50 protein-coding genes and 2 pseudogenes (2 of these 52 cut by a window edge) are annotated in these 57,671 nt (G+C 40.3%); 17 read left to right on the top strand and 35 right to left on the bottom strand.

The annotated features are described in order from the left end of the window. Positions 1-1,907, top strand: partial view of a cadherin repeat domain-containing protein gene (locus C9J48_RS10025; RefSeq protein ID WP_006229956.1) — the 3' portion only. Its footprint begins 1,246 nt before the window's first position; the window shows 1,907 of its 3,153 coding nt (coding positions 1,247-3,153); its start codon lies beyond the left edge, outside the window; its stop codon occupies positions 1,905-1,907. A gap of 189 nt (positions 1,908-2,096) precedes the next feature. On the opposite strand, the gene nifJ is transcribed toward C9J48_RS10025, so the two are convergent. The 4 genes from nifJ to C9J48_RS28350 form a co-directional block, all read right to left on the bottom strand. Continuing rightward, positions 2,097-5,669 carry a pyruvate:ferredoxin (flavodoxin) oxidoreductase gene (nifJ, locus tag C9J48_RS10020; protein WP_006229957.1) on the bottom strand — a complete coding sequence of 1,191 codons (3,573 nt, stop codon included), beginning with the start codon at positions 5,667-5,669 and terminating at the stop codon, positions 2,097-2,099. Between the two features lie 10 nt (positions 5,670-5,679). Continuing rightward, the gene (locus C9J48_RS10015; protein WP_006229958.1) at positions 5,680-7,332 is read right to left on the bottom strand and encodes an NAD(P)-binding protein; all 1,653 of its coding nucleotides are present in this window, start codon (positions 7,330-7,332) and stop codon (positions 5,680-5,682) included. A gap of 243 nt (positions 7,333-7,575) precedes the next feature. Beyond that, positions 7,576-8,001, bottom strand: a complete 426-nt coding sequence (locus C9J48_RS10010; protein WP_006229959.1) for a type II toxin-antitoxin system RelE/ParE family toxin — start codon at positions 7,999-8,001, stop codon at positions 7,576-7,578. A 352-nt stretch (positions 8,002-8,353) separates the two neighbouring features. Further along, the gene (locus C9J48_RS28350) at positions 8,354-8,611 is read right to left on the bottom strand and encodes a GNAT family N-acetyltransferase (protein ID WP_308811172.1); all 258 of its coding nucleotides are present in this window, start codon (positions 8,609-8,611) and stop codon (positions 8,354-8,356) included. 522 nt (positions 8,612-9,133) lie between these two features. On the opposite strand from C9J48_RS28350, the gene C9J48_RS10000 reads away from it, so the two are divergent. From C9J48_RS10000 to C9J48_RS09975, 6 genes are all read left to right on the top strand, one after another. Then, a complete protein-coding gene (locus tag C9J48_RS10000; protein WP_006229963.1) occupies positions 9,134-9,508 on the top strand; it encodes a hypothetical protein in 375 nt (124 codons plus the stop codon). A gap of 453 nt (positions 9,509-9,961) precedes the next feature. Beyond that, positions 9,962-10,408, top strand: a complete 447-nt coding sequence (locus tag C9J48_RS09995; protein ID WP_006229964.1) for a c-type cytochrome — start codon at positions 9,962-9,964, stop codon at positions 10,406-10,408. Positions 10,409-10,411: 3 nt separating this feature from the next. Next, positions 10,412-11,800: a cbb3-type cytochrome c oxidase subunit I gene (locus C9J48_RS09990; RefSeq protein WP_006229965.1), complete on the top strand. Its 1,389-nt coding sequence runs from the start codon at positions 10,412-10,414 to the stop codon at positions 11,798-11,800. A 119-nt stretch (positions 11,801-11,919) separates the two neighbouring features. Beyond that, positions 11,920-13,761, top strand: a complete 1,842-nt coding sequence (locus C9J48_RS09985) for a nitric oxide reductase activation protein NorD (RefSeq protein ID WP_006229966.1) — start codon at positions 11,920-11,922, stop codon at positions 13,759-13,761. A 25-nt stretch (positions 13,762-13,786) separates the two neighbouring features. Continuing rightward, positions 13,787-14,005, top strand: coding sequence for a DnrP protein (locus C9J48_RS09980; protein ID WP_081450083.1), 219 nt, complete (start codon positions 13,787-13,789; stop codon positions 14,003-14,005). A 27-nt stretch (positions 14,006-14,032) separates the two neighbouring features. Then, entirely contained in the window at positions 14,033-14,401 is a 369-nt protein-coding gene (locus C9J48_RS09975; protein WP_006229968.1) for a hypothetical protein, read from the top strand. Positions 14,402-14,412: 11 nt separating this feature from the next. Here C9J48_RS09975 and C9J48_RS09970 read toward each other — a convergent pair whose 3' ends face one another. The 23 genes and pseudogenes from C9J48_RS09970 to C9J48_RS09860 form a co-directional block, all read right to left on the bottom strand. Continuing rightward, positions 14,413-15,222 carry a CbbQ/NirQ/NorQ/GpvN family protein gene (locus C9J48_RS09970; protein WP_006229969.1) on the bottom strand — a complete coding sequence of 270 codons (810 nt, stop codon included), beginning with the start codon at positions 15,220-15,222 and terminating at the stop codon, positions 14,413-14,415. A gap of 102 nt (positions 15,223-15,324) precedes the next feature. After that, positions 15,325-15,579: a cytochrome C oxidase subunit IV family protein gene (locus C9J48_RS09965; protein ID WP_006229971.1), complete on the bottom strand. Its 255-nt coding sequence runs from the start codon at positions 15,577-15,579 to the stop codon at positions 15,325-15,327. 6 nt (positions 15,580-15,585) lie between these two features. Further along, a complete protein-coding gene (locus C9J48_RS09960; RefSeq protein WP_006229972.1) occupies positions 15,586-16,203 on the bottom strand; it encodes a cytochrome c oxidase subunit 3 family protein in 618 nt (205 codons plus the stop codon). A gap of 124 nt (positions 16,204-16,327) precedes the next feature. Beyond that, on the bottom strand, positions 16,328-17,236 hold the full coding sequence (locus C9J48_RS09955; RefSeq protein ID WP_081450084.1) for a DMT family transporter: 909 nt from the start codon (positions 17,234-17,236) through the stop codon (positions 16,328-16,330). A 344-nt stretch (positions 17,237-17,580) separates the two neighbouring features. Next, positions 17,581-18,048, bottom strand: a complete 468-nt coding sequence (locus C9J48_RS09950) for a GNAT family N-acetyltransferase (protein WP_006229974.1) — start codon at positions 18,046-18,048, stop codon at positions 17,581-17,583. Positions 18,049-18,226: 178 nt separating this feature from the next. After that, positions 18,227-18,619 carry a hypothetical protein gene (locus tag C9J48_RS09945; RefSeq protein WP_006229975.1) on the bottom strand — a complete coding sequence of 131 codons (393 nt, stop codon included), beginning with the start codon at positions 18,617-18,619 and terminating at the stop codon, positions 18,227-18,229. 212 nt (positions 18,620-18,831) lie between these two features. Continuing rightward, positions 18,832-19,257, bottom strand: a pseudogene (locus C9J48_RS09940) (GFA family protein). 130 nt (positions 19,258-19,387) lie between these two features. Then, positions 19,388-19,738 (bottom strand): putative quinol monooxygenase, encoded by a 351-nt coding sequence (locus C9J48_RS09935; protein ID WP_006229977.1) that lies wholly within the window; start codon positions 19,736-19,738, stop codon positions 19,388-19,390. 229 nt (positions 19,739-19,967) lie between these two features. Then, positions 19,968-20,849: an NAD-dependent epimerase/dehydratase family protein gene (locus C9J48_RS09930; RefSeq protein WP_006229978.1), complete on the bottom strand. Its 882-nt coding sequence runs from the start codon at positions 20,847-20,849 to the stop codon at positions 19,968-19,970. Between the two features lie 80 nt (positions 20,850-20,929). Continuing rightward, a complete protein-coding gene (locus C9J48_RS09925) occupies positions 20,930-21,457 on the bottom strand; it encodes a GNAT family N-acetyltransferase (RefSeq protein WP_006229979.1) in 528 nt (175 codons plus the stop codon). A 36-nt stretch (positions 21,458-21,493) separates the two neighbouring features. After that, positions 21,494-21,967 carry a GNAT family N-acetyltransferase gene (locus C9J48_RS09920; protein WP_036802709.1) on the bottom strand — a complete coding sequence of 158 codons (474 nt, stop codon included), beginning with the start codon at positions 21,965-21,967 and terminating at the stop codon, positions 21,494-21,496. 270 nt (positions 21,968-22,237) lie between these two features. Beyond that, on the bottom strand, positions 22,238-23,917 hold the full coding sequence (locus tag C9J48_RS09915) for a phosphatidylinositol-specific phospholipase C domain-containing protein (protein ID WP_006229981.1): 1,680 nt from the start codon (positions 23,915-23,917) through the stop codon (positions 22,238-22,240). A 403-nt stretch (positions 23,918-24,320) separates the two neighbouring features. Further along, positions 24,321-25,181 (bottom strand): endonuclease/exonuclease/phosphatase family protein, encoded by an 861-nt coding sequence (locus tag C9J48_RS09910; protein ID WP_006229983.1) that lies wholly within the window; start codon positions 25,179-25,181, stop codon positions 24,321-24,323. A gap of 139 nt (positions 25,182-25,320) precedes the next feature. After that, entirely contained in the window at positions 25,321-27,435 is a 2,115-nt protein-coding gene (locus C9J48_RS09905) for a metallophosphoesterase (RefSeq protein WP_036802711.1), read from the bottom strand. A 30-nt stretch (positions 27,436-27,465) separates the two neighbouring features. Further along, entirely contained in the window at positions 27,466-28,587 is a 1,122-nt protein-coding gene (locus C9J48_RS09900; RefSeq protein ID WP_006229985.1) for a PTS fructose transporter subunit IIC, read from the bottom strand. Next, positions 28,580-28,894: a PTS fructose transporter subunit IIB gene (locus tag C9J48_RS09895; protein WP_006229986.1), complete on the bottom strand. Its 315-nt coding sequence runs from the start codon at positions 28,892-28,894 to the stop codon at positions 28,580-28,582. The genes C9J48_RS09900 and C9J48_RS09895 overlap by 8 nt, the downstream gene beginning before the upstream one ends. A gap of 22 nt (positions 28,895-28,916) precedes the next feature. Further along, on the bottom strand, positions 28,917-29,426 hold the full coding sequence (locus C9J48_RS09890; RefSeq protein ID WP_006229988.1) for a hypothetical protein: 510 nt from the start codon (positions 29,424-29,426) through the stop codon (positions 28,917-28,919). Between the two features lie 274 nt (positions 29,427-29,700). After that, positions 29,701-29,880, bottom strand: a complete 180-nt coding sequence (locus C9J48_RS09885) for a SemiSWEET transporter (RefSeq protein ID WP_081450085.1) — start codon at positions 29,878-29,880, stop codon at positions 29,701-29,703. Positions 29,881-29,912: 32 nt separating this feature from the next. Beyond that, on the bottom strand, positions 29,913-32,435 hold the full coding sequence (gene ptsP, locus C9J48_RS09880) for a phosphoenolpyruvate--protein phosphotransferase (RefSeq protein WP_006229989.1): 2,523 nt from the start codon (positions 32,433-32,435) through the stop codon (positions 29,913-29,915). Positions 32,436-32,526: 91 nt separating this feature from the next. Then, positions 32,527-35,157 (bottom strand): glycoside hydrolase family 38 N-terminal domain-containing protein, encoded by a 2,631-nt coding sequence (locus tag C9J48_RS09875; RefSeq protein ID WP_006229990.1) that lies wholly within the window; start codon positions 35,155-35,157, stop codon positions 32,527-32,529. 11 nt (positions 35,158-35,168) lie between these two features. Beyond that, positions 35,169-36,263, bottom strand: coding sequence for a PTS fructose transporter subunit IIC (locus C9J48_RS09870; RefSeq protein WP_006229991.1), 1,095 nt, complete (start codon positions 36,261-36,263; stop codon positions 35,169-35,171). A gap of 23 nt (positions 36,264-36,286) precedes the next feature. Further along, positions 36,287-36,601, bottom strand: coding sequence for a PTS fructose transporter subunit IIB (locus C9J48_RS09865; RefSeq protein ID WP_006229992.1), 315 nt, complete (start codon positions 36,599-36,601; stop codon positions 36,287-36,289). 2 nt (positions 36,602-36,603) lie between these two features. Continuing rightward, positions 36,604-37,125 (bottom strand): hypothetical protein, encoded by a 522-nt coding sequence (locus C9J48_RS09860; RefSeq protein ID WP_006229993.1) that lies wholly within the window; start codon positions 37,123-37,125, stop codon positions 36,604-36,606. Positions 37,126-37,681: 556 nt separating this feature from the next. Here C9J48_RS09860 and C9J48_RS09855 point away from each other — a divergent pair. Beyond that, complete coding sequence (locus C9J48_RS09855) at positions 37,682-38,464, top strand: phytanoyl-CoA dioxygenase family protein (RefSeq protein ID WP_006229994.1); 783 nt, start codon at positions 37,682-37,684, stop codon at positions 38,462-38,464. A gap of 91 nt (positions 38,465-38,555) precedes the next feature. On the opposite strand, the gene C9J48_RS09850 is transcribed toward C9J48_RS09855, so the two are convergent. From C9J48_RS09850 to C9J48_RS09835, 4 genes and pseudogenes are all read right to left on the bottom strand, one after another. After that, positions 38,556-39,401, bottom strand: coding sequence for an MBL fold metallo-hydrolase (locus C9J48_RS09850; protein ID WP_006229995.1), 846 nt, complete (start codon positions 39,399-39,401; stop codon positions 38,556-38,558). Between the two features lie 70 nt (positions 39,402-39,471). Further along, positions 39,472-40,470 (bottom strand): phosphotransferase, encoded by a 999-nt coding sequence (locus tag C9J48_RS09845; protein WP_006229996.1) that lies wholly within the window; start codon positions 40,468-40,470, stop codon positions 39,472-39,474. 81 nt (positions 40,471-40,551) lie between these two features. Then, positions 40,552-40,761, bottom strand: a pseudogene (locus C9J48_RS09840) (alternative ribosome-rescue factor A); the annotation flags it as partial. A 129-nt stretch (positions 40,762-40,890) separates the two neighbouring features. Then, on the bottom strand, positions 40,891-42,000 hold the full coding sequence (locus C9J48_RS09835) for a serine hydrolase domain-containing protein (protein WP_006229998.1): 1,110 nt from the start codon (positions 41,998-42,000) through the stop codon (positions 40,891-40,893). Positions 42,001-42,845: 845 nt separating this feature from the next. Between C9J48_RS09835 and C9J48_RS09830 the strand changes: the two genes are divergently transcribed. Continuing rightward, positions 42,846-43,523, top strand: a complete 678-nt coding sequence (locus C9J48_RS09830; protein WP_006229999.1) for a MaoC family dehydratase — start codon at positions 42,846-42,848, stop codon at positions 43,521-43,523. Between the two features lie 101 nt (positions 43,524-43,624). Here C9J48_RS09830 and C9J48_RS09825 read toward each other — a convergent pair whose 3' ends face one another. Together C9J48_RS09825 and C9J48_RS09820 are read right to left on the bottom strand one after the other, a co-directional pair. After that, positions 43,625-44,314 carry a DNA alkylation repair protein gene (locus C9J48_RS09825; protein WP_006230000.1) on the bottom strand — a complete coding sequence of 230 codons (690 nt, stop codon included), beginning with the start codon at positions 44,312-44,314 and terminating at the stop codon, positions 43,625-43,627. A gap of 187 nt (positions 44,315-44,501) precedes the next feature. Continuing rightward, positions 44,502-45,320 carry a c-type cytochrome gene (locus tag C9J48_RS09820; RefSeq protein WP_036802716.1) on the bottom strand — a complete coding sequence of 273 codons (819 nt, stop codon included), beginning with the start codon at positions 45,318-45,320 and terminating at the stop codon, positions 44,502-44,504. Positions 45,321-45,641: 321 nt separating this feature from the next. Here C9J48_RS09820 and C9J48_RS09815 point away from each other — a divergent pair, with 321 nt between their 5' ends. The 5 genes from C9J48_RS09815 (at position 45,642) to C9J48_RS09795 (ending at position 51,231) form a co-directional block, all read left to right on the top strand. Continuing rightward, positions 45,642-47,009 carry a glutamine synthetase family protein gene (locus C9J48_RS09815; protein WP_006230002.1) on the top strand — a complete coding sequence of 456 codons (1,368 nt, stop codon included), beginning with the start codon at positions 45,642-45,644 and terminating at the stop codon, positions 47,007-47,009. Between the two features lie 57 nt (positions 47,010-47,066). Next, positions 47,067-48,476 (top strand): aldehyde dehydrogenase family protein, encoded by a 1,410-nt coding sequence (locus tag C9J48_RS09810; RefSeq protein ID WP_107281107.1) that lies wholly within the window; start codon positions 47,067-47,069, stop codon positions 48,474-48,476. 54 nt (positions 48,477-48,530) lie between these two features. Beyond that, entirely contained in the window at positions 48,531-49,688 is a 1,158-nt protein-coding gene (locus C9J48_RS09805) for an iron-containing alcohol dehydrogenase (protein WP_006230005.1), read from the top strand. A gap of 64 nt (positions 49,689-49,752) precedes the next feature. Further along, on the top strand, positions 49,753-50,490 hold the full coding sequence (locus C9J48_RS09800; protein WP_006230006.1) for a GMP synthase: 738 nt from the start codon (positions 49,753-49,755) through the stop codon (positions 50,488-50,490). 204 nt (positions 50,491-50,694) lie between these two features. Next, positions 50,695-51,231, top strand: a complete 537-nt coding sequence (locus C9J48_RS09795) for a hypothetical protein (protein ID WP_006230007.1) — start codon at positions 50,695-50,697, stop codon at positions 51,229-51,231. A 74-nt stretch (positions 51,232-51,305) separates the two neighbouring features. Here the strand turns inward: C9J48_RS09795 and C9J48_RS09790 are convergent, their stop codons facing one another. Both C9J48_RS09790 and fdhD read right to left on the bottom strand, forming a co-directional pair. After that, positions 51,306-53,621 (bottom strand): FdhF/YdeP family oxidoreductase, encoded by a 2,316-nt coding sequence (locus C9J48_RS09790; RefSeq protein ID WP_006230008.1) that lies wholly within the window; start codon positions 53,619-53,621, stop codon positions 51,306-51,308. Between the two features lie 10 nt (positions 53,622-53,631). Further along, a complete protein-coding gene (fdhD, locus tag C9J48_RS09785) occupies positions 53,632-54,591 on the bottom strand; it encodes a formate dehydrogenase accessory sulfurtransferase FdhD (RefSeq protein ID WP_006230009.1) in 960 nt (319 codons plus the stop codon). Positions 54,592-55,596: 1,005 nt separating this feature from the next. On the opposite strand from fdhD, the gene C9J48_RS09775 reads away from it, so the two are divergent. The 3 genes from C9J48_RS09775 to C9J48_RS09765 all read left to right on the top strand — a co-directional run. Beyond that, positions 55,597-56,898 carry a winged helix-turn-helix domain-containing protein gene (locus C9J48_RS09775; RefSeq protein WP_006230011.1) on the top strand — a complete coding sequence of 434 codons (1,302 nt, stop codon included), beginning with the start codon at positions 55,597-55,599 and terminating at the stop codon, positions 56,896-56,898. A gap of 156 nt (positions 56,899-57,054) precedes the next feature. Beyond that, a complete protein-coding gene (locus tag C9J48_RS09770; protein WP_006230012.1) occupies positions 57,055-57,429 on the top strand; it encodes a hypothetical protein in 375 nt (124 codons plus the stop codon). A gap of 122 nt (positions 57,430-57,551) precedes the next feature. Then, positions 57,552-57,671, top strand: partial view of a hypothetical protein gene (locus C9J48_RS09765; protein WP_006230013.1) — the start only. It continues 159 nt past the right edge of the window; the window shows 120 of its 279 coding nt (coding positions 1-120); its start codon is at positions 57,552-57,554; its stop codon lies beyond the right edge, outside the window.

Below are 57,671 nucleotides of genomic sequence, written 5' to 3'. Positions count from 1 at the left end.
TTTCAATTCCAGACCAAAAAGGAACATTGCAACTCAACCCCGTAGATACAAATATCTTAACGGCAAATGGTAATAAGCTAACAGCCTTAAAAGCCGGTGTAACAACAGTCAAAGTAACTGACACATCTGATCTATACAAGACTGCAACAACAACATTAACTGTTAATGTTGAACGTGCAAACCGTAATGCTTTTACTGTTAACCCTGTTAATCAGAAGTATTCAGCAAGCACTATTAATTTCTCTGACCTCTATGATTACGCACAAGATAGTAATCCTGTTTCGACAGCACCAATTGTTAGCGTAAAAGCGAATTCAGATACTGCGATTTCGCTAAACCAAGCGGCTAAAGTAATTAACATTAACCGAGCAGGTTCTGCGACCCTTGAACTGTACTGGCCTCAAGATGACCAATATCTGGAATCAGAGAAGAAAACTGTCGAGATTAATATCACGCCAGCAGATAACCGCTTAACGCTAGCAACTAGCTCTGTATCAGCAACGTATCAAATTGATACAAAAACTATCGATGCACCTAACGTCGAAGGTAAAAAAGGCACAGTTAGTTACCGTATAAAAAGCGGCAGCCCAGCAGACGTTGTCAGTATTGACGGTACATCAGGCCTAATGACAGTTAAGAATGCTGGCAATACGACAATTGAAGTGATTGACAGTGGTAACGACAGTTTTTCCGAATCCAAAGCCACTTTTACCGCAACTGTTCATCAAGCTAAAGCAGATTTAGTCGTTGAGTATCCATCAGAGATCGCGCTTGGTGGAGATAAGTTCTACCAGCCTAACATTTCACGTAACCTGTGGAAGCTTAACTTCACTGTCGATAATGCAGTTATCGCTGAAGTAACTAACAATGCAAATGGTTATATCGAGTTAAAATCTGCTGGCAATGTGTACATTTCCTATAAAGGTACATCAAGAAACTACCAACAAGTGAACGGACGAAGCTACCTTACTGTACTAAAAGAAGTGCATCCAGGTATTGAAGTTGAAGATCTTAATGTCTACTACACCCCGTTAGAACTAAAAAAGTCGATTAAAGTTATTTCTAAGCAGTACGGCGCGAGAACGTTTATACAAGCGGCCTCACCTGCCCCTCGATTTAACTATAACTTCAATACTCGCTTAGGCACAATTTCTGATATTCAAGATTATCCATTTGCTGTCAATTTTGCAGTCACAGAGAGTGAAAGCGAAAAATACCAAGCAGCAAAAAGCGGTTCCGAGCAAGCAGATTATGGTGTAATTAAAATTCACCCACCACTGCCGAATGACTCAGATAAAGACTACACAGTTACATTTTCTAACTCTAACCAATCACAAGTTATTGAAAGTGACCTAAATAGCACTCGTTACAACAAACTATTACGAAGTTCGTTCCACTTTAAGGGCTATACAAGTCGTTACTTACCATCACAAACAGACATAACAACTTACGGCAATGGTTACTATACCATTCTTAAAGTTAAGCCTGTTGGCAGCGATGATATAAAGGAAATAAAAGCAGTAGCAGTATTGATCAGTCGTTATGATGGTTGTGAATCAACTTATAGCGATAGCAACTCATTAACACCAAATATGACCATCAATTTCGATACTGATGGACAGAATGATTGCAAAATAGAAGGGGAACGTGCCAACCGCTTCACCAAATTCACAGTATTGGATAACCACTATCTAACTGCTGGTGAGTGGGAGTTGCTCAACCCACTCGTTATATTCCGCTCAGGTAAGTTCGACTTTATTGATACACCAACAGGTGGTTCGTATGTTGAACACCATAAACTAGATGAAGATAAAAAAGGATACCTAGAATCCATTGACGCTGATGCTCAAAGTAAAATGCGCAAAGTCTACGAATGGAATACAGTAAACCTAAAATTTAGCATCTAATAAGCTGATTTATATCGCTTAGTGTTAAACCGAGTGTGCTTTACCGCTCAGTTTTTTATTTTCCAAAAACTGGCAGAAACAAAACATAAAACAGCAAAATCAAGAAAGGCGGTAACTGGTACTTTAAAGGCTAAGTGTGCAAACACTTAGCCTTCCTTTTAATTATCTAACAAACAGCGTCTAAATATATTATTTCAAAGCACTAAGTTCCGGCATAAACCAACTAGGGTTCGTCTCTGCCATCTCTTCAAATACGGCCCATTTACTTAATGCAACTTGTTGTGCTTGAGCAAACATAGCGTCAGCATTTTCTGGATTAGTTTTAAATAAATTACTGAAGCGATTTTCTGCATTCATAAAATCCGCTTTGGTAATCGATGGACGAAGTGAATCAAGCATGAATGGATTAACATCTCGCTCTTTCAATGCCGGATTATAACGATACAAAGGCCAATGCCCAGACTGAACCGCTTTTATCGCTTGCTGACGAGCTTGAGTCATGTCAAAGCCATGTGCGATACATGGGCTGTAAGACAGAATCAATGACGGTCCATCATAAGCTTCGGCCTCACGTAGCGCTTGTAGTGCTTGTTGTGGATTAGAATTTAAGCAGATTTGAGCCACATAAACATTACCGTATGAAATAGCTTGTAAGCCTAATTCCTTACGGAATGTTGGTTTACCACCAGCAGCAAATTTTGCAGTTGCAGCTAACGGCGTTGCTTTTGACGCTTGCCCACCAGTATTAGAGTACACTTCTGTATCCATCACCAAAATATTAATATTGCGTGAGGTACCAAGTGCATGATCCAAACCACCATAACCAATGTCATAGGCCCAGCCATCACCACCCATTAACCAAATTGAACGTTTAACCATAGCATCTATAACTGAATCAAGTTCGGCTGCTTTTGGGTGCCCATGAATGTGTTGACGAATTTCTGTAACACGTTCCCGCTGCTCGCGACAACCAACTTCCGTACTTTGGTCAGCATTCAATGCAGCCTGAACCAGCTCTGCACCAATGTGATGCTGAAGCTCATTGAGTAAACGTCGTGCTGCCTTTTCTTGATGATCGACTGAAATACGGTAACCCAATCCAAATTCTGCATTATCTTCAAATAGTGAGTTTGACCATGCGGGGCCACAGCCATTTGCACCTTGTGTCCATGGTGTACTTGGCATGTTACCGCCATAGATTGAAGAACAGCCTGTGGCATTTGCAATCATTAAGCGTTCACCGAACAATTGACTGATAGTTTTCACAACCGCAGTCTCGCCACATCCGGCACAAGACGCCGGAAACTGGAAATGAGGTGGTAAAAATTGCACACCTTTTACCGTTGAGTAATCAACTTGATTGATTGGTAACAATGGTAGATCGTCAAAGAACTCAACGTTTACCGCTTGTTTTTCCCATTCATCAACAGCAGGCACCATCTGTAAAGCTTTACGGTTTGAGTCTGTTGCGCAGTGAGCAGGACAGGCATCAACACAAAGTGTACAACCCATACAATCTTCGGCATACACTTGAATAGAATAAGCCATATCAGGAAAACCACGTGCTGCAACATCTGCATACTTGAAGTTCTCAGGTGCCGTATCAAGGGCATCTTTGCGATATAGTTTGGCTCTAATTGTTGCATGTGGGCAAATAAACGAACAGTTACCACACTGAATACATAATTCAGAATCCCAACTTGGTACGCTAACCGCTTGGCGGTGCTTATCAAATTGTGTAGTCCCTGATGGGAATGTACCATCAGCTGGAATTTCTGATACAGGGATCAAATCACCACGCATCGCCATGACTTCTTTGGTAACTTTTTGAAGAAAGACGGGGTGCTGGTCGGTAATGGTTTCTTTTATTCCAATTTGTGATGTAACTGTGGTTGGTACCATCACTTTTTGAGTCGCTGAAACCGCATGATCAACCGCATTCCAGTTCATTTCGATAACACGTTGCCCTTTACGAGCATAAGTAACTTCAATGGAATGCTTGATTTGAGCAATAGCTTCTTGTTGAGGAAAAACATTAGCCAACATAAAGAAACCAGTTTGCATGATCGTATTAATACGACGTCCCATGTTGGTTTCAGCAGCGACTTTCATCGCATCGAGTACATAAAGTGATAATTTTTTAGTAATGATTTGTTGTTGAACGGCATAAGGTAGCTGAGACCAAACATCATCTGCATTATATGGGGAATTCAACAATACAGTTGCACCAACCTCTGCGTGTTCAAGACAATCAAATTTCGTTAAGAAATTAAATTGATTAATGCCAACAAATGACGCGCGCTCAATCATCCATGGTGCTTCAATAAGGTGTTCACCAAAACGAAGGTGAGAGACGGTGCGAGAGCCTGCCTTCTTAGAATCGTAATCGTAATAACCTTGTACAAACTTACCATCAATACCACCAATAATTTTGATGGTACTTTTACTTGCGCCAACAGTTCCATCTGAACCCCAACCATAAATAATGGCTCGAACTGAATTAACAGGCTCTAACGTATAATTGTTGTCGATGGTCAAGCTAGTGAAACTAACATCATCATAAATACCAACCGTAAACTGACGAATAATGTTTTCACTAATAGCATTATTAAATGCCGCTTTCACCATAGCTGGCGTGAATTGCTTTGAAGATAAACCATAGCGCCCCCCAGTTAATTTAGGCATAGCTGCTAGGTTACCCATTGAGCACTGTTCAGCTAATACACTCATTACATCAGTGTAAAGCGGCTCGGCAACTGCGCCGGGTGTCTTGCAGCGATCCATAACAATAAGATGCTGACACGTTACAGGCAGGGTTTTCATGAAGTAATCGGCCGCAAATGGACGGTATAGATGTACTTCAATCAGACCTAATTTTGCCCCTTTGGCATTTAAATCATCAACAACTAAGCGTGTTGTCTGAGCACCAGACCCCATGATAATTATCACGGAAGTTGCTTCAGGATCACCATAATAACTAAAAGGCTTATATTGGCGCCCTGTTAAGTCAGCAAATTTATTCATGGCATTTTCTACAATCTGTGGCACAGCTTTGTAGAATGGATTCACTGCTTCTCGCCCTTGAAAATAAATATCAGGGTTTTGTGCAGTACCACGAATAAATGCCCGTTCTGGTGCTAAAGCGCGTTTACGGTGGGCAATAACAAATTCATCATTGATCATTTCGCGAATGACATCGTCGGAGATCACTTCAATTTTATTAACTTCATGAGAGGTTCTAAAACCATCAAAGAAGTGCATAAAAGGAATTCGAGACTCCAAAGTCGCAACTTGAGCAATCAACGCATTATCGTGAGCTTGCTGTACAGAGCTTGATGCAAGCATTGCAAAACCCGTCTGATTACAAGCCATAACATCTTGGTGATCACCAAAGATAGATAATGCTCCCGTCGCTAATGAACGTGCAGCAATATGAAATACAGTCGAAGTTAATTCACCCGCAATCTTGTACATATTTGGAATCATTAACAACAAGCCTTGTGATGCGGTAAAGGTTGTTGTTAGCGCGCCTGTTTGTAATGAACCGTGGGTTGCACCAGCAGCACCACCTTCAGATTGCATTTCAATAATATTAGGAATATCACCCCAAAGATTTAATTTCTTTTCTGCTGCAAATTGATCCGCTAATTCGGCCATTGGCGAAGAAGGCGTGATCGGATAAATTGCCGCTACTTCATTAGTACGGTAAGCAATATGGGTAACAGCTGTACAGCCATCCATTGTTTTATATTGATGTGACATAGCGTACCCCTTATTGATTATTTGGTTTTTGATTTGTATTAGTTACAGGGAGCATATCAATTGCATGACATGGACATTGATTCATGCAGGCCTGACACCCCGTACATTTGTCGTAATCAAATTTGTAGCGGTTACCTTTACCAAGTTTGAGTATCGCGCCCTCTTCTGGACAGGCACCATAGCAACCGTCGCATTCAAAACAATTACCGCAGCTGTAACAGCGTGTTGCTTCATAAACAGCTTGTTCTTGGCTTAACCCTTGAACCACTTCAGTAAAGTCTTTTACACGTTCGGCGACATCAATTTCGTGTATTAGACTTCGATCTGAGTCGATTTGATACCAAAGCTGAAGCATGTCGTAAGTGACAACTTGATGTTTCTCTTCACTGATATAAGTACCACCACGAAGCCAAGCATCAATATTGCGCGCTGCTTTCTTACCATGACCAGTAGAGATAGTCACAGAGCGAGATGAAGGCACCATATCGCCACCGGCAAACAAACCTTCATAGCCTGTCATCATGTGTTCATTGACGAGAATGGTGCCATCTGAATTAATAGTGACACCTGAAACATGGCTAAGTAACTGACTTTCAATATCTTGACCAATAGCTAATACCATTGCATCTGCATGTAAGGTTTCGTATTCACCTGTCGGCTGAGCAATACCATTCTCATCTAGCGTCATGATTTCAACTTTATAGTCATTACCATTCACTGAGATAAGATTGCGTAGCCAATGAATTTTTACACCTTCAGCTTCTGCTTCAGCCGCTTCAAATTCATGCGCTGTCATATTGTTACGATCAGAAAAGAAAATGATCATTGCTTCTTCTGCACCAAGTCGTTTCGCAACTCGCGCAGTATCCATTGCAGTGTTACCACCACCAAGAACGGCAACACGACGCCCTAATTTGGGTTGTTGATTATTACCAACAAGGTTTAAAAACTCAGTAGCTTCCATGATTGGGCCACAATCTTGCTTTGGAATATCAAGATGACGACCAATTTGTGCGCCAATTGCCAGAAAAACAGCATCAAACCCATCGTTTTGTTTCTCTTTTATGACATCTTCAACTTTATGGTTTAGCGTTATTTTGACACCCATATCTGCAATCATTTTGATTTCAGCTTGTAAGATGTCACGAGGTAAGCGATACGCTGGAATACCATAATTCATCATGCCGCCAGCAATTGGATTTGCATCACGAATTTCGACTTGGTGGCCCGCCAAACGTAAATGATAAGCAGCAGCAAGGCCTGAAGGACCAGCACCAATAATCAGTACTTTTTGTCCTGATTCTTCAGTGATCTGAGGGTATGACCAATTTTGATTTAATGCCAAATCGCCAAGCATACGTTCAACTTGTTGTATTGACACTGAAGAGTCACTGTTAACTCGATTACAACCTGTTTCACATGGGTGATAGCAAACACGACCATGAATGGCTGGCATAGGTTGATTGATAACCAGTTTTTTCCATGCTTTTTTAAACTCTCGCTCACGAACTAAAGCAAGAAAACCTTGAATATCATTGCCGGTAGGACAGCTTTGATTGCAAGGCGGTAAATAGTCTTTATACACAGGTAGTATCGCAGGCTTTGGCCCAGTACCTGTTAGGTTGAAAAGATCTGACTTTCTTACAATTTGCTTTTCAGACATATCTGTTCCTTTATGTGTTAAGACATGGACTTTAATCTTCAGATCAATAACAACATTAAATAGATTTTAATTTGAGAATAATATCCAAGACAAATAGATTAAAACGTTCGAATGCAGAATTTAAAACAAGAACACCAAGAATTATAATTTGAAATATAACCACTACGTAATTAAGTGAAATATCAAAACATCCAGAGAAAACATAACAATCAACATTGGACATTTAAACGTATAACTTATATTTTAAATACTCACTCTTTTAACATCGCCATACGTTAAGAGATATTTGTTTAAGTTTAAAGGCCTCAGATTTTCACCTCCTCCTAATTGATTAAAATTATGTATAGCGATCTTAGCTTCCTTATTAGGCGTTTTTCTTGTTTTCTTTATAAAGGCATGTAATATAACTAAATTGTTATTTTTAATTTTTACAAAAAGTATTCTTACAGATTCTTTTTTACAATCAACTCGAAGCTTATAAATCACACCAGAATACCCCCATACTTTGGGGTTAAGTATTTTCAATCGATTACAATAATACACGTCATCAAGCTCACTATACGTATATAACTTCTTACATATCGCATAAGATAACTTTTTTGAAAGCATTCCCAAAAAACAATCAAATCTTGAGGTACAACCTGCTTTTTCTATGATTAATATTTTCATAATTAAAATTTAAATATTGTCATCCATATTAAACACTCGATAGTTGAAAAATATATTCATACCAACTCGATTAGTTAAATAATAATAACTTATCAATAAAAAAAAGAAATTCACTTACATTGTATAAGGCATTAAAAAAAACTTAACACCATGTGTTAAGTTTATATAATGATAATCAATCGTACGAAAAGGTCCCCCCCTGTCAGGTTATACAATCAGGATACTGAAACAAATCGAGCCTAAACCATCAGCATAGCTTTTATGCCGTTTCCATCAGCATTATATACTGCGATCCAGCAGCTCCACCACGGTACAACTCGTCAGTATCAGTAAACCCATATTTTAAGTAACATCAATAAGCCGAAAGGTTTTTACAGTTAACGGTAAGATATATTTTGCTGTTTTGAGAATAAGCTTGCTGAAGATATGGCTTAAGAGCTGCAACAGAGAATTTACCGTAACCTTTACCTTGATGTCGACTATCAATAAAAAATGCCCTCAACCCCAGAGCCCCTTTAGAACAAAAGCCATAATTCGCTGTATCTATTACAAAAAAACCTACAACCGCATCATCAACCAACACGACATGCTTATGCCCTGACTCTGGAATGCTTTCAAATATTTCTTAAACAGATCCAACAAACATCAACTGTTCATCTGACACCTTGAGTGCTAAGGCTTGTTCAACATATTTCTCTGAGAGCTTTTCAATTTCTATCACGATGTCTTCCCTTCCTTGATTAATTGAATTTACTAGACGTTATCCAGATATTTCGTTTGATTTTAACCTTACGCCATGAAATTCGGATATAATATCTGAGTCAGATAATGTGGCAATTAAGGTCGGAGAAGCAAAAGGCTTAGTCAATCGCCAATGCTTCAATATTATAAACATATCTTCATTGCCGACTGCATAACAAAAGACAACACATTAATTATTAAGTGATTTCATAGCTTTCACTTAATAATATAGGAATGATGAAAAATTAGCCGTACTGGACATGGGGAGCATTCTCATGCCGAAGAAAATCGTTAAATTTATAGTTTTTGTGCTGGCCAAGCAAAACCGATTTGTATCGGCATTATTCAATGACCCAGTGATTAAATCCCAGCTAGAGCAGGAGAATCAGTAATGACCCATGAAACAAAAACAATGGAAGTACCTGTCGCTATCGCCGATAGAGTGCAGGCTTTGATTAATGCCTATGAAGCCAAAGAGAAGTTCAATGCTGAGCGAAAGGTTGTAGTGAACAACTTACATTCCATGGACAAACTTAGCTGTGAGATGGCTGTTTATAGTTTTCCTCAGGGTGAGTTGCTAGACACCCTCAGATTTGTATATGAGCTATCTGGTACTAACAGTAAGTTCATCACAAATATACTGACACAATCCAGAGAGAACCCAAAGAAGGTATTATCCGATGCCCAGAGAACATCAGCAAAGAGCCTGTTATTTAATCTGATCAATGAGCCTTCAGTCATTTCTGCCATGAAGGAGATTCAGTAACTCCAGTGCATATGACCAAATTCACTAGGCCACTACAACAGTAATTAAGAGACGCTGGCCTGTTAGGCCAGCTCTATTCATTATCTCATTCAACAAGCGTAGCCGCAGGAAACGTCCTGCTTCCATTCAGAATTTCCGGCCTCTACTTATACATCCTAACGATATAATACCAGCCCAGCACGATCAGCCAGTAACAACTGTCCCCACAGCCTGTGTCGGCTTTGCTCCCCAGCGACAACGCGACTTCTACTGTGCATAAAGGCAGAAAAGATTGATACTTGTCATAATTACTCCCCCGATTTTCTTTCATAAAATCATAGAAATTCAACCGTTATGATATCAATGATTCCCTAAATAGCCGGTCTATGAAATCAGGCAAACACATTCGCCTAACCTATACTAAGCAAGTCTTTAATAAAAAAATTAAAGTAAAGCTGAATAAAGGGTAGCAATATGTCAGACACTTTTACGAAAGGCATGGCTCGAAATATCTATTATGGCGGCAGTGTTTTTTTCTTACTGCTGTTTGCTGCACTCACCATGCATACCACGAAAGAGATGCCCAAATCTGACCATCGTGAAAATCTCACTGAATCAGTCGCAAGAGGTAAAACGGTATGGGAAGACAATAATTGTATTGGTTGCCATACGCTCGTAGGAGAAGGCGCCTATTATGCCCCTGAGTTGGGAAATGTTTACTTTCGTCGTGGGGGCGGCAATCTCACTGCATTTAAAGGCTTTATGCAAGGTTGGATGAAAATTCAACCACTTGGTGTGCCGGGGCGTCGCCAAATGCCTCAATTTAATTTGACGGTGCAACAAGTTGATGATTTAGCGGAGTTCTTAAAGTTCACAGCTGAAATGGATGTTAACAGTTGGCCACCGAATATTGAGGGGTAAGCAATGAGTACTTTAAAATTCCAATCACAATCTGTAGCAACACCCTACTTTATTTTTGCTTTGTTCTTATTTACTGGGCAAATTATTTTTGGTCTCGTAATGGGACTTCAATACGTTGTCGGAGACTTCCTCGCGGGGGCGATTCCTTTCAATGTGGCCCGTATGGTCCACACTAATTTGCTTATTGTTTGGTTATTATTTGGCTTTATGGGCGCCGCCTACTTCCTTGTGCCGGAAGAGTCTGAAACTGAGTTATACAGCCCCAAGTTAGCAATTCTGCTGTTTTGGGTATTTGCCGCAGCCGGAACATTAACCATATTAGGTTACCTATTGGTACCCTACTCTACCCTTGCCCAAATAACTGGTAATGAATATTTCCCCACAATGGGAAGGGAATTTTTAGAGCAACCGACCATAACTAAAATCGGCATTGTTATTGTCTGTCTTGGGTTTCTGTTTAACATTGGTATGACGATATTACGAGGCCGAAAGACCGTCATCAATATGGTGCTGATCACAGGCCTCATTGGTCTTGCAGTATTCTTCCTATTCTCATTCTATAACCCAGAAAATATTGCTATGGATAAGCTTTTTTGGTGGTTTGTTGTCCACCTTTGGGTTGAAGGTGTGTGGGAATTGATTATGGGTGCCATTTTGGCCTTTATTCTGATCAAAATTACCGGCGTTGATAGAGAGATCATTGAAAAGTGGCTCTACGTCATTATTGCGATGGCACTGATCTCTGGCTTGTTGGGGACGGGACACCACTTTTTTTGGTTAGCGACCCCAGGATACTGGCAGTGGGTAGGCTCGGTATTCTCAGCCCTTGAGCCCTTGCCCTTTTTTGCTATGGTGCTGTACGCATTCAATATGGTCAATAATCGCCGCCGTGAGCACCCCAATAAAGCAGCCACACTGTGGGCATTGGGCACTGCGGTAATGGCATTCTTAGGGGCTGGTGTTTGGGGGTTCTTACATACCTTGGCACCCGTCAACTTCTACACTCACGGTACACAAATCACGGCAGCACATGGTCACATGGCCTTCTATGGGGCTTATGTAATGATTGTTCTCACTATCATTTCATACGCTATGCCCAAGTTACGGGGTGTTGGCGAGGCATCAAGTAATAAGGCTCAAGTGATTGAAATGTGGGGATTCTGGTTAATGACTGTTGCCATGGTCTTTATCACCCTATTTTTAACTGGCGCCGGAATTTTGCAGGTCTGGTTACAGCGTCTCCCCGAAAGTGGTGAGGCACTTAATTTTATGGCAACCCAAGATAAACTCTCTATTTTTTATTGGGCACGAGAAGCCGCAGGCGTCATATTCTTAATCGGCCTAATCACCTACCTATCCAACTTCTTTGTCGACAAGAAGGCAGTTAAATGATGAGTTAACAACACCCATTCGCTTTACTGGAAATTGAAATGAAGCTGGCGCGTCGATTACCGTCAGCTTCGATTTAAATCAAATCAAATCACAGTACAAAGGAGATAATTTAACCACTTATGGAAGAATGGGTTGGTAGTATTTGGCATAAGTTCATTGTGCAAAAGAGCCACACAGAATTTGATCATGCCCGAGTTGAATTTGATGAGATCAAAAAATCTGCTGGTGTGGTCTTTCGAGCGCTAGGAGGTGCGCCGACTAAACGCGTCGAAGCTGCAGTGCCTCGTGACTATTACGCTCGCAGGAAATTACTCAACAAGATTTCAGGTACCAATCAACAGATCAGCCTTGCTTGGCAAGATGAAACTAGCCTACGGCTGCCGCAATCTATCGCCATTTTTGATACACCACAACTCAACAAAGAACTTTACCTCTGGCTAGTGGCACTCGCCGCTCATAGCCCTAACCATTTCACTCACTGGGCCAAAGACAATCAGGCCGTAGTGACTAGAATATTAACTAAATTCCCAGCATTGAGACCGCGCTATCGACAACTCGCAACGGCGGTAATCAGGCTACGCCAACCAGTAGAGGCATTACCCAAGCCTTTGCAACCGCTCGAACGAGCTGTCATTCAGGCGATAATTCACCCTGAAAGTATCATTGATTTTCCGGTGGCAAACTATGCCCCTCAAGCGATTTATCTCTGGTTATACCCCAATGAAAATATCAAAGCCAATCCGTTCAAAGCGGCAGAGGTTAATGGTGATGAGGAACAAATTTCATCATTAATGACTCACCAGAAAAGCCAACAAGCTAGAAAAAAATCAGAGCGAATTGATGAAGATGACACTAAAGATAGTTTGATGGTATTTCGCTTAGAAAACTTATTTTCCTGGAGCGAGTTTTCTCGGGTGAATCGCGCGGAAGACGACACTGATGATGATGACGCCCAAAGAGTTGCTGAGGATCTTGATATTATTACGGTGGCAAAGGGTTCGCGGCAAAAGACCGCAAAACTTAAGCTAGATCTAGATTTACCCTCTGCAATTGAAGACGACTTACCGCTGGGAAAAGGCATCACGTTGCCAGAGTGGAACTATAAGTCCAATCAATTAATACCCAAGCGCTGCTTATTGCAACCTATGTTACCTAAAGACAGCAAACCACTCGCCTTACCAGCATCATTAACCCCTGCAGCTAAGAAAATCCGTCAACAATTCCAGCAGTTACAAAGTATCAAAAGTTGGCAAAAAGCTCAGTCGACTGGCGATGAAATTGATTTAACTGCTTGGCTGGATTTCCATATTGATAGTAAAACATCAATAGCGCACGATACTGGACTCTACCTTCGATTTCAGAACTGCCAACGTGATATCAGCACCCTATTATTATCAGATCTTTCCATGTCTACAGATGCCTATATCAATAATGAGTACAGAGTAATTGATGTCATCAAAGACAGTATGTTGCTATTTAGTGAGGCCTTAGCGGCAGTGGAAGATGCTTTTGCTATTTATGGCTTTTCATCAGTAAAACGCCATCATGTCAGGTTCACGCTGTTGAAGAATTTTGCCGAGTCCTATGATGACCATATACGTGGTCGCATACTCAGCCTACGTCCTGGGTTTTATACCCGCATGGGAGCGGCGATTCGCCAAGCCAGCAACATTTTGGTCGAGCAAACTCAACATCGAAAACTATTACTTATTTTGACCGATGGCAAACCAAATGATATCGATAATTACGACGGAAGACATGGGGTTGAAGATACCCGGCAAGCCATCATTGCCGCCCGCCGCCTTGGACTCATTCCATTTTGCATCACCATAGATCAAAAGGCTGACCAGTATCTGCCTTATATCTTTGGAAACAATGGCTTTACTGTTATTTTCGACCCAAGCCAATTACCCACAAAGCTGCCCCAGTTGTATCATCAACTCACCCAGTCTTCTTGCTAGACATTATCCACATTAGGAGAGCTAAATGAGCGAGAAAGTGCCCTGTTTGTATTGTCAGACTGAAAATACCATTGAGCAAGATGTTGGTGGCAGGTCAGCTCCAACTCAGGTCTGCCATCATTGTGGTATGGCTTTACCCAAGGCTCATCCAAGCAGTCGCCGCTATAAGACTAAGGTGTTTTTGTGGGCCTTTGTATTTATCGCATTATTTTGTTTTATTATGGTCATTTATTTGCCTAGATAACGGACTACAGCAGACAGGTATATAACAATGAGTTTTAAAAAATACGATAAAGAACAAATAGAGCAAGCATCTGCAATTGCCTTGTGGTCCTTACTAAACCTCACCTTTTTGCCTTTGTTCTCGTTTATCGTGTTACTAACCAAAATCAATAAATGTACCACTGAGTCTTTTTCCGCTTACCACCTGAACTTCGCCATCAAGCTGAACCTAGCCGCTGCTGCGGCTTTAATACTGGTCACGGCACTAATGATATTATTGGGAGGCTTCAAATCTGGGATGACGTGGGTATTTGTGATTACCTATTTTATCTCTATCCATACTGTATTTATTCTGATTGCCGTATGGATGTTAGTACGGGCATGGGCAGGCAACAAGATGGGCTACAAGCAAAATTAAAAAGCGGCCCCTCAACAATCAAAATATAAGCGTGCAACATCCATCAAGGCTTCAACAGTACTAATATCATCTGATAGGGGCTCAGCAAGACAACACCGACACACAGCAAGCGGTGACATACCACTAGACATCATTCGAGCCGCATAAATTAACAAGCGAGTGGACACCACTTCATCCAAGTCACTGTCTAATCGACGCAGTGAACCGGCCAGTTCAATCAACTTGACCGCCAAGCTTTGTTCTATTTGGCTTTCAGCCATCAGAATTTGACTCTCAAGCAGAGGGTCGGGATAGTTAAGTCGCAATGCGACGAAGCGCTGTCGAGTGCTTGCCTTCATGCCTTTGAGAATATTTTGATAGCCTGGATTATAAGACACCACTAACATAAAGCCTTCCGCAGCGGCAAGCTCCTCCCCCGTTCGCTCTATCGGTAGTAGGCGTCGATCATCAGCAAGAGGATGAAGGACCACCGTGGTATCTTTACGCGCTTCGACAATTTCATCGAGATAACATATGCCGCCTTCTCTCACCGCTCTAGTTAATGGCCCATCCTGCCAATACGTACCATTAGGCCCAATCAAGTGGCGCCCAACGAGATCCGCTGCAGTTAAGTCATCGTGACATGCAACGGTGTACAATGGTCTGCCTAGTTTATCGGCCATATGAGCGACAAAGCGAGTCTTACCGCACCCTGTTGGCCCTTTAATCAGCAATGGCAACTGATGCGCATACGCATACTCAAACAGTTGAACTTCATTATCTTGTGGCTGATAAAAAATATCACTATTAATGGGAATAGCTGAGGTAGTTGAAGAGGTCATATTATTCCCTAAGACTCGGCACTAGTCGAAAAAGAAAGCTATATAAATATAGTTCTTATCAAAGATTTGGCCATAGAGTTAGTCGACTTGGCCCATTCATCGTCAAAAAAAGGCGGTCAATATAATGAGTGAGGGGAATAAAATAATGTAGATCCGCATCATTAAACGTAAGTATTTATGGGCTTGGCGCAGTTCCATAAAATGGTCGATAACCATCAACCCTTTGGACATCACAGTCAGTGCCACCAAAACACTCACAAGTGCCGAGGACTCAAAATGCTCACCCAAGAATGTATTAAACAGGGTAATTCCAATCAGTGCCCACCAATAATATTCAATTTTCCCAAATGACTTCATCAGCAATCACCTCAATACATACAGCAATGGGAATATAAGGATCCACATAAGATCAATCATATGCCAATACATGGCCAAGGCCTCTAAGCCTGAGTGCTGCTTTGCTGAGTAGCCACCTTTACGCAAGCGGAAAATTACCCACAATATCGCGCAAGCTGCCCAACCAACATGAAGAAAGTGATTAAAGGTCATGTAGTAGTAGATAGTAAAAAACTCACTGGTATTGGTACTAAAACCCTGCAAGTCATTCCAATAAAATTCACCCGTTTTCACCATCAAATACAAACAGCCACAACTAAAAGTCAGCCAAAGGTAACGCTCCGACTTCCGTAGATTGTCCAAGCGAATATTGATCATGGCTTTTGCCATAAAGTAGCTACTCGACAGCAATATAAGGGTATTTAAAACGCCTGAGGCAGTGCTGACGCTCTGAGGACCAAGGGAGAAAGCTTCGGGATAATGATATTTGGCAATAAAATAGGCTACAAAAAAAATTCCGAATTCGGTCAGTTCAGACAAAATCCCCACCCAAATAGGAATATTACCTGGAACTCTTCCCGCCCTTAATTCAGTCCATGAGTGAGGGAAAATACCCAAAGATTCCTTTTGGGGGTCATTATTCACGCTTTCACTACCTGCATAGAGGCTTTCACTTAAGTTTATTATTCGTTCACTTAAGGTTAGTTGAATATATCCAAGCCACCTCAAAATGCAGGATTCAGAGCACCTTGAGGTAACTTGCGTATAGTTAGCTTGCTTGGCTCGTTTTTAAATTTTTAAACTTGAGGCTTCCAAATACATTGATGAAAGCACCAATAATAATCAGAGTTCCACCAGCCCAAGTCCATATTGATGGGAGCTCACTAAAGAATAACCACCCTAGAATGATTGAAAAAACCACTTGTACATAAGAATATGCAGTGGCTTTACTCGCAACTTCAGTTTGCATCGCTTTTGTCAGCCCGATTTGCCCTACTTGAGTGGAAATACCAACAAAGAGCAATAGTAGCAGCGCTTCTGTATCTGGCATTACAAAGTCATTACCCAGAAATAACACAGACAGAGGCAACGCAATTAACGGAAAATAAAAGATAATAACAGAGCTATCTTCAGTGCTACTGAGTCGCTTTACAATGACATAAGCAATAGCACTTCCCAGAGCGCCCAGTAAAGCAGCGGTTACACTTAGCCAAGGTAATGCAGCAGTACTATCAAATGTTAACCCCGGACTAACCATTACAAGTAGCCCTACGATACAAAAGACAATACAAATAATAGTTGAGAGCTGAATTCGCTCTCTAAGAAACACTAACGCCAACAAAGCGGTAAACACAGGATGTAGGTATTGAAGAATAGTCGCTTCAGCTAAAGGTAAAGTCGCGACTGCGAAATAAACGCATATCAAAGCAAGCGAACCTGCGACGCCTCTTGCTATCAGTAATTTTTTATTATTACCCCAAACTGAAATCCGTTTCCTTTTAATATCGGCATAGCTAATGATTAGTGAAACAACAGCCCTGGCAGCTACAATTTCAAACACAGGTATGCCATAAGTGCTGACTAATTTAACGCAGCTAGACATAAGTGCAAAAGCAAAAGCTGACATCAGCATATACCTAACACCGACAGGAACATGATTTATAAAGTGAGTAGGCATGAATACTTTTTATTTCAGTAAATTAGAGGCGTGATCTTATAAAAGAAATCACATAATTGGAAGTGATGATTTAAGGCAGTGAAAAAGCAAAAAAACAGTCTTATACCATTCTGGATAAGTAAATGGTCAGATAATTGCGTAGAGAAAATTGATAATAACAAGGCAGAAATTGAAGTAACTAGTGGTTCTAATTATAAAATTTCTAACGTAGTTATAAGCTATTTTAACCAGCAAGGATGATCAGATACTTGTCTAGATTGGTATTGCAACCATCTAGGGGCTATTTGAAATTGTAATTTATGCAGACTCATTCCTTTGGTATAGTTCCGCACGTAAACGTTAAATTAACGCTTTATACTTTTAGACATAACAAGAACATCAACCCCTCGATAATTGACTTGCTCTAATGCTTTCCAGCCTAAATGCGTGTATAAACCTCCATTCAATTTTTCGGTCTGCAGATGAATTTTTTTTACACCTAGTGATAGTGCCACCTCTTGTACTTTAAGAATAAGTGAGGACGCCACATTATTGCCCCGAAATTCACTATCAACATAAACACCACCAATCCAATGTTCTTTATCAGGATAAATCGACATTTCGTGGCATCTAAGTTGAGCAACACCGAGTACTTTTTCGCCATCAACAGCCACGACGATAAGAGGAATTTGGTTTGAATTAAGATAGTCATCTAGCTTTCTATCAAAAGATTCAACGGTCGCTCCTTTAACGAGTGGTCCCCACTCATCAAAGTACCAACGTGCTACCTTTGCCTTCATCTCTTTCTTATCTGCAAGAAATATAAACTTCAACTGTTTGTCTCCTGTCTTAATTGAATATCGCCACAGGTTCGATAATCGCCTCAATTAATAACATAACTAAATTAATACAATGCGTGACTTCGTTGTACTGAATAAACAATATTGCCGATTTTCATTCATGGACTGGTGACTATTAAATACGTTATTAAGCTTATTTTTTAACTCAAATCTAAGCTATACATTCATCATTTTTTATTTCAAATGGCGTTCCGCCTGGATCACTAAAGTACATAGTCAAAAACAAGTCATTCTCCATAAGTACATACTCGATGGAGTGCTCAAATAAATGCTTTTGCCAATTTCTGAATTGACTACTTGTTACGCTAAAAGTAACAGTTGTACTGTATATTGATTTTGATTCAAATAAACCAAGATGTTCACTACCATTGTCAACGGCGAATGGAATGCCTTCAATCCACGGCCCTAGACTAGTAACACGGGTGAAGTCTAAATTTTCTAAGTATGTTTTCTGAATTAAAGCTCGATTGTTTACATCCAATTGGATGTGGTCAATTTGATCTAAATTAAGCACAAAACGTCCTCCACCATATGCAACCAGCATCAAGGCACGGTATTAAAAAAACAGGATTTTCAATAATATAGATTTATTATTTTTGTGCAATCCGTCAGAAAAAAACATTTATGCTTACAACATAGAACTTTAGCAACTTCTATAGGTGATCATGATCCCTTTATTCGGCGTACCTCGATAAATTGACCATGCATACAGGTCAATGAAAAGCGATTGAGTAGAACAAAGATTGTTCTATATACCTACACCTGAGAGGCAAAATAAGCCGTTATCTCAGCCTCGGTCATCTCTGTCGTATTATTAGAAAAACAATAGTATTCAGGCCGTTGATCGCTGAAATATTGTATATTCATGACCAATCCCTCTAACTGCGGAAACAAACCAACGGGCATATTATAACTTCCCGTTTTCTTTAAACGATAAAATAAATGTGTTCCACATTCAGAGCAAAAGCCACGAGAGGCCCATGGTGAAGAATCATATTCCTTCACACTTTCATCGCTTTAAATAGTTACTTCTGTCCCACACTGTACAGCGAAGAAAGGGCCGCCACCCCAAGTACGACAGGTATCACAATGACATACAGTAAATTTAGGATCGACGGCGGCAACGGTCATTTTTACTGCACCGCACAAGCATTTTGCTACCTTTTCATGAGAATATGACATTACAATATAACCTTATATTTTCGTGGATTAATTAGCTAAATGACGAACTAACTTAAGCAACGAATGCACAAAGAAAACGCATCTAACCTAAATAATAAATACTGGCACAATGGCTGTGCCAGTCATTCTATTATTCAAAAATAGGTTCGTCGTAATTATAACCTTCATCTGAATAAGCAGTTACAATCGCATCTTCAACTAAGCCGGCTTCAGCTTTCACCTGTGTTTCAAAAAAATGTTGGATTTGCTTCCTACGTCCATGTGCCGCCCAACAGTCGGCATCTTCCCAAATTTCATTAAATACAATGGGGTATTCATTTCGAGATGCACTTGGGTGATCAATCTGACGAGTAAGCATATATTGGATGCAACCTTCTTCTCGGTAAGAATCTGGTTCAAGCGCTTTTAGAATTTCAAACAATTCTGCTTCTTTACCCGCTTTTGGCTTAAATTGAGCTAAAACATACACACGACTTGTCATGATATTTCCCTTTCATGTAGATAATTGAAATGATGATAACTGAGTTTGTTAAAAAAGGTAGCGACCCAATAGGGCTAATATCACAGTAAGAGCATACAACGCCTGCAACTTATGCACTTCCACAAATATCTCTAAAATTCAATGAGTAAATACGCACCTATCGATTGACCATGAAAAAAAGATTGAAGTAAGATGTGTGATATTCAATACGCACTAGATTGCTTTTTAATTAGCTATACCTCGTTGCTGGAAGAACTTCTGCAACTTCATTATCTAGCATGCTTAATACGTTTTCATAACCATATTTGGGCAACCAACCAAGCTCTTGTTGCGCCAGTGTAGAATCATAAACACGATCAAGAGTTTGAGGCAAACGCCATCCTCGGTTTACGAAGTCACTTGCCAAGCAAGGTGCATATTCTCGTATAGCATCATCAGCATTTTGATATAGCTGTTCACAAGATATTTTGTGAAATGGCGTTTGTCCTGAAATGATATAGCGCCTAAAACCCGATAGACGTTTATCTACAGCACAAGCATGAGCACTAGCAACATCTCGAGCATCAATACCACGAGTTAAACGATATACAGCCATTAAGTGTGCAGGCTCTGGGAAACAACGAGACATTTGAAGAACTGTGACAGGAAAATTGAACACATTTGAGATATTTTCAAGTATCTGTTCAGCCTGAATCTTTGATTTATGGTAAATCGTTTTAGGGCTTGGAGTAATGGTTTCATTAACCCAGCCCGCGGTGCCCTCAGGTGTTGATGCAAAACCATAAAGGGCGGTGGTGCTAGTGAATACAAAGTGCTTAGCGCCCTTTTTTATACCCAGTAATGCAAGTTGCTCTGTTGCCTTTATATTAATGTCTTCAAATTCATTATCGGATACTAGCCCAACATGAGGAGCATGCAACGCCGCAGTATGAATGATAACCTCTACGCCATCTAAAGCTGTAGTCAATAAAGCGGTATCACGAATATCCCCGACAAAATCAGCTGTTGAACATGGTGTTCTATCTATCCCAACAACTTCATGTTTTTTCATTAGGTTGATATAAATTGCACGTCCGACTCTACCAGCTGTACCTGTAATTAAAATTTTCAATTTTTGCTGCCTATTTGAACACACAAAACAATTTTAACAACTAACATTGCCACTTACCTACCTAAGTAAGATCTCATCGGCTAAATATGTTTTCGTTGTAACTCATAATGTCTTACTTTGCGCACTTTTCCTGATGCTGTAACCTCAACATCATATCTATACGAAAAACCTGATTTCAATATTACTGAACCCGAAGGGGAATTTTCAGGTAAGTGTCGAGCATATAGCATCGGAAGCTGCAAATGTTTGAATGCAAATTCAATCAAAGCCAGACTTGCTTCAGTACAGTACCCTTTGCCCCAAAATGGAACACCTAACCAATACCCAAGATTACCATCGCTTGCAGTTATTTCTGTTAAGCTTATCGCACCAATAAGTTGGCCACTATCTTTTAAAGTAATAGCGTAAATTACCGATTGTTTCAGCTCCCACAAATCACAATGAGTCCGAATCCAAGCTTCAGCCATTCCATTTTTATATGGATGAGGAATGTTAGCCGTCATCTCTGCAATACGTTTATCACCAGCTAACTCTTGCACTCGTGTCGCATCACTTAGATTAAACCGCCTAAGTATTAGTCTTTTTGTTTCAATGGATTGCTGACTCATATATCTCCTTAACGATAAGCCCTTTTGAATGCCTTGCTAAACTTTTATGGTATGAACAAATCGCTGCCTCGTTACTACACCCCATTTTTCATCTTCATAGCTATCTTCAACGTAATTGCCTGCCGTGTAATCATCAAGAACATCGCGCCAAAATTTGACTGCATGTTCAGCACCTGCGACCTGTTTGATTTCCCAACTTCCACCTAGACTTTTAAAAACATCAGTAATGAAGCTTTTACCAACTTTGTTTTTTCGGAAATACGGCACTACATAGAAATCACAAACTTCATAGTTCGCAGGCGTTTCATTGGCTATCGCTGTATGCCCAGCTGGAACCCCATCCATATATAACAAGTAACCAGAAACGTTACCTTCGATCTGAGTGTCTAATGGAAACAAACCGTTTTCATCAGGTTTTTTCTGCATGATTTTTGAAAACTCAGCTTCATAAGCTTGTGCCAAGTTCATATAAACATGCTTATTACTACTATCTACTTTTATTATTTTCATAAACAATTTTCACCTCAATACGCCTAACGCTAATCACGATATGACCTTTTTTACTAATACCAATTCCATTAATGTTAAACTCAGTGAACAATTCACATTAATAGAAAAACTCAAGCAGAGCCATTGTGTTAGCATTCTTTGTGAATTAAAAGCGATTTACCTCTGCGTCGTTATCGTGCTGGTAACCTAATAAAAAAGGCCCTCTATGACTAGAAGACCTGTTTACATTTTTCGTTTATATAAAATAGGCGACTTAAAACCTAATAAAACCTACTCAGAAAATGGCACCCAACGATCGCCGATGGCACGGTAGTTCATCCAGAACTGAGCGCCCTCATTAACCGACTTCACAAACAGGCTCAATTCCCTCGCGTTGGTCGGTACGGTAAAGCGTGAGTCGGCAAACTCATTACTGCAGGTCGCTTGTGCTTGATCATAGCTCACCGCTTGGCTGGTAGCCTGAATTTGACCTTCGCGGTTCATGCAGAGCGCAGGATACTGCTCGCTTTGACTTGCAGTGGCAAAATGGGCATAGCCATCAGAGCCCACCGACAACTTAACATGCTGTCGACCAACTCTCGGTGTCTCCAGACCGTTTCGCCAGCTAAAGATGTGATTGGCAATATAGCCATCGGCATCATCAGGCAGGAACTGATCGCGACCGATAAAGTTGATGCCGCACTCCAACGCAGGTCGCACTTGCGATACCGGCAGATAATGATCCCAAACCCAACCACGTTTGTCTTCAACAATGGTACTGAAACGACCCAGATCCCAAGCAGGCAGGCTTGATGGACAACCAGCAGCATAGTCATGATCATCACTGGTCTCGGGGCCCATTCGGTTCCAGATCACGCTACGGTAGTCGGTATTGTTACCGCAATCACCGTTAAAGGCGAAGAACATGATCTGCTTGCCGTCATCGAGTAACTGTTTGGTCGTCAAGGATTCCGGCGCATAGTTACAGCCATTGACTGCATCTCGAAAGACCATATTACCGAAGGTTTCAATGATCTCTCGAGCTACATCCTGCTCATAGCCCTCATTCTTGCTAGAGTGCTCAAACTTGACATAGATAAACTGCCCGGGATTGACCCTCAACCAGTTTTTGATCTCAGACATGACCCGCACAAAACTGGTGCCGCTAGTATCGACCTTGTGTTTGAGTGTACGGCCGACAACATCAATCTCAATCGCCCGCACCCCAGACTCCAACTGCTCGATAATAGAGGTGGACTGATTGGGATTAGCACTAGCCCAGTAGTAATCGCCCGAGTTATAAGAGTTATGAGTACCCATCCAAGTAGCTTTGTAGATAGGGGAATAGGTTACTAGCTCGTTCTGCGCCGCCATCTGCTCCTGTAGCGTTGAAGGCTGACGGGTGTGAACCCTAAAACTGTCAGCCTCATCATTGAAGCTATGGTCTTTAAGGTTGCCGGATGAGCGTATCAGGGTGACGCTACTATTGTTGAAATTGGGGTAACGATACAAAGTCGTGCCGGCATTGCCGCTAAGAAACACTGAACTCATCTCGTTGGTTAGATCAGCTATCCCCATATCAGCAATCCCCTCTCCCGCCATCGCGCACATCGGAGTACCGGCATAACCTGAATCTTGATAGAGACACGCAAAATCGTCGGTGGTTCTTCCCAAAAGATCGAATGAGGAGATGCTGTCATTCAGCCTTTTAAACAGGAAAGTATCCTGCATCACTGTGGTGGACTTACCCTCTTGGTTGCCATGTTCATAAACTTTGACATAGGCGTTGCCATAAAGTCGAATCGCCGTGACCTTATCGTTCATACTACTTGGCATATTCTGCTGGCCCAGCTGCTGAGTACACCATTTCTGCCCAAGAAAGTTTTCATCTTCGTAGAAGCACACTTTGGCATCCTCCGCCCAGGCGGTGCCAGATAACAACACAGATGCTATCAATATAGTTTTTTTCATCAGAGATCCTGCTCTTGTAGTTAATGAACAGAGTAACGACAGCATACCCATTGCTTCAGCGTATTGCCGCAAGATAGATATGAGAAAACACGCACCCTGGGTGCTGAGTCTGATCTTAGAAACACAATGTCGATGTGGCACCACGCAAGGTGCATGAACTTCCTGCTGTCATATTTTCAGCCAAGATATTCGCACGTCGTTACGATCTTTTTCTGCGATGCCGAGCTCGGTTTGAGCCCAGCAGAGCAAGATGTACTGTACCTGCCATAGTTGGAACCAATCAAAAACACGGCTCTCCAGCATTAGACTTAGCATCTTCAGCAACTTGTAAGCAGGTAACATCATTGTATTACTAACATGTTTAGTTACGGGGTTAATGTTGAATGCTTAAATATCATCAATACTATTTAGGCTCGACATTTGAAATAACAGATAGATGATCGGAGGAATAAATCCCATCTTTAATGACATTGACATATTTAAAGGTATTAACGCGCAGCTTATCATTCACAAAAATATAATCAATGTCTTCGGTAGGCTCTTTAAAATAACCATGATATGTATATTCCTTACCGTCAATACCTTCAAATGGCTTTATAGTTGTAGATCTCGCATCATTAAATAAACTGGTCAATGCTTCATATGAAGCGACGTCACTTCTTTCAAAGTTTAAGTCACCTAAAACAATAACTGCATCATTATCATCACCAATAATTTCTTTGGCTTTCTTACTTAATAATTTAGCACTCTGCTGCCGTGCGACTTTACCAATATGATCAAAATGAGCATTAAATACAAGTACACGTTTACTTGACTCTTTATCTTCAAGTCTTACCCAACTTGTAATACGAGTTAGATCTGCATCCCAACCAACACTAGCGACAACCTCTGGGGTTTCAGAAAGCCAAAATGTACCACCACCAAGTTTTACATACTTATCAGCCCTATAAAAAATTGGGACAGCCTCGCCTTTTGTTTTTCCATCATCTCGCCCAACCCCAACCCAACCATAGTTAGATAAATTTCTAGCTAAATAAATAATTTGATCATTAAAAGCTTCCTGTAAACCAGCAATATCAATATTTTGTTCGCTGAATATTGATGACACTATTTCCTTACGATTTTCCCAAGTGTTATTTCCATCATATACACTGCCATCAACACTATCCTTACTATTTCTTATATTAAATGACATTACATTAAAGTCATCGGCAATTGCAGGTAGTGCCAGCGCAGCTAGCAAAAATATGGTTATCTTTTTCATTAGTTGATTTCCTTATTTAAATTGGATTTTAAATATAAATACTCAAAACATAATGCTGTGCCCGCCTGAGCTGGTGAACCGAAAATACGGACAAAAGTAACTTAGCGGGCTTATAGGTCAATCAGTGAGTTCTGGCAGCTTAGTTGATAGAATCTAAACGCTTCAGCTCTGGTGCCAGATCGGTCAACTCGCCCTTTTCAAGATCGATCATAAAATGACGGCTAGCATTACCATTGGCAAACTTGGTCAAAATACCAAACAGGCTACCAAAACGTTGCTTAAAGACCTCGCCAAAAGCGCTGGAAGCATCAATTGGCTTTGGACGCAAATCTTTGGACAGTGTTTGTGCTAATAGGCTGTATTGAGGAATGCGCTGCTTCTCGATATCTTTAAAAGCAAGCTCATCGGCATTTCTCAAGCGGTAGAAATCAACCGCAAAATCAAAGCCGTTCCAGCGCGCAAAGTCGTCAAGATTCAAGTTCGACAGTTTTGCCAGTTCAGATGCCTTAAGGCTTGCTTGCTGCCAAGCTTTTGTAAACTCAGGATCATTGATTTTTTCCGGTGTGAAGTAGGTTTCGACCTCATTTTTCTGGCAGATTTCAATGACCTGTTGGCCTTTGGTCAGTGTTGCAATTTGCTCATTGCTAATTGAGCTATCCAGCTGGCTCAAGATCAGCATGCTCTTACCATCCAAAGCAAACAACATCTGTTTTAAGCCACAAGGCCAATCTTCAGGAAGGAAGCGCATTCGAGTAAGCTCAGTTATGTGCCAGTTAGTAAACTCATAATAATTTTTGGCACTGAGCACTTCTTTATTCCACATTTCATCGGCGTCAATCTCCTTAAGGTGATCCCACTCCTTTGCATAGTGTTCAAACAATTCGTTAAAGCGCGGAACGTCATCCAAAATCACGGTTTCCACTTCAACCTGCTGCTTACCTTTAAAAGTTAGGAGTTTATAAGCAGGTACATAAGCCGCCATTGACGGTGCCTGAACATTAAACAAGAAAGTATTATCCTCGTAGTGCTTAACCTCAGTATCGTTAAAGTGCATGTGGCCACCAACATGAAGCTTGATGCCGGTTTGTGCTAAAGCCTTGCTGACATCTTCTCTCGGCAAGCGTTTCAGTTGGAAGCTACCTTGTCCGAAGATGTCTGCAATGGTTTCTGCGGCGCCATTATAAAACTCGGTCATCGGGAAGTGACTAAAAGTAACAAGGATCTTATCTTGATCTTCTGCTCGCTTGACGACATCACGCATCCAGTCAATAACTTGCTGTTTATGGGTCAGCATTTTGTTATAGCCTGCATTGCCAGAACCTGAATAATTATCGCCCACTTCAGGGTTGCTAGTATCAGCATTGGCTTTTGGTACATATACGTTGGCATCAATAGCAAGCAACCATAGGCCGGGGGTTGGCTCCACCAAATAGCTGGTGTCTGGCACGTTCATGCATGAGGTGTAGCCCTCTTTTTTATATTCTCCCCCCGTACCCTGATTGCAAATTTCATACTGGCGCTTCTGGTAATCAGCCGTTTTACTTGCTTTCGCAAAACTGTAACTTTTCTGGTTGTAGTCTGAGTACGGCGTTTCCCAATATACATTGGACTTTTGTGGGGAAAAACCATAATCAGCTAATGATAACATCAGGCCTTCATAACCCAACTCTCGGATCTCTTCACTACATACCGTCGGTAGTTCATACCCAGCATCAATCACGGCAGAAACACCGTCATACTCCAGACACTCTTTTGCCCCTTTGCTAAAGATCCGCTGTGTTTTTCCGTTCTCGCCTAAGAAGTCAGATTTACCACCAGGTCGCCCAAAAGGTCTAACCGGATCATGGTTACCCGGAGCGGCAAAGAACTCAATACCGTGTTCTTTATTGTAACGCTCCAGTATTTTCTGAAGTCCGCGTACATTGACAGGCTGACCGTCATCACTGAAATCACCAGGCAAAGCAACGTACTTAACACCACGCGCAACAGCATCATCAAGAGCCGCGATTAACGCAAAGTAATTTTCATTAAACAACCGAGTCGATGTCAATTGCGCATACATACTGCGAATGGTTGCATTCTTACCGCTTTTGCTGTTTTTAGGCCCTTGATATGAACCGTCTTCAAACGAGCCGTACACATCATGGAAGTGGATATCTGGCATAAATGCTACTTTCATTTCTTTCGCGACGGCAGAGGTACAGACCCCGCAGGCGATCATGACAGCCATACTCAGTTTCGTTATATTTTTCATTTTTAGTCCACATTATTGAATGAGTAAGAGTTAAGCTTTGGTGATATTAAAACTTGGCTTGTCCGACTTTTTTGTTATTTTTGTCGGCATTTCACCTTTAAATACTAACAATGAACCTAAGGTAACAATGGCCGAGCCCACAGCAATTGCCACAACATAGGTCAACCAGTTTTCCACCGCCAGCCAGCCATAAAACCCAGAGATTGGAGCACGGTTTACCGCACCAAAACCAACAGCCATCGCCGAGCCCACAGCTGAGCCAATCACATTTATAATAATTATTTTGGGGTTTGCTAAAGCAAAAGGAATCGCACCTTCTGAGACACCTATAAGCCCCATAAGAGTGGACGCCTTACCAGCTTCTTGTAATGACTCAGGAAAGCGGGACTTCCAGATCAAAGTAGCAACACCAATGCCGATAGGCGGGATAATAATGGCAACCTGTGCTGCTGTATTCGGGTCATAAATTCCGGAGGCCAGCATCGCCATTGCCGTAGTCACCGCCGCCTTGTTAATTGGACCACCTAGGTCAAACCCCACCATACCGCCTATAATGGCAGCCAAAATGACTTTGTTGGTACCTGACATACTAAGCAACCAAGCTTCTAGACTACGGTTCATTGCGGCAAGAGGGTCACCAATCACATACATCATGATGATACATGCCAATAATGTACCGCCAACTGGGATAATAAAAATGGGTCCTGCAGAAGCCAGTGATTGCGGTAGCTTAATGTTTTTTGCAAGGTAGCGGACAATATAGCCAGCCACAAAACCTGCGGCTAATGCACCCAAGAAGCCGGTACCCAGATCTTTTGCCAACAAACCCGCAATCATACCTGGACCAATACCCGGCTTATCGGCTAACGAGTATGCGATATAACCCGCCACCACAGGCAGCATTAAGCTAAGCGCCATTCCGCCGAATCCATCAAAGGCATGGAACATTCTGATCAGCGCATTGCCCGCTTCAGCATGACTGCCATCCCAGATATTATCGATGCCATAAAATGAAGCGCCAATACGGGATATCCCCATAATTACGGCACCGGCAATAATAAAAGGCAGCATATAAGATACACCTGTCATTATTGCTTGTTTTATATCAACACCCGTTGAATTTCTATTTTTATTAACATTAAACTTAACCATTATTAATCGCCTCACATAAAGCTTCAAAAACAGCCTCACCATGTTTAATTGGATCCGATACTGCACATTCTAATATCGGTAACCCAACAAACCTCCCTTTATCATTAACTGCCACTTCCGAAGCAATAATAATACCATCCGCACGTTTCATATCCTCTTCAGTTATTACATTTTCGGCCCCCATACTACCCTGAGTTTCCACCTTAACCTCATGGCCTAATGACTCACCAACTATTGATAGTGACTCGGCAGCCATATAAGTATGAGCAACGCCCGTCGGGCACGCAGCAACACAAACAAAAAACATAGTTATTTCCTTATATTATTTTTTATTTTTTCAACAAGACATAGAAAAAGCACAGCCGTAATATTACTGGCTGTGCTTTTGCATTTAATAATAATGATTCGATTAAAAAAGTGACAGGGTAACAGTTAACAGAACAAGGTATAACACTATTATAAGCAGGTTCACCTGCATTGCGATAACAAGTCAACATCTGACTTGAAGCCGCATGAATACAGGCGTGAGCCAATAAGGAGCGCCTTACAGCACAAAGTTTAACGACCATTTCCTTTGAAGAAGTAACAAGATCAACTTTCTTTTTTTCAAACGGATGATTATGATATCGAGAAGATAATTGATGGCCAACACTAGTCCACAACGACTCCCACAGGGCGCTTACCTCATCTAAGTTATTCTCTTTACAGTCAATATTACAATCAAGTTGAGGAGGTATAAATAAAAATGCCATAACTTCTGAAAGCAGGTATTGGCACACAGCTAGAAAACTAGCCAAATGCTTTTTGAGTGTTTTCAATACATAAAATGACATACTCATTAATATACCCACCACCGCCGATCAACTTATTAAAATAATAGTAACAAACATTTCTCACATATTACCCAACAATAGTCACACTTTTGATTTAATAAAACCAACAAACAGATAAACTTCTATTTATTAGTTAGTCACATTATAAATACCACGCATTAACCACTACTTTAATAACTACCTTATTAATTAAACCAAAATTAGTTTTAGACCATCATTTTGTTAATTTAGATTAATTACACCGACGACCTAGTTATTTTTAAATTTGAACCTCTCAATTTTAAAACAATACAATAGTTGCTAAAAACAAAGTTACTCCATTACCTATAATCAATGGAATATCTTTCGACATAACTCCGCATACCAACCAACAAAACACCCCAAATACAAACATCATATACATTGCCAATGAAATACCCGTGGTGTCTTTTGTCTTTATTGTATGGATTACTTGCGGCAAAAGATTCTTCTAAATCACGACTATTAAACTTTTCATGCCATTTCTTTAAACAAACAACCTCTTAACAGTTCCATCGTTTGTTCAGTTTTTTCTGTTTCCTCCATGTCGGTTTGCATCAGCTGTTGTCTAAAATCGCGATGCATTAACTTTCGTGCCAATTTCGAAAAAATACTCATATGAGTGCCACCTTTATCATGACTGGATATTGTTAACATGATCACCGTCGATACACACTCATTCTCAACGTCGTTCCATACGATTGGCTCTGATAAATGAGCAATAGAGATACTATTGTGCGTTACATGTTCGGACTTACAATGTGGTATGGCGACACCAAATCCTAGTGATGTAGCAAAAATTTCTTCACGATCCCAAATGGCTTGCTCTGCCGCATCACCGCGAATCACCCGGCCTTGAACTTCCAAATTATCAGTCAACATTTTAATCACACTCATTTTATCTTTAGCTTCGCAATGTATGACTAGCCGTTCATCCAAGATTTCCGGCTGGCTTTGTTGTTGCCAGAAAGCGTCAATACACTCTCTTACCTCATCAGCAGTTTCTTTACTCACCACCTCAACTAATAAGCATTGGCAGGCTTCACTGTCAATAATATGAAGTTGCGACCGTAACATTGCAATATTCGGAGAAGATACGCTGATTTCATCAAACCCCATTGCCATCAGTAATGGCAGAGCACGTCTGTCACTGGCCATTTCACCGCAAATGCCTAATTCAAGTCCGGAGCGTTTAGCCGTTACCGCAATATCCCGAAGAAAAGCAATAAATTCAGGGTTCAAACTGTCATAAAGCGATTTGATTTTTGTATTCCCCCGATCACATGCCATAAAGTATTGAGTCAGGTCGTTACTACCGATGGAAACAAAGTCGATCCAACTAGAGGTTTTTTCCAGAAAATACAGAGCAGATGGCACTTCAACCATGATCCCAAGCCGCCACTTACCAATTGACTGGCCTTCCATCGTTAACTGTTCGGCACATTGGTGGCATAGCTGATAAATCCACTTTACCTCTTCAACACAAGAGACCATCGGAATCATGATATCGATATCCCCCAATGCGCTAGCCCGTAGTAATGCACGCAACTGACTTTCAATCATAGTCTGATACTGCGGATACATACGCACTGCACGATAGCCTAAGAACGGATTCTCTTCTTGTGGTAATTCGAGGTATGCTAATGGCTTATCCCCGCCAATATCGAGTGTTCTTATAATGACTTGCTTCCCATTAGCAGCCTTTACCACTTCACTGTAAATTTCAAATTGTTCCTGCTCTGTGGGTGCTTGAGGGTGATCCATAAACAACATTTCTGTACGGAATAGGCCGATCCCCTCGGCGCCTCGACTAAAAGCCATTTCTGCTTCCAATCCAACGGCGATATTGGCGTACAAGGCCATTGACTGACCGTCTTTAGTTGTTCCTTTAGTCGTCATAAAAGGAGCCAATAAATCATTCTTGGCTACACACTTACGCGCTTCCAACTTATAAAACTCTGTAACACGATGATCTGGTTCGCGGATCAAGCAGCCATATTGTGCATCCAGAACAACCCATTCAGAGCCATAAATGAACGACTGTAAATTTTCTATCCCCGTCAATACAGGAATACCAAATGAACGAGCCAAGATTACCGTATGGGAAGTTTTCCCCGCATGAGCTAGAACGATCCCTTTTAGTAAAGACTTATCGAAACCCAGTAATTCACTCGGTGTTAGGTTCTCAGCAATCACTATACTATTGGAAGTTAGCACCACTGGCTTTTTCAGCAACTCACCAACGACCAAACAGGCGAGCTGAGTACACAGGTCTTCAATATCTAATGCCCGCTCTTTCATATAACTACTTTGGCTATTAAGTAAAGGAGCTTTAAGCTCATCAGCTGCAACAGCAATAGCTTTAAGAGTGTTGGTTTGCTTAGCATGTTTTAACAAGGTTTCACTAAAAACGGTATCGTCAGCAATCTGCAAGTGAGCCTGCAAAATAGCGAGCTCTTCTTTTGCTTTCGAATCTACAGCTGCAATAGCTGAAAACAACTGTTGTTGTAGTTTTTCCAGACCGACTAGTAAATGCTCTGTAACTGTTTCGCTCAACTGCTGTTCAGTCTTATCGGCAAGTTGATGCAAGTTGACCTGACTGCAAATAATGGGCTTACCCTGCCCAATCCCTTTTGACGCGATACTACCGCGTACATAACACGGATTTGACAATTTTAATGAAACGGGAAGTGACAAGCTGTCATTAAGTTCAATAGGTTCGTCACAGTACGAAAATTCCTGAGTAATAAAATGATGAATATGTTCAAAAGCAGCTAACTCATCCTTACCGTCAAAAATGAACTGACAAACATCATCCAACACTGCATCAATACCAATCAACGACAACACGCTTTTAGCATTAGCGGTTGTCCCTTTAGTTCTATTAACCAAGGAAATGTGACACTGGAACGCCTTTGTACGGCTCTCTATTTCAGCTGCTGGCCTAGCATGAATACCATTTGCTAATTCATTTTTAAATTCAAATTGTCTTGTCATAGCAGTACCTAAATATTTCCGTTTACATAGTGACGAACAAAGCCGCTCACCATCAATCTGATGGTGAAGACTTGGCGCTAACAGGGGTAAATTACTTACTTAGTGTTTTGCACATTCTCAGGGCAATCAACCCTTGAGAAGGAACCATGGTAGAGCTGGTTGCCTTACCGATTGGCTGTTCCATACCATTGGCAATCTCCACTTGCCAACCGGAAGGAAGATCACCCAGTTCAGTTGGCTGCATCCCGCTATTTAGTAATCTAAAAATAACTGCACCACTCTCATCCTCAGTGGCCTTGATAGCACTTACCGCTAATTCAGGATGATCAAAAAACATTAAGCTGAAACATTCAGGAGCCTCAAACAAAGGTGGAGCAATCATGAACCGCTGCACTACGCCATTATGTAAAGTTAGCGGCGTTGTGAGCCAATGTTTAGCCCGATAACACAAACCTGCTTCCACCGCTTTCCCCTTAAATGGGTACAAAGCCAAACGGAATGATAATGGCTGCTTAAGCTGTGAATCTGGGCTTGCATCAGGCAAACCAGATAAACGACCCGGACGGTATTTCAACTCTGGTTTACCAACATAACCAACGGCTCGGAACAGAGTGATAGCAATAGATTCATGATACTGCTGATATTCACGGATCCCATCGGTTAAGATAGCGATACCACCCTGTTCAGTCTCACCTGCCACCACACTTTGCATTGGGTAAATTGCTACTGGGCAAGATGTCCATTCCTGCTCTTGCCACACTGATAGAGCCTGCTCATCATTACCGCGGCGGATAAGACCAATAGGCTGATCAGCGATGGTTTCTTGGCCAAGAAAATTACCATTAACGTGTAATTGCAATCGATGGTCATCAACCTGATTGTCTAGATGAATATGGATCTCGATTTGATCACTGCCTTTTTCAAGAGACAATTCCAGCACCGCAGTTTGCTCTGTCGTGCACAGCTTATCAGCCCTATCCTGTAGGTTGTTAGGCAACTTAACTTGATAGCTGATACAAATTGTGGAACGTAATGCCCCCTGTGACACCTTGATATTATTAGGGTTAGCCTGTAAAATAACTTGATAGTCTTTGTATGGTTCAGAGAAATCATAGTTGTCGCCATCATCCCCGCCATCAACCAGTGTTAGTAAGTCTTCCCAGTGCTCACCCGACACCGTATTAGTAAGAGAAACTTTGCCAGTGGTATCAACATTGACAGACAGGTACTCGTTTTGAATCATCTGTAACTGATTTTGATCTCTAGCGGATTCAGCATTCCCATCGATATCGGCCTCTTTATCAGCCAAACGTTCGACCATCAGGCTACGATAACCACATGCTGGCAACGCATGCAAAGAAGCAATAATGCGGTGTCGATACCACGATTTAAAGCGTTCATCACCCAGAGTGGTTGGATCTTGGACAATCGCATTAATATCAACCAGCTGACAATCAATAGAGTGAACGTCTACCAGATCATCACCATCATGCAGCACGAACTGTCGAGTTGGCAGCACAAGCTCTAGCTCGACCATCGCATCACGCTGGTAAGGTAGAGGATTAAAGGCAAGCACAAATTCCCCCTCAAGACCTTTCGTAGACGCATCAGCCAGCTGCTTAAGAGTAATATCTTTTAAGCGTTCAGCATTTTCTCGAACAGCTTGTATTCGTGCCAGCACTTGTCGATTAACAGAGTCCGTATTACATCCACCAATCGAATCATGGGCATGACTTTGCATAAGCTGCTTCCAATTCTTCTCCATCAGACCGTAAGGGTATTTCATCCCTAAGCTATTCGCGACCGTTAGCAATGGCTCCAACTGATTAACTATCAAGTTTTCAACATTGCTATTCAGCTTTTTAATATCGTAACGAGTAGAATAAATTCCACGATGGATCCGACTATATTTACCATAAAGCATTTCACTTTCTACAATAGCCAACGGTTTTTCAGTAGTCACAGAAAAATAATCTTCAAAACTACACAGTTGATAACTATATTGTCGTTCAACATTGGCATTGTGAATTTCAGCTACCGTTTCACTCTGCCATGGTTTCTGATCATGCCCGCCCATAAACAAGAAGTTTTCACGTTCTCCCGGCCAAAAACGCTCAGTCATTTTCTGGTCAATCCCATCTAAATGGCAACCTATAGGTTTCATGCCCTGAAATGCGCTGTAACCAAACTCCAATACTGCAGTTGTTACTTTGCTGCCATTCGGAGCTCGCCAGATGAATTCAGTATTTTCAGTGATTCCTTCCCAGATTCCTCGCCAAAATACACATTTATCAATATCAAAATGCTGCAGGAGTTGTGGAAGCTGCTCGCTCTGACCAAACGAGTCTGGTACATAGCCCACTTTCATCACTGCACCGAAGCGCTTTGCATCTCTACAACCCCAAAATAAGTTACGTAGCTGAGATTCACCATGAACAACACACTGATCAGTTTGTGTATACCAAGGACCCACCAGCAATTTTCCGCACTTAACCAATTCAGTAACACGGGCTGTGTCTTCTGGTACTACGCTTAGATAATCTTCAAGCATTACCGACTGCCCATCCAGCACAAAGCAAGGCATTCCTTCATCTTGTTCAAGCTGTTCTAGAATCTGTTGCATGGTAAATACCAACAATACCTGAGACTCTTCAGTACTAAAGTACCACTCACGATCCCAGTGAGTATGTGGCACAATATATGCCTTTTTATTCAATGACATTGCTAGGCCCTCTATAGTGATTCTGTGTATTTACTTTGGGTCTCTTCCATTACCTGATTTTTCATATACTGGCGCTTCATGAGCACCGATGTCCCTAGCGCGACGAAAGTCACACCGGATGCAATTGAAAGCAGGTATAAGAAGAAGTTTGAAGATAAAACAAGAGCCAAAATTCCCGCAGCAGGAGCCTGAACAATCGAATCAAACATAATAACCATCGAAGCTGCAATGGCACTGCCAATAGTGTTAATTACAATTAATGCAGGATTGGCAAGAATGAATGGAATAGCCCCTTCACTGATTCCGACACAAGACATCATCATTGCCGCACGCCCATTATCTTGCAGCTCTTTGGTATAGTATTTTTTCGCCACAATTGTCGAAACACCAATACCAAACGGAGCAACCATAATCGCGATATGCGAAGCCGTTACAGGCTCATAAATCCCTTGGGCAAATAAGCCAAGACTCACAGTAATCGCCGCTTTGTTAATCGGCCCCCCCAAGTCAAAGCCAACCATGGCGCCAAGTACTGCCGCCATCAATATTTTGTTGCCACCAGACATATCCACCAACCAGCTTTCCAAGCCTGTATTGAGTGCAATGAGCGGATAACCCACAATATATTTCATAACAAAAAGAACTATTGCAGTGCCTAATAGTGGAATTATTACCATTGGCAACAAACTACGAAAATCTTTAGGTAATTTGATATTCGCTAGCATCCAGCGAACTAAATAACCAACCATCAAACCACCAAGTAATGCACCGAGAAATCCCATCTGCATATCGCGAGCTAACATCCCTGCCATTAACCCAGGTGCAATTGCTGGTTTTCCAGCTAAACCAAAACCAACAAAAGCAGCAATAACTGGAAATAAAAGTGTTAACCCATATAAACCAAATATTTTCAAATCATTAATTATTTGTGCTAGAAAGGAATCACTTTCTTTTAAATCAACACCAGTAAGCGTTTCAAATAATGAACCAAATGCTAATAGCATGCCACCAGCAACAATAACAGGAATCATATATGACACTCCTGTCATCAAAGCTTCTCTTAATCTATCAACTTCTGTTTTTTTTGTTTTTAATAGTAGGGTCATGGTATTCATCCTTGTTGTTTTTATTATTTGTTATTTATTATATGTATCATGGTTTCATATACTGCTGCTGATTGTTTAATTGGATCTGCTACAGAACATTCCAAAGTTTTTAATTTTTCAAATCTCTCCATTCCATCGATGGCAATTTCAGCCGCGATTATCGCGCCATCAGCTCGTTCGATATCTTCTAATGTGATTTCATTGTCGATTCCGGTACTACCTTGAGTCTCGACTTTCACTTCCCAGTTATGCTCTTTACCAAGCACTTCCAACGCTTCTGCTGCCATATAAGTGTGGGCAATCCCTGTTGGACAAGCAGCGACACAAACAATAAACATATTTACCTCGTTAACAATCTACTGACTGTTGATTTATTAGAAACAAAAAAAACAGCAGCCACCTTAAGATGACTGCTGTTCAAATGATTGATACTAAATGATTTTACATTAAGAATGTGACTAAACGAATTAGTAGGTAAATTTCCTAACATCACGCTATTTCCCGGCGCATAACGATAGAAGAGCACCATAGAACTCGCTGAAACTTGCTCTACGAAATGTAGATAAGTCAGTGATAGTACAGAAAGCAACGTTCTCACATTTGCTTGATAAGATAAGAAATTACGACTCCAGCGCAGAACGTTCTCACCATACCAGTGATGTATTTTCTTGCCAATTAACTCACCAAGATTGATATAAATCTGATTGTAATTTGAAGCTAATTCATCTAATTCTTCTTCAGTATTCGTGATTAGGTCTTCATGGCTATGAATACATACGCACGAATAAACAGCGTTGACCAGAACGTTTAATACGCCCTGGAAAAACACTTTTATATTTAATTCGTTTGAATTCATTTTCATTTAAAACCCCTATGAAGTACATTTATAATAAACAAAAAATAAAGACATGTATGTGAAGCAATTCACATTTAACACCCCATTAACCTAGTGGCATTTAACTATCTGACATAAGAAAATGATTTTTATAATCTAACTTATTAAAAAATTAAAATAACGTTCAGCATTCTATTAGCACTAAGAGCAATAACATAACTAGCTTCTTTATATAAGAATAAGCGGCGTCAACCAGAACTCAATCTTGAAGGTTATTTCGAATACGGTAATAGTTGCTAAGCTCTAGCGAGCATCACCTAGATGAATACCTTAATGATGCACTTTATTGCTAACGACGAAGCAAGCGATGAAAGTATATACCCAAGCTACCTCAATATGCAGGATTCAGAGTGATCTCAGCGAGCATCTTGAGATAACTTGGGTATAATGCCTATTTTTTAATGGCAGGTTGAAGCTTCACCATTTAGAGGTGTAGGTAGACCACTCCTGTTAGAATTTTACCGCACGTTAGTAAGTTTTTTTGATGCGAATTCTCATGATAAATTGGAGCTATTGGTAGTTAATGTTAGAAAATAGAAATCAATTGAATAGCAACTATGAAGAACAAGGTTTCTTTGTCATAAGGGATTATTTTACGGCGTCTGAAATCTCGTCACTTAGAGACGTTGTCTTAAAATTTCATGAGCGTTGGAAAGATGACAACACGGATTTTTATCAAGATGAAGCTTTTAACTCTTCGTTGATCACCGGAAGTCAATATTTAGCGTTTGACGATCGTGTAAAGCTGTTTAATTTTATTAGCTCCAAGAAAATAATGGCACTTGTTGATTCAGTGATCTCGGTTAATCCTGCATTTATGAATACGCAATTATTTTTTAACCCTGTTAACCCTCAACAAAAAGATTTTTGGCATCGAGACTGTCAATATGATCATGATCTTGATTCGCAAAAAAGAGTCATAAAGGAGACGCAAGTATTACATCTTCGTGTACCTTTATTTGATGAACTAGGTATGGAGTTAGTTCCAGGCACACATAAGCGCTGGGATAATGATGAAGAGTTTGATGTCAGACAAGAAGAAAATGGCAGAGTGAGCAGTGAGAATCTCTCAACAGGTAAGTCAATTGGGTTAGCCGCGGGTGACGTGTTAGTTTTTTCGGCAGATATGATTCACCGTGGTTTGTACGGATTAGATAGGCTGGCGTTAGATATCTTAGTTTTTGATTCATCAGCTGATTACATTGACTACGTTGACGATGATTGTTTACCAGATAGTTCAATGTTTGATAAAATTGACGACCCTAGATTGTACAAAAATACAATCCAGTTAAAGTCGCAGGGGTAATCTTTCAACGTGTCTAACTGTGCAGGTTAGACATTATCCTTTCCTTTTTCACTGAATCGTATAGCTGAAGCAGCTTATCCAAGGTTAACCACTAAATAACGACGCTACGCCCTGTTGGTAAATATTCAAGACGATCACCAAGTACACCTTTGAGTATTCCATATGCCTTCATGCCAGTGCAATGGCCAGTATATAACTTATCTATAGGGTAACTTAATAATGTTTGTCCGAGAACCTCAATCTCTTTCTTACTACCGCCAATACTGTTAAATAGTGGTAATCCGACTAAGTGAAAGCCACCTACAACAGCCTTAATTTTGGTACTAGGGAAAAGCTCAACCGCAGTATCAACCATATTAAGCACACCACTATGGGCACACCCCGTGAATACGATAAGGCCATCATTTTCCTTAATGACCATAAGTAGCTCATGGTCAAATGTATCTGGTTTACAACCCAAGCCAGAGTTAGTGAAAAGATACTGATTACCTTTCGGCTGTTCATACTTGCGGCTTAATTTTGTAATAATGAAAATATTGGGGAATATTTCTGTTGTCTTATTAACGAAATTAAATCGTTCCGTAGCGTTATCTAATAAGCTCTTATCAATACCTACATTAGTTTTAAAGCCAAACGCCTTGAAACAATAGTCTGTTTCTTCGCACTCACGAAAATATACCGGAGCCTTAGAGTTACGATCGAGGAAATGACTAACACCATTACAATGATCATGGTGTCGATGTGAAATAACGGCAGCATCTACATCTTGGATTTTAACATTTAACAACGCTGCATTATCGCAAAAAGCTTTACTGCTTCCTGCATCAAATAATACCTGTCTACCCATTGTATTAACATGAAGAGACAAGCCTCGTTCAACCGCAAGGTCTGTTCTATTATCTAACCGTGTGTTATCAACTAACGCTGTAAGTTTCATAGTCACCTAAATTATATTCAGCACAATGTAACCCCGCTCCTTTTTTGAAAACAAAGGGCAAAGTATCAATTCACGCCCTATCGGGTACACCTAACTGTAACAATGCTTTTTTAGTCAGGCTTTCAGTATATGGATTAATCTTCCAGTGATCAGGGCTCCAACCTTTAACAAAACGTTGAAAATCAGCCCAAGCGATACAGTAAAGTGGTTTCCATACTTGCACTACATCATTAGGGTCTATTTGAGGCTGATGCTTAACTAAAGCGTGTTCAAGTTGTTTGAAATAATAGTCAAGTAAGCTTGGTATTCGTTTCTCACATTCATCGAACGGTATACAGCTACTAAAAAACAGTACAACATCTTTCATCCCACAACCTTTGCCTACGTATTGAAAATCAACGCCAGCAACGTGATCCCCTTTCGGTGTAAAACAAAAGTTCGCGAGTTTTGCATCACCATGCACCAACGTTTGATACGGGGTTTTCTTCAACGTTTCGTCGATAAGCGGTGCTGCATTTTTTAAGGGGAAATCCAACAATGCTGCAATTTCATCTGGCCGCGTATCTAGATGCCAATACGTGCCGGACTTCCAAAGCCCTATTGGGTCTGCACCAAGGTGCTGAGCATGAAAATGTGCTAACCAGTATAAACAAGCTTCGATTTGTTCTTGGTTTATGTCTTTATGTACTTCACTAAAGCCTAGTGTTTTCAAATCTTCTAAGATGAGTAAGATTTCTCCATCTTGTTCTTTCACGAATAAACACTTGGGTACCGCACATTCACTCTTACAATGATTGGCAAAATGTTGATACCAACTGACTTCAACTTGATAAGAATCTAACTTGCGTTGATGAGAGGTGACTGTGTTCCACCCTCTTGGGTGATGTTCAGGTTGAGGTAGTTTTATGTATTTAACAATGACCGATTCATATTGAGAGCAGCCTGCAAGTTCAACGCGTAAAAGTTCGCCATAACCGCCCCACAAATGCTGAATTAACTGAGTACTGGTAACACGCTCAGCCCCTACTGCACTCGCGATAGTCTGTAGAATGTTAATGGGGATTGTCATTCATTGCCTGCTTTAATATTAGGTTCCTTTTCAATGGTATAAAAAAAGCCCTATTCAATATCTGCTACATTAAGCGGCTATTGAATAGGGCTCTTGCCCTTTATATTTATCCTTTCTTTGAAAGCTTCCTTTTCCTTTTTTTGCTTTTACCACTCGTGTTGTAAACAACTTACTGGTCACAACTGCTTTTAGCGCATTATCTCTAATGGTTCCTCTACCAAACTCAGTATCTGTGCTATTTGGCTCTAACCGTGGAAAATCAACACTCTCTTTTTGTTTACATTGCTTCAATTTACGTTTTTTAGGCATTTGCCGTTCCTCATCGTTGTGTATCATCTGATTGTCTTAAAGAACCCGAGTAATATACCTTATTGTGCAACAATACGTGACTTTTATTAAACTGTACTGAACGTATCATCTTTAAAGCTTTTCACTGTTATAGATATACTTTTTATATAATAGAAGAAAATCGAGCACAATCTCTCGCGCAAATTTTGTTTCGCAATTTGTTAAAAAAACCATACCTGTTTGCGTTAAAGGGTTAAAAAGCATTTCAGTTCGTATTCCTTTAACCCAGCCACCATGATGAACAAAGCCCGTAATACCTTGGTAATCGAATGTTCGCCAGCCTAATCCGTAATAGACATTACTCAGCTTTGCTCTATACCGTGATTGGTTCGCCCGAATGTGCGCTTTATGCATAATTGTTAATGATGAAGGCCGTAATACCGATGGGTTATGCCCTAAATGTGCCAGCATCCACTTTGCAAGATCTTGAGCACTGGCATTTAATCCCGCAGCAGCAGGCACACGATAATAATAAGGTTCTGGCTTAACGGCAGCCCAACCAGATTTTACTTTAACGTGGGGTTCAACACGATTTTTGCTGGCTTTAAATGCATCAAAACCAACAGAAGCATACTGCATTTTCAACGGAATCAGTAAGTGCTCTTTAACTAATACATCGTAATCATGCCCAGATGCAAGTTCCAGCATTTCTGCACTGAGATTATACACTACATTTTGATAACCATAACAATCACCGGGGGAGCATACAAAATCAATTTGAGGAATCCTTCTCCTGATTTTAGCATAACTGACATTTTGCTCTAACAGATCAGAATAAGCTTGAGGTACCAACCCTGTAGTATGAGACAAAATATGACGCAAGGTAATAATACTCCCCTGCGATGGATCGCTAAATTCAACAGTTTCAAGATAAGGCACAACGTAGGTATCCCAATCAATCATCCCTTTATCGACCAACACCGAAGTAACCGCTGAAGCGAATGTTTTCGAAATGGACGCGAGAGGAAATACAGTACCAGAGGTGACTCGATTTTTTCCGCCAACCTTCTTTACACCGTAACCTCGAAGTAAGCGAATTTGTCCATCGATGATGATCGCAATTGCAGCGCCGGGAATCTCTTTTTTAACCGCTTTAGTCACCGAATCATGCAGCGTGTAAACAAGCTTATCACCAGGCAACGCATAGCTATTCGTCACAGTTATTAGCGCAAAAAGCGCCAACCCCCTTCTTACAGTAAACGTTTTATGTGTGAAAGTTAGGCACGTAAAAACAACTCTCGTACAAACAAAGCTTATGTAAAAAGATATACAGCGACTAAATTGTAATCGCAGCCCTTTGCAATATTGCGTAGCAAAACTGGGCACTGGATTCACCTTTGACAATAAAAGCAACGTCTTTATTTTAGTTGGAAAACGCGAAATCTGTTTCGAGGGTGAGTGTCCATCCTATAATTGTTTAACGAATCTCAATATTGACTCAGTGGTTTGAGGTTAATACCAAATCCATTAATTATCTGAACAGCGAGAGTTCAAATATTTTTAGGCAAGGAGATAAATTAAGGATCTAGTGGCTCTAAACTGAAATTTATTAACGAAGTATAAAAGTATTTTAAACTCGCCCAAAGGGAACACCGCTGGAAGCCAACTTCCGTGTCTAGCGATTTCAAAAGAGATCCGACGTCCTCTACAGTTAATGAAGCTCAAGGTGGCTTCGTGTATGGTCAGTTAAGAACCACCATTATTTTATACTGTAAGATTTACGTGTTGTTCCACGTTATAGGAAAATGATGTGTATTATCACCATACACTCTTGATAATATTGTTATCGACTGGGTTTTTAACGGTATCAGTTAGAACACATGCCAATTTGTTACGATACAAATGATAAATATAGATTTTTAATGCTATTTTTAAAATTTTTATCTTTATGATTCCAAAGGAATTTAACTCATCCGATGAGTTGAAAATTGAGACGTAAAGCACAAAAATATTTTTATTAAGGGCGAATATCGTTACAATACGCGCCCTCACTATTTAGTGAGACATTATTTAAAAAGGTCAGATCCATGAAAGTAGTCGATTTTCTCAAGCAAAAGCGAGTTACGCTAGCGCAGCATCCATTTGAATTTAAAGACTGGCTATCACCCTCTATTCGCGATTACTGGATCGAGTTTTTAAGCAAAGCTAACAATAGTCAGCTTGCTACTTGGGTTAAAGAACAAAAAATCGCATCCACTGGAGAATCAATTGCTCAACCAGCACCGGTTCAATTACACCCAGAAGCAGAAAAAATCCAAGCAGAACTGACAGCTACATTAGGGGAAGAAATTCACGTCGGTGATTGGCTGGTTGTTGATCAATCTCGAATTAATAGCTTTGCAGCAGTAACAGAAGATCATCAATGGATTCACACTGACCAAGAGCGTGCGGCAAATGAGTCACCTTTTAAAACAACCATTGCGCATGGTTTTTTAACGTTATCTTTGCTATCGGTGTTAACAGACAGTGTTAACCCTGAAAACACTAAATTTCCTTCGGCTAAAATGACCGTTAATTACGGCCTAAACCAAGTTCGTTTCCCATACCCTGTTAAAGAAGGCAATCGCGTACGCGCACGTACAAAGATTCAGTCTGTAACACCTATCAAACGTGGGCTGGAAATTGTTCAAGAAATATCAGTAGAGATCGAAGGCTGTCGTCGACCGGGCTGTGTAGCAGAATCTGTTATTCGTTTGTATTTCTAATATGAACGACTAAAAGATTTTAGATATTCCAAGTAAAAAAGCCATCTACAGATGGCTTTTTTAGTTTAGGAATAAAAATATAAGCACACAATACAACGCTTTTAATCTTCTTTATTAATGACTTTTAACGCTTCTTTTTTGCTTAACGTGGACAGTTGTTGATTGTACTTAGCAACAAACTCAATAACGAAATCAGGGTTTGTTTTAGAATATTCCCGCAACACCCATCCTATTGCTTTGCGAATAAAGAACTCTTTTTCGTGCGCAAGCAATAAAATCGTTTCTTCAAGCAATGGGACATTCGTGTCATTTTTATGCTTTAAGTGTGCAAGCAATGATGCACGACGTAGCCACATATTATCAGATTGACGCCACTCAATAAGCTTTGCTTCAAACTCACGGTAATCTTTAATTAAGTCACCAATCAAATTTGATGAGAGCTTATCAACGGTATCCCAGTTATCTGCTGTTTCTAACATTTCTTCATAAATACTGAATGCATCTGGTGTACGAAAAGCCTTGTAGTACTCTGCGACGTCCATCGCTAAATACAATTCCTCACGATAAACACCAGACCATAACCATAATACCAATCGACGATACTGAACAAAATCAGCAACATCAGTATGTTCACGTGCTTTTTTGAATACAGCTTTACGCTCTGGGGCTTTTACGCCATAAAACGGCTGTTCCGTTTTCATATATTCTTGCATGGAAATAGCGTCATCAGCATTTGATACTTCTACCAAATTCTGTTGCATATAAATAACCATGGGGATCATCAATGACATGACGATGACTTCCTTCTAAAGCTGATTTATTGCTTATATTGGCTCGTATTTAACGTATAGCTAAGAGCCTTTATTATATTGGACAGCATTTGAACACAAGTTACATCACTTTAACAATACATGATGCAACTTATTGTTCATTCTGGTTATTGTCTTTTAAATAACAACACTTTCATTCTAAAACTGACTATTTTTTGCTTATATTACTGATCTTTCCTTGATAACTTAAATAATCAAGAATGGAATCAATTTGTTCTGTCGACAAATCAAGATGATCTGGCATTTGGGTATAGCGAAATTGAGAAGGCTGTTGAATAAATTTACGTAGCATATCTTTCGAACGATAAGACACAATACTCATTGGTGCATTTAAATCAGGCCCTAGCTTTCCCCCTTGCTGATCCATCGAATGACATTTAATGCATCGGTCTTTAAATACTTCAAAACCTTGATACACACTTGAGGCTGACTCAACACCTTCTGGATACACTAATGGGTATTGATCTTTAAATTGCAGCATATTAACGCTAGCCAATTGGTAAGGCCACGGGAAAGCTTGTTCAGGTGTTTGCTTCTCTCCTTTCCACACCATATAAAAAGGGCTAGGGTTCGCTTTATGGTGCCCTATCGGCTGCCAACCAGCATCTGCTTTATAAACAATATAACCACCAGCGGTAGATATTTTGTCAAACGTTGAAACCGCTTGATAGCCATCTAACGCTGTAAATTTAACATCCGTATAGGGTTTATTTTTCCAGTCTTTCCCGTATGCCAATACCATGACATCATTAAGCAAAAACGCATCATAGGCTTTCTCTGCCTCATAATGGGGGTCATAAATTGTAATTTGATACGTTGGTAGTTTGTCTTTCAACACACTTAATGAAAATGTTTGTTCATTTTGATCCGATTCAGAAAACATCAACGTTGCTTGTTCAGCATAAGCACCTAATGACACCACACACACAGCTGATACTGAAATAGATTTTATGATTGTCCTAATCATCACTCTTCCTTTAATTATTGAGGCATTACCCAAATATTTACAAAAATACCCGCTTAGATATTACCTTTAACTTTCTAATTATTAATTTACTTCTTACCACACAAATGACAATACATTATCGCCACAAGATAGGTAACATCTACAGATCACAATACCACCAATTTATTAACCATAATATTCACCTTAAATCCAAACATTACAACATCCTGAAAAAACAGTATTTAGACCGATTTAATTGACGGTTCAGCTTCTACTTTCTAGGGTGAATATAGGGAAATGTATAAACAATAGAAAACACCATGGCTAATTTAGGGAATAAATATGAATGCCAGAGATGTTAAAACGATCGATGATGCAAAAAAAATAATAACAGAACGTGAAATCACCCACGTAAAAGTCGGCTTATTCGATAACGATGGCGTCATGCGTGGTAAATACATGTCTAAGTCTAAATTCTTTTCTTCTTTAGAACATGGCTTTGCTTTTTGTGATGTTGTTCTAGGCTGGGATGTTAAAGATCAGCTTTACGATAATGCGCAATATACGGGTTGGCACACGGGTTACCCTGATGCCCCCGTTAGAATCATTCCAGAAAGCTGTCGTGATGTACTTGATGAAGATAGCATGCTGTTATTCATTGCTGAATTTACAGAAGACGCTGAAAAAGTGTGTCCACGAGCAACACTACGCCGGGTATTACAGCTAGCCGATAAAATGGGATTCAATGTACAGGCAGCTTTTGAATATGAATTCTTTCTTTTCAACGAGACCCCACATTCAGCAAGAGAAAAAGGCTTCAGTAACCTTGAAACCATTACACCTGATTGGTTTGGTTATTCAATGATTCGTAATTCGACTTACTCCAGGCTCTACAAAAATATTCTTGCCATGGGTGAAAAGATGGACTTCCCCATAGAAAGTATTCATTCCGAAACAGGCCCTGGAGTAATAGAAGCAGCGATCACTGTTGATCACGCCATCAATGCCGCAGATAAAGCTGCATTATTTAAAACCTATATGAAAGTATTAGCCCAAAAAAATGACCTACTCGCCACCTTCATGGCGAAATGGAGTAACGATTACCCTGGCCAGAGCGGGCATATTCATATTTCGTTGCAGAACAAAGACGGTTCTTCTGCTTTTTTTGAAGCCAATAACGATCTCAATATGAGTGATATTCAGCGCCACTTTCTTGCTGGACAGCAACGTTTAATGCCAGAAATTTTGTGTATGATTGCGCCAACCATTAATAGCTATTCACGCATGATACCTGGATTTTGGGCCCCTACAGAGGCAACTTGGGGCGTAGAAAACCGTACAACGGCATTGCGCTTAATTAAAGGTTCAGAAAAATCACAACGGGTGGAATATCGAATTGGTGCCGCAGATGCTAATCCCTACCTTGCTTTAGCAGCAGCACTCGCATCAGGGTTGTATGGCATCGCTCAGCAATGGGAACCTTTCGACCAAGTTGTAGGCAATGCTTACGATCAGCAACACCCGCAGGAATTACAGTTACCTCATACATTATGGGAAGCAGCTCAACGTTTTAAAGCATCAAACGCTGCACGTGAAATGTTTGGCAATGAATTTGTTGAACACTTTGCAGCATCTCGAGAATGGGAAGAGCGTGAATTTAGGAAACATGTCACTGACTGGGAATTAAATCGTTATTTTGAAATCATCTAATCTAGTTCTAGATAATCAGACTGTTAACCACTAATCGGCCTAGATAAAGGAGAATACATGTCAGATACAAATTCAGTCAATGCAGAGGTAACCGTTATATCGCCGATTAATAACGATATATATATCACTCGCCCATTTGCATCGCCCACTCACATTACGGCATCATTGAAGAAAGCCAAACAGGCTCAAAAACAATGGCAAGCAACGCCATTGGCTGATCGTAAAATTTTGTGTAGCAAAGCCATAGATTGGCTAGTCAGTAACAAGCATCAACTCGCAGAAGAAATCACGTGGATGATGGGCCGCCCAATTCAATATAGCCAAGGTGAAATTGCTGGGTTAGAAGAGCGTGCTCGGCACATGATTGCGATCAGTGATGACGCATTGGCAACGATTGAGCTATCAGAAAAGCCTCACTTTACGCGTTATATAAAACGGGTTCCGTTAGGCACGGTATTTGTTATTGCACCGTGGAATTACCCATACCTAACCGCTATCAACTCTATCATCCCAGCTTTATTATCTGGCAATTGCGTTGTACTTAAACACTCGGTACAAACGCCATTATGTGCTGAGCGCCTATTTCAAGCCTTCACAGAAGCAGGTTTACCGGAAGGTGTGTTTCAGTATCTGCATTTAACGCATCAAGACACAGACCATGTTATTTCATCAGGTTGTATCAATCATGTCGCGTTCACTGGTTCTGTGAAGGGTGGAAAAGCCATTGAAGAATTCGCAGCTGGGCAGTTAATCAGTGTTGGGTTAGAGCTTGGTGGAAAAGACCCTGCGTATGTGCGCTCTGATGCTAACCTACAAGACGCTGTTGATACTATTATTGACGGGGCTTTTTTTAACTCAGGACAATCTTGCTGCAGCATTGAGCGAGTTTATGTGCATAGTAGTATTTATGATGCTTTTATTGAAAAGACCGTGTTACTGATCAATCAATATCAACTCGGTCGACCAGATAACCTTAATACCACATTAGGCCCGCTTGTTAACGGAAAAGCCGCTGATTTTGTACGAGAGCAAATACAAGAAGCAATTCAACAAGGGGCGAAGCCACATATTGATGAACACCATTTTACCAACAGCCAAGCTGGCAGCGCCTATCTTGCCCCTCAATTACTTACCAATGTAAATCATACAATGCGAATAATGACTGAAGAAACCTTCGGCCCCACCCTTGGTATACAAAAGGTTGAATCAGATCAAGAAGCTGTCATGCTAATGAATGACAGTGACTTTGGTCTTAGCGCATGCATTTTCACTCAAGATATAGACAAAGGTATCCATCTTGGGGATCAATTAGAAACAGGGACGTTTTTCATTAATCGTTGTGATTACCTAGATCCAGCACTTGCATGGGCGGGTATAAAGCAATCTGGTCGTGGCTGTACTCTATCTTCTATCGGATTTGAGCAGTTAACACGCCCTAAGTCGTACCATGTAAAGCACCTAATATAAGTATTTCTAATACCCTATTGACTCCACCGCAGGTTATTATGTAGAGGAATAGCTATGTTACAAGGTAACTGGAATTACCCCACTTCAATATCTGTTGGCGTTGGCTGTGTTAATGAAATTCCCCAGGTATGCCAAGAGTTAGGTATTCAATCGCCGTTATTGGTAACCGACCCAGGATTAGCCCATTTACCTGTTGTTCAAGCTATCTTAAAAGATTGTCATAACGCGGGGTTAACCATCCATTTGTTCAGCAAAGTACAAAGCAACCCAACAGGCGGGAATGTAGAGGATGGTGTTAAAGCATTTAATACTGGGCGGCATGATGGCGTTATTGCTTTTGGGGGCGGCTCTAGTATCGATACCGCTAAAGTCATTGCCTTGGTCGCTAAACAAATTCATTCTTTGTGGGATTTTGAAGATGTAGGTGATAACTGGAAGCGTGCCATTACAGAATTAATTGCCCCAATAATAGCGATACCAACCACTGCCGGTACAGGTTCTGAAGTGGGTCGAGCCTCCGTTATAACCGATCAAGAAGAACAGGTTAAAAAGATAATATTTCACCCAAAGATGTTGCCATTAAAAGTGCTTTTAGACCCAAATGTTACCCTCACACTTCCCGCTGAAATTACCGCAGCAACAGGGATGGATGCACTTTCTCATAACCTTGAAGCACTGTGTTCTCCATCTTACCACCCTATGGCTGAAGGTATTGCAATGGAAGGAATACGACTAATTAAAGAGTACCTACCTATTGCTTATCATAATGGTCATGATATTGATGCTCGAACTCAGATGCTAGTCGCATCTAGCATGGGAGCTACCTCATTCCAAAAAGGATTAGGGGGAATGCATGCCATCGCTCATACGCTCGGAGCGCTTTACAACAAACACCACGGTTTACTAAACGCCATATTAATGCCTTATGTAATGGTCGCAAACCGCCGAGAAATCGAACTAAAAATGACTCGAGTAGGTAGCTATATCGCACTCCGACAAGCTAACTTTGATGGTGTTTTAGAATGGATTTTACAACTACGTAACGACCTTGGTATTCCACACACATTAAGTGTAATTGGCATAGATACATTACAACGCGAATTGGTTGGTAAAATGTCAGTATCAGATGCCGCAGCAAACGGTAATCCTATTAAATTCAACGCAGAGCAATACTCAATTATTTTTTCAAATGCAGTAAAAGGTACACTTTAAGCGATGTTCATATACACTTTTATTAACGATATATTGATTCAGTAGACCGTATGGATATGATTAGATGAAACTAGGTATTTTATTGTGTGACGACGTAAGATCTGAACTTCAAATCAGGCATAATAATTATCCTGAAATGTTCTCCGATATATTACTCGGTGCAGATCCAGCACTTGAGTTAGTATTTTATCGAGTGATGGATAACCAGCTCCCGGCCTCATTCAATGAATGCGATGCGTATATTGGTTCAGGCAGCAAATACAGTGTTTATGATGATATTCCATGGATCCACCACCTAGCACAATTTGTTCGCGACCTTTATCAACACAATATCCCCTTTGTTGGTGTCTGTTTTGGGCATCAAATGATTGCGCACGCTTTAGGAGGCACTGTCGTAAAATCTGAAAATGGCTGGGGCGTCGGTTTAAAAACATGGTCTTTAGTCGCAAACAAGCAATGGATGCAATCCGATCAAACAGTAGAAGAAAAAAACACATTTTCACTTGCCGTAAGTCATCAAGATCAAGTGACAGATTTACCTGACGATGCAGAGATATTGGCAAGCAGCAACTTTTGCCCACACGCAATGATCCAAGTCGGACAACATTTTCTTGGCATACAAGGGCACCCTGAATTCACCAGTAATTACTCACGAGATTTAATGATAGCTCGTCGTGGTGATATACCAGCTTACGTTATTGAAGCTGCGAAAGCCTCACTCGATCAATACATTGATCAAGCGGAAGTTACGCAATGGATGCTGGAATTCATAAAAGTAAGCATTAGCAGAGTGCCTAATTAACATTCTACTTATAACTTTACGCATAGGTGTAATTACTACCTTTGAAAAATCGAATTTTCAAAAATGATTTAAACCTCACTTATATACCCAAGTCATCTGTAGGCAACATTGACTCAACATAGCTTAATGCGCTCAGCAATTCGGGAGTGAACTATACTTAAAGCCACAATTTTACTATGGCTAAATAGTATCGAGGATGGCGTCATGAAAATTGTCGTTTATGTCTTTAGCGTAATCTTGCTTTTTACTGGCTATATCTCAACATCAGTCGCAGATGATAAGTCTCAGGCAATGTTAGAAGATGCATTAAGTGCTGCACCATCGTCACTAAGAGATAAAGTAACAGTGATGGATTGGGAGCAAAACGTACTGCAAAAAGGTAGTAGTAACTACACCTGCTTTCCCACCCCAGCTCAGTTGCAAGGTAAAGCCCCTATGTGTATGGATAAATCATGGATGGAATGGGCTGATGCGTGGATGAATAAGAAGCCTTTTACTGCAAAAACCATCGGTATATCGTACATGCTAGCTGGCGATGAAGGAGCCAGTAATACCGACCCATACGCCGAAGGAGCAACAGCAGATAATGATTGGGTTAAAGAAGGTCCGCATTTAATGATCATTACACCCGATAAGGCACTTTTAGATTCCTTATCAACCGATCCACACAATGGCGGTCCGTATGTTATGTGGAAAGACACCCCTTATGTTCACATCATGGTTCCTGTAGGCAATCGTTGATAGTTTTTTTAACGTATCAAATCAACATAAAAAACGGCTGAATAATCAGCCGTTTTTTAGACTAAAGTACAGCACTAAGCCGAAACAATATCTATTTTATTGCTCTTCAATACCGCCGTAGACAAAACAACAGGAATCGCTTTCGAAATTGGTGTGTCACTAAGATCCCCTTTCCCATCAATAGCTACCAGTGGATTAGTTTCAGGGAAATACGCCGCAATATTGCCCGCAGGTATGTCATAAGCCACCAGCTTAAACCCAAAGACTTTCCGTTCAACTCCGTCAGGCCAAAGGGACTCAATATCAACTAATTGGTTATTTTCCATCCCCAATGCCGCTATATCATCCTCGTTCACAAAAAGTACTTTACGTTCACCAGAAATGCCACGATAGCGGTCTTCAAAACCATAAATAGTAGTATTGTATTGATCGTGTGAACGCATAGTTTGCAAAACAAATACGGGATCGTTACTCAATTCTCGTAAATTTGCCGGCAGCAAGTGCACTGGCAAATCATGCTGTATAAATTCTGCTTTTTTAGATGCCGTTTGCCATTGTCGTTCAGCAGCACTATTACCAAGATAAAAACCACCCGGTTGTTTTATCTTGCGGTTCATGCCAGTAAACCCAGGAATTGCTTTAGCAATTAAATCTCGGATTCTACTGTAATCTTCAATTACCCAACTCCAATCTATTGGCTGTTTGCCCAAGGTTGCTTCAGCAATCCCCGCAATAATCGCTGGTTCAGATCGCATCTCGCCAATATCACTCTCTACCACCCCAGCAGAAGCATGAACCATACTAAAAGAATCTTCGACAGTTATGCTTTGTGCCCCTGATGCTTGCATATCAACATCCGTTCGCCCTAGGCAAGGCAATATTAACGAGTCTTGCCCAGGAACAAGGTGGGTACGGTTTAGTTTTGTTGCGATATTCACCGTCAAGCTACAACTAGAAAGTGCGCGTTGTGTTAATGACGTATCTGGCGTTGCTGCTGCAAAATTCCCCCCCAAACCAATAAACACCTTACTTTCACCACTCAGCATCGCTTTGATGGCTTCAACGGTATTATGCCCTGATGCTAAAGGAGCCTGAAAATCAAAAGCACTTGATATGCTTTCAATAAATGCAGCACTCGGTTTTTCATCAATGCCCATAGTACGATCACCTTGCACATTACTGTGACCACGTACAGGACATAGCCCTGCGCCTTGTCGTCCTAGTTGTCCAAACAGTAACTGCAAGTTTGCGATTTCTTGAATGGTTTTCACCGAATGCTTATGCTGAGTAATACCCATAGCCCAGGTAATAATCACTCGCTTAGACTGCCGATAAATGGCGGCAGCTTGTTCTATTTCAGATTGTGATAACCCAGCCTGTTCCGTAATCTCATTCCACGGTGTTGCTTCAACCGCTTTCAAGTATTCAGCGCCCCCTTGGGTATGTTCAGCAATAAATGTTTGATCAAATAGCGATGAACGCCCAGCGTCTAACTCGGCGTTATCTATCACAAAAAGAGCTTTAACCATGCCACGAACAACCGCCATATCACCGCCGAGTTTAGGCGTGAAATAGCATTGACTAATTTGTGTTGAACCATCTGTCAGCATTTCTTTCGGTGATTGCGGATTAGTAAAACGCTCTAATCCTCTTTCTTTTAAAGTATTAAAAGTGACAATCGCCGCCCCTCGGCGTGATGCTTGGCGTAACGTATCTAGCATGCGAGGATGGTTTGTTCCTGGATTTTGACCAAAAACAAAAATAGCATCGGCATGTTCAAAGTCTTCAAGCGTCACAGTACCTTTACCGACACCAATTGCTTGTTTCAATCCGATACCACTTGCTTCATGGCACATATTGGAGCAATCAGGGAAATTATTAGAACCAAACTTTCGTACAAAAAGTTGATATAAGAATGCTGCTTCATTGCTGGCTCGACCAGACGTATAAAACTCAGCCTGATTAGGGTGTTCAAGTGTATTTAAGTGCTTAGCTATTAGCATAAATGCCTGCTGCCAACTAACGGCTTCGTAGCAATCTGTCTCACGATTGTACTGAACCGGATGACTTAGCCTACCCTGATATTCTAAAAAGTAATCACTTTGCTGCGTTAGCCAACTAACGGGATGTTGCTGAAAGAACTCAGGGGTAACACGTCGACTTGTTGCTTCCCAATTAACGGCTTTTGCACCATTTTCACAAAACCTGAATCGACTCTTTTCTTCAGATTCGCCCCATGCACAGCCGGGGCAATCGAACCCTTTGTCTTGATTTGTTTTGAGTAGGTTCCGAATATTACGTGAAACGTTTTCACTTTTTACAAGATGTTTGGTCGTACTAAGTAAGGCACCCCAGCCGCCAGCAGACCCTTCATATTTTTTTACTGTCATCTTTAATTCTCTATTCTGCGGTCAGGTTTAAACGGAAAGCGCCGTGGTACACGTTAAATGCACCATCACGACTAAAACCAATCAATGTTAAATTGAAACGCTTTGCCATATTGATCGCGAGATTTGATGGCGCTCCAACAGCGACCAAAACTGAAATGCCTGAAACAAGCACTTTCTGAACCAGCTCAAAACTAATACGACCACTTAGGAACACAATTTTCCCTTGATGATCAAGCTCTCGGCTTCTTGCTAGCTTTCCCATCAACTTATCTAACGCGTTATGTCGCCCTACATCCTCGCAGCTCAATAACATCGTACCCATCGCATCAAATAAGCCACAGCCATGCACGCCGCCGGTTTGAGTAAACATCGATTGATATTGACGTAATTGATCACCGAAAAGAGGAATAATATGCCCTGACAACCAATGTTCAGCAGTATCTAAATATGGAATATCGCGAAGCTCTAAAGACTTTATGGATGACTTGCCACATACACCACAGCTAGAGAATGATGTTGTATCTCGATTGATTAATGCCCAATCAACAATGACGTCTGGTGATAAACGTACATGTATCTCATTTTTGCTAATTTCATCAATATCGAGTTGATCATTAACTCCAATAATATCATTGGCGGTTTTAATAATACCTTCTGCCAACAATAACCCTGTAACCAAATTAAGGTCATCACCCGGTGTTCGCATCGTCACTAAGTAAATACGATCTTGTTCTTTACCCAATCTGTCGCAATAAATTATGCGAATCTGCAAGGGCTCTTCGACAATCACCGAATCAATGGAAAGGCTTACTTGCGTGCCATTTACCTGCTGACGTGAACATGCCACAACACCTATTGCATGTAAGTTTGATTGATATACTTGCTGACTATTTCGATGAAAACTGACATTAAAGGCTGAATCCCTATGATTTAACGAATAATCTTCCTGATTTACTTTATGTTCAGCCATAGGCTTGCTTCACTCTCATAGATTGACTTTAAAAACGGATATGCTCTACGAGGCATTTTTCCGGTGATCTTTTAGCATATAAAACGTGCTGTATTCCAAAAGAGACAACAAAACAAAAGATGAAATTCGATCAGACAATCATTTTGCTATCTTAAATTCTTTTGTAAACTGCCATTATCAACATTTAACCAGACAAAAATGCAACATGAGACACAAAAACAAAACAGACCAGTTACATCCAAGCTCGAAGTATTCAACAAAAACGGTTTTCCATTACTACTATTGATCATATCAATATAAGGCTAATTAACAATGTTCAATTACATCGATGCATATAATGTTCGAGGCATATTTCTAACAAGAATATAAATGCACATCTAAAAACTGTAAAAGTATGATTTAGAATAAGTCAGCACAAAAAACATATGCCACAATGAGCATGTATGTATGATGTTTCTAGCGGCTAAACTAAAAATAAGAAAACATGCATATGAGGGTGTTAACCATCATAATTGTTAACGTGGAGGAGGTATGGGAAAGCAATACGAGTCAATTAGCTACAGTTACGAGGCACTCTGGCGAAAAGGATTAATTAGTGACTTAAAACAAGCTGCTACTTGTGACATTAGGCATCTCTGTCGTATTCCTTGTGATAAGTGTCCAAATACATCGAGTAAATTCGATCTAGATAAAATCAAAATTTCAGGTTTAGACAATTACAATCTGCAAATTCACAAAATAAATACCAACAATATATTCATAACGATTAAAGCTGAAGACATAAGTCGCTGGGCATTAGAACATAACGTAGTAAGCCAAAATATAATCAAAACAAGCTATAAAGTTGTATAGCGTGAACAACAACAAATTAATAATATAATCACTCTTTAGCAGCATTCTTTTCATAATCAAGTACACTATGGGCATGTAAGAATAGTTCGTGAATCTACGTTCTAATAGGCGCAGTTGAATCGATGATTATTAGAAAAGAAAATACTAAATATCATGACGAATAATAAAATAACCAAAGTCACGCTAGGCAAAGGTTTTACCTTTGATTGCTCAACAAAAGAACTAAAAGAAAATGAACGCTTTATTGAGCTAAACCGTGCTGAAAGGGAAATACTCTGCTATTTAATCCAGCATGCTAATAGTGTTGTCAAAAAAAAACAGCTTATTTCAGCAGGATGGACACGGAAAGAAATCACAACAACGTCTTTATTTCAGACTATACGCAATTTAAGAATAAAACTAAAAGAAGATGAAATTGGTCAAATCATTGAAATGGTCCCCCGCCTTGGCTACCAAATTAAAATCGATATTTTGTCGACCTCCTCTGTGCATAAGACAATTGAAAACCCAGAAAGACCACACAAAAATAAACGTTATATAATTATATCGCTCTGTCTTTTATTGATCGTTTGTTGTTTTTCATTGTTTTATTTCTCTCAGCATTCAAAGAAATACCTACATGACATCGCTTACGATAATAATATGAATACATTCATTTATTTAGCAAAAGAAATGGACGACCTTGAATTTTTACGTGACTATACTAAGACATTTGTTACGCCTATCGATATTGAAAATAAACTCTTTTTTATTGCCAAAGCAGGTAAATACTATTCGGTCGCATTTTGTGATAAAAATAAACAAAACACCTGCAAAATCACTACCACAAAAGCAGTGACTTTTGATCATTTTGATCTCAATGAATTTTGGCCAATATTGTCATTAACAGGTAAAGCTAATCAAGCTATCACCCTTTTCGATCAAGATAATAAAGCCCCGACAGCAGCAAAATCATTCAACCTTTTTCTAGAAAATGGTATTGTGTCAAACAGTATTGTTCAATACTTTCTTCAGCAAAAGGATCACCTTAATTGGTCTTTTAGCGGTTTAAACTACCGACTGAATACTGATACAAATGAATTTGTAGCTGTTGCATTTAAAGGCGGAAATTTTTCATTATCTAAAACATCTGTTTCTCCTTTCGTGGCTGAGATAACGGTGAACCCTGAATTTTTATATTGGATTCAAACAGAGAAAGAACTTACCAAGTTAGGCATAAGTAAACCTGGTGAAATTGAAGAATATTTTGATAATGTTTATTTAAGTAACCACACCCATAAAAGTTATATTGTCTTCCGTCAAAAAGACATCATTTTATGGTTCTCAGAAGAGCTAGGCTTCTACTGGTTCAATAAGGAAAATATGCAAGATTCAAATTTCTCTGAGTTAAGTACATTTAATCAATGTACTGATAATCTTGGTATACTTCCGAACAGTATGTGTAAACCACTATAAGCACTCTGCTGCGTTTGATTACTAATTCATACCTCTTTACTCTCTAGCAGATGTACGCTGTATACATCTGCTATTCATTTACCACACACTTTTATTATCATTCTATCTCATTCAACTATAATCGATTTAGGCACTCTTACGGCATTTAGACGAATCATGAACCGTTTCCAGCTTCTCGTTACCGTCTCTTTCTTGATTATTCCCACTTTTATATCTGCCACAACGGATACAGAACAGGCAGCAAAAGATGTATGTAAATGCCTTGAAGAACCCTATTCAGAAGCGAGTAAAGCACTTGAGCTCATCAATAATGCAGATGAATCTGGTGAGCTGAGTAAAATTTTATCCTCACAAGAGGAGCTCATGAAAATAATCAATACATCTCAAAAATGTTTGGAAAATTTATACATTAAATACCCTGAAATTAATAAGGATACAACTTTACAAGCTGAAGTTATTACCATCACTGACGAGACTTGCCCTAACCCATTGAATGAGATGACATTCCCTGATAGAAAAGCCATCCAATAAAATGACTCACTTTAATATAAACAACCATAATATTTAGCTTCCATCACACAGCGTTATATTTCTGTTTTCAAATCGAAATTGTTGCGTTATTGTTAAATAATCAGGCATAAAGGAGAAGTATCATGAGTATTTTCAAACAAGGATTGTTATCTCTATTTATTAACTTTAAATCTTTTTTTTACTTAAGTTATCCGTTACTTCAAGCTTTGAGTATTTTAGGGCTTACTGTCGGGATATTAATG

Origin of the sequence: Photobacterium profundum (assembly GCF_003026285.1) — a bacterium.
Classification (GTDB): Bacteria; Pseudomonadota; Gammaproteobacteria; order Enterobacterales; family Vibrionaceae; genus Photobacterium; species Photobacterium profundum.
This window is presented reverse-complemented; position numbering and strand designations above follow the sequence as displayed.

What these genes read in the sequence shown, in the direction of transcription:
- nifJ (WP_006229957.1), bottom strand. Translation starts at nt 5,669, where the DNA reads ATGTCACATCAATATAAAACAATGGATGGCTGTACAGCTGTTACCCAT.
- C9J48_RS10015 (WP_006229958.1), bottom strand. Translation starts at nt 7,332, where the DNA reads ATGTCTGAAAAGCAAATTGTAAGAAAGTCAGATCTTTTCAACCTAACA.
- C9J48_RS10010 (WP_006229959.1), bottom strand. Translation starts at nt 8,001, where the DNA reads ATGAAAATATTAATCATAGAAAAAGCAGGTTGTACCTCAAGATTTGAT.
- C9J48_RS10000 (WP_006229963.1), top strand. Translation starts at nt 9,134, where the DNA reads ATGACCCATGAAACAAAAACAATGGAAGTACCTGTCGCTATCGCCGAT.
- C9J48_RS09995 (WP_006229964.1), top strand. Translation starts at nt 9,962, where the DNA reads ATGTCAGACACTTTTACGAAAGGCATGGCTCGAAATATCTATTATGGC.
- C9J48_RS09990 (WP_006229965.1), top strand. Translation starts at nt 10,412, where the DNA reads ATGAGTACTTTAAAATTCCAATCACAATCTGTAGCAACACCCTACTTT.
- C9J48_RS09985 (WP_006229966.1), top strand. Translation starts at nt 11,920, where the DNA reads ATGGAAGAATGGGTTGGTAGTATTTGGCATAAGTTCATTGTGCAAAAG.
- C9J48_RS09980 (WP_081450083.1), top strand. Translation starts at nt 13,787, where the DNA reads ATGAGCGAGAAAGTGCCCTGTTTGTATTGTCAGACTGAAAATACCATT.
- C9J48_RS09975 (WP_006229968.1), top strand. Translation starts at nt 14,033, where the DNA reads ATGAGTTTTAAAAAATACGATAAAGAACAAATAGAGCAAGCATCTGCA.
- C9J48_RS09970 (WP_006229969.1), bottom strand. Translation starts at nt 15,222, where the DNA reads ATGACCTCTTCAACTACCTCAGCTATTCCCATTAATAGTGATATTTTT.
- C9J48_RS09965 (WP_006229971.1), bottom strand. Translation starts at nt 15,579, where the DNA reads ATGAAGTCATTTGGGAAAATTGAATATTATTGGTGGGCACTGATTGGA.
- C9J48_RS09955 (WP_081450084.1), bottom strand. Translation starts at nt 17,236, where the DNA reads ATGCCTACTCACTTTATAAATCATGTTCCTGTCGGTGTTAGGTATATG.
- C9J48_RS09945 (WP_006229975.1), bottom strand. Translation starts at nt 18,619, where the DNA reads ATGCTGGTTGCATATGGTGGAGGACGTTTTGTGCTTAATTTAGATCAA.
- C9J48_RS09935 (WP_006229977.1), bottom strand. Translation starts at nt 19,738, where the DNA reads ATGACAAGTCGTGTGTATGTTTTAGCTCAATTTAAGCCAAAAGCGGGT.
- C9J48_RS09925 (WP_006229979.1), bottom strand. Translation starts at nt 21,457, where the DNA reads ATGAGTCAGCAATCCATTGAAACAAAAAGACTAATACTTAGGCGGTTT.
- C9J48_RS09920 (WP_036802709.1), bottom strand. Translation starts at nt 21,967, where the DNA reads ATGAAAATAATAAAAGTAGATAGTAGTAATAAGCATGTTTATATGAAC.
- C9J48_RS09915 (WP_006229981.1), bottom strand. Translation starts at nt 23,917, where the DNA reads ATGAAAAAAACTATATTGATAGCATCTGTGTTGTTATCTGGCACCGCC.
- C9J48_RS09910 (WP_006229983.1), bottom strand. Translation starts at nt 25,181, where the DNA reads ATGAAAAAGATAACCATATTTTTGCTAGCTGCGCTGGCACTACCTGCA.
- C9J48_RS09905 (WP_036802711.1), bottom strand. Translation starts at nt 27,435, where the DNA reads ATGAAAAATATAACGAAACTGAGTATGGCTGTCATGATCGCCTGCGGG.
- C9J48_RS09900 (WP_006229985.1), bottom strand. Translation starts at nt 28,587, where the DNA reads ATGGTTAAGTTTAATGTTAATAAAAATAGAAATTCAACGGGTGTTGAT.
- C9J48_RS09895 (WP_006229986.1), bottom strand. Translation starts at nt 28,894, where the DNA reads ATGTTTTTTGTTTGTGTTGCTGCGTGCCCGACGGGCGTTGCTCATACT.
- C9J48_RS09890 (WP_006229988.1), bottom strand. Translation starts at nt 29,426, where the DNA reads ATGAGTATGTCATTTTATGTATTGAAAACACTCAAAAAGCATTTGGCT.
- ptsP (WP_006229989.1), bottom strand. Translation starts at nt 32,435, where the DNA reads ATGACAAGACAATTTGAATTTAAAAATGAATTAGCAAATGGTATTCAT.
- C9J48_RS09875 (WP_006229990.1), bottom strand. Translation starts at nt 35,157, where the DNA reads ATGTCATTGAATAAAAAGGCATATATTGTGCCACATACTCACTGGGAT.
- C9J48_RS09870 (WP_006229991.1), bottom strand. Translation starts at nt 36,263, where the DNA reads ATGACCCTACTATTAAAAACAAAAAAAACAGAAGTTGATAGATTAAGA.
- C9J48_RS09865 (WP_006229992.1), bottom strand. Translation starts at nt 36,601, where the DNA reads ATGTTTATTGTTTGTGTCGCTGCTTGTCCAACAGGGATTGCCCACACT.
- C9J48_RS09860 (WP_006229993.1), bottom strand. Translation starts at nt 37,125, where the DNA reads ATGAAAATGAATTCAAACGAATTAAATATAAAAGTGTTTTTCCAGGGC.
- C9J48_RS09855 (WP_006229994.1), top strand. Translation starts at nt 37,682, where the DNA reads ATGTTAGAAAATAGAAATCAATTGAATAGCAACTATGAAGAACAAGGT.
- C9J48_RS09850 (WP_006229995.1), bottom strand. Translation starts at nt 39,401, where the DNA reads ATGAAACTTACAGCGTTAGTTGATAACACACGGTTAGATAATAGAACA.
- C9J48_RS09845 (WP_006229996.1), bottom strand. Translation starts at nt 40,470, where the DNA reads ATGACAATCCCCATTAACATTCTACAGACTATCGCGAGTGCAGTAGGG.
- C9J48_RS09830 (WP_006229999.1), top strand. Translation starts at nt 42,846, where the DNA reads ATGAAAGTAGTCGATTTTCTCAAGCAAAAGCGAGTTACGCTAGCGCAG.
- C9J48_RS09825 (WP_006230000.1), bottom strand. Translation starts at nt 44,314, where the DNA reads ATGTCATTGATGATCCCCATGGTTATTTATATGCAACAGAATTTGGTA.
- C9J48_RS09820 (WP_036802716.1), bottom strand. Translation starts at nt 45,320, where the DNA reads ATGATTAGGACAATCATAAAATCTATTTCAGTATCAGCTGTGTGTGTG.
- C9J48_RS09815 (WP_006230002.1), top strand. Translation starts at nt 45,642, where the DNA reads ATGAATGCCAGAGATGTTAAAACGATCGATGATGCAAAAAAAATAATA.
- C9J48_RS09810 (WP_107281107.1), top strand. Translation starts at nt 47,067, where the DNA reads ATGTCAGATACAAATTCAGTCAATGCAGAGGTAACCGTTATATCGCCG.
- C9J48_RS09805 (WP_006230005.1), top strand. Translation starts at nt 48,531, where the DNA reads ATGTTACAAGGTAACTGGAATTACCCCACTTCAATATCTGTTGGCGTT.
- C9J48_RS09800 (WP_006230006.1), top strand. Translation starts at nt 49,753, where the DNA reads ATGAAACTAGGTATTTTATTGTGTGACGACGTAAGATCTGAACTTCAA.
- C9J48_RS09795 (WP_006230007.1), top strand. Translation starts at nt 50,695, where the DNA reads ATGAAAATTGTCGTTTATGTCTTTAGCGTAATCTTGCTTTTTACTGGC.
- C9J48_RS09790 (WP_006230008.1), bottom strand. Translation starts at nt 53,621, where the DNA reads ATGACAGTAAAAAAATATGAAGGGTCTGCTGGCGGCTGGGGTGCCTTA.
- fdhD (WP_006230009.1), bottom strand. Translation starts at nt 54,591, where the DNA reads ATGGCTGAACATAAAGTAAATCAGGAAGATTATTCGTTAAATCATAGG.
- C9J48_RS09775 (WP_006230011.1), top strand. Translation starts at nt 55,597, where the DNA reads ATGACGAATAATAAAATAACCAAAGTCACGCTAGGCAAAGGTTTTACC.
- C9J48_RS09770 (WP_006230012.1), top strand. Translation starts at nt 57,055, where the DNA reads ATGAACCGTTTCCAGCTTCTCGTTACCGTCTCTTTCTTGATTATTCCC.